Annotated in this window: 39 protein-coding genes (1 of these 39 running past the window's edge); 32 read left to right on the forward strand and 7 right to left on the reverse strand. The window is 73.9% G+C overall.

Annotation, left to right across the window (positions count from 1 at the left end):
* The 8 genes from carB to NR072_RS11460 form a co-directional block, all read left to right on the forward strand.
* Window positions 1–2,445: the 3' portion of a carbamoyl-phosphate synthase large subunit gene (carB, locus tag NR072_RS05080; RefSeq protein ID WP_078025475.1), read on the forward strand. It extends 861 nt beyond the left edge of the window; the window shows 2,445 of its 3,306 coding nt (coding positions 862–3,306); its start codon lies off the left edge, out of view; it ends in the stop codon at window positions 2,443–2,445.
* Complete coding sequence (gene pyrF, locus NR072_RS05085; RefSeq protein ID WP_036336596.1) at window positions 2,442–3,329, forward strand: orotidine-5'-phosphate decarboxylase; 888 nt, start codon at window positions 2,442–2,444, stop codon at window positions 3,327–3,329. Before carB ends, pyrF begins: the two co-directional genes overlap by 4 nt.
* 138 nt (window positions 3,330–3,467) lie before the next feature.
* Window positions 3,468–3,782 (forward strand): integration host factor, actinobacterial type, encoded by a 315-nt coding sequence (gene mihF, locus NR072_RS05090; RefSeq protein ID WP_010078601.1) that lies wholly within the window; start codon window positions 3,468–3,470, stop codon window positions 3,780–3,782.
* A 71-nt stretch (window positions 3,783–3,853) separates the two neighbouring features.
* A complete protein-coding gene (gene gmk, locus NR072_RS05095; RefSeq protein WP_010078602.1) occupies window positions 3,854–4,504 on the forward strand; it encodes a guanylate kinase in 651 nt (216 codons plus the stop codon).
* Between the two features lie 66 nt (window positions 4,505–4,570).
* Window positions 4,571–5,011, forward strand: a complete 441-nt coding sequence (gene rpoZ / locus NR072_RS11545) for a DNA-directed RNA polymerase subunit omega (protein WP_065573109.1) — start codon at window positions 4,571–4,573, stop codon at window positions 5,009–5,011.
* 7 nt (window positions 5,012–5,018) lie between these two features.
* On the forward strand, window positions 5,019–6,305 hold the full coding sequence (gene coaBC / locus NR072_RS05105) for a bifunctional phosphopantothenoylcysteine decarboxylase/phosphopantothenate--cysteine ligase CoaBC (RefSeq protein ID WP_144826322.1): 1,287 nt from the start codon (window positions 5,019–5,021) through the stop codon (window positions 6,303–6,305).
* 15 nt (window positions 6,306–6,320) lie between these two features.
* Window positions 6,321–7,583 (forward strand): methionine adenosyltransferase, encoded by a 1,263-nt coding sequence (gene metK, locus NR072_RS05110; RefSeq protein WP_095694620.1) that lies wholly within the window; start codon window positions 6,321–6,323, stop codon window positions 7,581–7,583.
* A 112-nt stretch (window positions 7,584–7,695) separates the two neighbouring features.
* A complete protein-coding gene (locus NR072_RS11460; protein ID WP_159401773.1) occupies window positions 7,696–9,759 on the forward strand; it encodes a primosomal protein N' in 2,064 nt (687 codons plus the stop codon).
* A 66-nt stretch (window positions 9,760–9,825) separates the two neighbouring features.
* Here NR072_RS11460 and NR072_RS05120 read toward each other — a convergent pair whose 3' ends face one another.
* Window positions 9,826–10,881: an alpha/beta fold hydrolase gene (locus NR072_RS05120; protein WP_256836383.1), complete on the reverse strand. Its 1,056-nt coding sequence runs from the start codon at window positions 10,879–10,881 to the stop codon at window positions 9,826–9,828.
* 272 nt (window positions 10,882–11,153) lie between these two features.
* Between NR072_RS05120 and NR072_RS05125 the strand changes: the two genes are divergently transcribed.
* The 6 genes from NR072_RS05125 to holA all read left to right on the forward strand — a co-directional run bounded on the left by NR072_RS05125 (window position 11,154) and on the right by holA (window position 20,779).
* On the forward strand, window positions 11,154–12,479 hold the full coding sequence (locus tag NR072_RS05125; protein WP_036336588.1) for a membrane protein: 1,326 nt from the start codon (window positions 11,154–11,156) through the stop codon (window positions 12,477–12,479).
* A 157-nt stretch (window positions 12,480–12,636) separates the two neighbouring features.
* The gene (leuS, locus tag NR072_RS05130) at window positions 12,637–15,144 is read left to right on the forward strand and encodes a leucine--tRNA ligase (protein ID WP_256836388.1); all 2,508 of its coding nucleotides are present in this window, start codon (window positions 12,637–12,639) and stop codon (window positions 15,142–15,144) included.
* A gap of 46 nt (window positions 15,145–15,190) precedes the next feature.
* Entirely contained in the window at window positions 15,191–16,165 is a 975-nt protein-coding gene (locus NR072_RS05135; protein WP_210078868.1) for a DegV family protein, read from the forward strand.
* 129 nt (window positions 16,166–16,294) lie between these two features.
* Window positions 16,295–17,152, forward strand: coding sequence for a ComEA family DNA-binding protein (locus NR072_RS05140; RefSeq protein WP_081374388.1), 858 nt, complete (start codon window positions 16,295–16,297; stop codon window positions 17,150–17,152).
* The gene (locus NR072_RS05145) at window positions 17,149–19,749 is read left to right on the forward strand and encodes a ComEC/Rec2 family competence protein (protein ID WP_245245374.1); all 2,601 of its coding nucleotides are present in this window, start codon (window positions 17,149–17,151) and stop codon (window positions 19,747–19,749) included. The genes NR072_RS05140 and NR072_RS05145 overlap by 4 nt, the downstream gene beginning before the upstream one ends.
* A gap of 10 nt (window positions 19,750–19,759) precedes the next feature.
* Window positions 19,760–20,779, forward strand: coding sequence for a DNA polymerase III subunit delta (holA, locus tag NR072_RS05150; RefSeq protein ID WP_049146780.1), 1,020 nt, complete (start codon window positions 19,760–19,762; stop codon window positions 20,777–20,779).
* Between the two features lie 102 nt (window positions 20,780–20,881).
* Here the strand turns inward: holA and rpsT are convergent, their stop codons facing one another.
* Both rpsT and NR072_RS05160 read right to left on the reverse strand, forming a co-directional pair.
* Window positions 20,882–21,148, reverse strand: coding sequence for a 30S ribosomal protein S20 (gene rpsT / locus NR072_RS05155; protein WP_002854699.1), 267 nt, complete (start codon window positions 21,146–21,148; stop codon window positions 20,882–20,884).
* 195 nt (window positions 21,149–21,343) lie between these two features.
* On the reverse strand, window positions 21,344–22,006 hold the full coding sequence (locus tag NR072_RS05160) for a type II toxin-antitoxin system PemK/MazF family toxin (RefSeq protein WP_210078866.1): 663 nt from the start codon (window positions 22,004–22,006) through the stop codon (window positions 21,344–21,346).
* 111 nt (window positions 22,007–22,117) lie between these two features.
* Here NR072_RS05160 and lepA point away from each other — a divergent pair, with 111 nt between their 5' ends.
* Window positions 22,118–23,977: a translation elongation factor 4 gene (lepA, locus tag NR072_RS05165; protein ID WP_044659803.1), complete on the forward strand. Its 1,860-nt coding sequence runs from the start codon at window positions 22,118–22,120 to the stop codon at window positions 23,975–23,977.
* Complete coding sequence (gene hemW / locus NR072_RS05170; RefSeq protein ID WP_049146776.1) at window positions 23,978–25,258, forward strand: radical SAM family heme chaperone HemW; 1,281 nt, start codon at window positions 23,978–23,980, stop codon at window positions 25,256–25,258.
* Between the two features lie 15 nt (window positions 25,259–25,273).
* On the opposite strand, the gene NR072_RS05175 is transcribed toward hemW, so the two are convergent.
* Both NR072_RS05175 and NR072_RS05180 read right to left on the reverse strand, forming a co-directional pair.
* Window positions 25,274–25,693: a DUF4870 domain-containing protein gene (locus tag NR072_RS05175; protein ID WP_049146774.1), complete on the reverse strand. Its 420-nt coding sequence runs from the start codon at window positions 25,691–25,693 to the stop codon at window positions 25,274–25,276.
* Between the two features lie 94 nt (window positions 25,694–25,787).
* Entirely contained in the window at window positions 25,788–26,648 is an 861-nt protein-coding gene (locus NR072_RS05180; RefSeq protein ID WP_010078617.1) for a DUF3097 family protein, read from the reverse strand.
* A 170-nt stretch (window positions 26,649–26,818) separates the two neighbouring features.
* On the opposite strand from NR072_RS05180, the gene hrcA reads away from it, so the two are divergent.
* The 10 genes from hrcA (at window position 26,819) to NR072_RS05230 (ending at window position 37,471) form a co-directional block, all read left to right on the forward strand.
* Window positions 26,819–27,832, forward strand: coding sequence for a heat-inducible transcriptional repressor HrcA (gene hrcA / locus NR072_RS05185; RefSeq protein ID WP_134417004.1), 1,014 nt, complete (start codon window positions 26,819–26,821; stop codon window positions 27,830–27,832).
* Window positions 27,833–27,907: 75 nt separating this feature from the next.
* A complete protein-coding gene (dnaJ, locus tag NR072_RS05190; RefSeq protein WP_134417003.1) occupies window positions 27,908–29,041 on the forward strand; it encodes a molecular chaperone DnaJ in 1,134 nt (377 codons plus the stop codon).
* On the forward strand, window positions 29,038–29,799 hold the full coding sequence (locus tag NR072_RS05195; RefSeq protein WP_041103735.1) for a 16S rRNA (uracil(1498)-N(3))-methyltransferase: 762 nt from the start codon (window positions 29,038–29,040) through the stop codon (window positions 29,797–29,799). The genes dnaJ and NR072_RS05195 overlap by 4 nt, the downstream gene beginning before the upstream one ends.
* Window positions 29,800–29,839: 40 nt before the next feature.
* Window positions 29,840–30,913 carry a PhoH family protein gene (locus NR072_RS05200; protein ID WP_036336560.1) on the forward strand — a complete coding sequence of 358 codons (1,074 nt, stop codon included), beginning with the start codon at window positions 29,840–29,842 and terminating at the stop codon, window positions 30,911–30,913.
* Window positions 30,903–31,376, forward strand: coding sequence for an rRNA maturation RNase YbeY (ybeY, locus tag NR072_RS05205; RefSeq protein ID WP_041103738.1), 474 nt, complete (start codon window positions 30,903–30,905; stop codon window positions 31,374–31,376). The genes NR072_RS05200 and ybeY overlap by 11 nt, the downstream gene beginning before the upstream one ends.
* Window positions 31,377–31,387: 11 nt before the next feature.
* Window positions 31,388–32,713 (forward strand): hemolysin family protein, encoded by a 1,326-nt coding sequence (locus tag NR072_RS05210; protein WP_041103740.1) that lies wholly within the window; start codon window positions 31,388–31,390, stop codon window positions 32,711–32,713.
* A gap of 43 nt (window positions 32,714–32,756) precedes the next feature.
* Complete coding sequence (era, locus tag NR072_RS05215) at window positions 32,757–33,722, forward strand: GTPase Era (protein WP_041103742.1); 966 nt, start codon at window positions 32,757–32,759, stop codon at window positions 33,720–33,722.
* A gap of 337 nt (window positions 33,723–34,059) precedes the next feature.
* Window positions 34,060–35,793 carry a 2-isopropylmalate synthase gene (leuA, locus tag NR072_RS05220; RefSeq protein WP_041103744.1) on the forward strand — a complete coding sequence of 578 codons (1,734 nt, stop codon included), beginning with the start codon at window positions 34,060–34,062 and terminating at the stop codon, window positions 35,791–35,793.
* Complete coding sequence (gene recO, locus NR072_RS05225; RefSeq protein ID WP_041103746.1) at window positions 35,790–36,611, forward strand: DNA repair protein RecO; 822 nt, start codon at window positions 35,790–35,792, stop codon at window positions 36,609–36,611. The genes leuA and recO overlap by 4 nt, the downstream gene beginning before the upstream one ends.
* Window positions 36,608–37,471: an isoprenyl transferase gene (locus NR072_RS05230; RefSeq protein WP_041103748.1), complete on the forward strand. Its 864-nt coding sequence runs from the start codon at window positions 36,608–36,610 to the stop codon at window positions 37,469–37,471. Before recO ends, NR072_RS05230 begins: the two co-directional genes overlap by 4 nt.
* Here the strand turns inward: NR072_RS05230 and NR072_RS05235 are convergent.
* The gene (locus NR072_RS05235) at window positions 37,411–38,520 is read right to left on the reverse strand and encodes an alpha/beta hydrolase (protein WP_256836412.1); all 1,110 of its coding nucleotides are present in this window, start codon (window positions 38,518–38,520) and stop codon (window positions 37,411–37,413) included. The genes NR072_RS05230 and NR072_RS05235 overlap by 61 nt on opposite strands.
* A 55-nt stretch (window positions 38,521–38,575) precedes the next feature.
* Between NR072_RS05235 and NR072_RS05240 the strand changes: the two genes are divergently transcribed.
* Window positions 38,576–39,703: a quinone-dependent dihydroorotate dehydrogenase gene (locus NR072_RS05240; protein ID WP_052520058.1), complete on the forward strand. Its 1,128-nt coding sequence runs from the start codon at window positions 38,576–38,578 to the stop codon at window positions 39,701–39,703.
* A 66-nt stretch (window positions 39,704–39,769) separates the two neighbouring features.
* On the opposite strand, the gene NR072_RS05245 is transcribed toward NR072_RS05240, so the two are convergent.
* Window positions 39,770–40,393, reverse strand: a complete 624-nt coding sequence (locus tag NR072_RS05245) for a DUF3043 domain-containing protein (protein ID WP_134417002.1) — start codon at window positions 40,391–40,393, stop codon at window positions 39,770–39,772.
* Window positions 40,394–40,473: 80 nt separating this feature from the next.
* Here NR072_RS05245 and NR072_RS05250 point away from each other — a divergent pair, with 80 nt between their 5' ends.
* The 5 genes from NR072_RS05250 (at window position 40,474) to NR072_RS05270 (ending at window position 45,691) form a co-directional block, all read left to right on the forward strand.
* Window positions 40,474–41,877 carry a dipeptidase gene (locus tag NR072_RS05250; protein WP_134417001.1) on the forward strand — a complete coding sequence of 468 codons (1,404 nt, stop codon included), beginning with the start codon at window positions 40,474–40,476 and terminating at the stop codon, window positions 41,875–41,877.
* A 118-nt stretch (window positions 41,878–41,995) separates the two neighbouring features.
* Window positions 41,996–42,388 carry an iron-sulfur cluster insertion protein ErpA gene (erpA, locus tag NR072_RS05255; protein ID WP_002854644.1) on the forward strand — a complete coding sequence of 131 codons (393 nt, stop codon included), beginning with the start codon at window positions 41,996–41,998 and terminating at the stop codon, window positions 42,386–42,388.
* A 278-nt stretch (window positions 42,389–42,666) separates the two neighbouring features.
* Window positions 42,667–43,584 (forward strand): cytochrome c oxidase subunit II, encoded by a 918-nt coding sequence (gene coxB / locus NR072_RS05260; RefSeq protein WP_041103759.1) that lies wholly within the window; start codon window positions 42,667–42,669, stop codon window positions 43,582–43,584.
* Entirely contained in the window at window positions 43,584–45,293 is a 1,710-nt protein-coding gene (gene ctaD / locus NR072_RS05265; RefSeq protein WP_256836414.1) for a cytochrome c oxidase subunit I, read from the forward strand. The genes coxB and ctaD overlap by 1 nt, the downstream gene beginning before the upstream one ends.
* Window positions 45,290–45,691 (forward strand): cytochrome c oxidase subunit 4, encoded by a 402-nt coding sequence (locus tag NR072_RS05270; protein WP_036315109.1) that lies wholly within the window; start codon window positions 45,290–45,292, stop codon window positions 45,689–45,691. Before ctaD ends, NR072_RS05270 begins: the two co-directional genes overlap by 4 nt.
* Window positions 45,692–46,525: the final 834 nt, after the last annotated feature.

A 46,525-nucleotide genomic window follows, 5' to 3' on the forward strand; every position in this document is an offset into this window, starting at 1 on the left:
GTGAACCCCGTGGACGGGCGCGTCGTCGTCATCGAGATGAACCCGCGCGTCTCCCGCTCCTCGGCGCTGGCCTCGAAGGCCACCGGCTTCGCGATCGCCAAGATCGCCACCAAGCTGGCCCTGGGCTACACGATGGACGAGATCCCCAACGACATCACCCAGAAGACCCCGGCGTCCTTCGAGCCGGTCCTGGACTACGTGGTCGTGAAGGTCCCGCGCTTCGCGTTCGAGAAGTTCCCGGCGGCGGATCCCACGCTGACCACCACCATGAAGTCGGTCGGCGAGGCCATGGCCATCGGCCGCAACTTCACGGAGGCCCTGCAGAAGGCCCTGCGCTCGCTCGAGCAGAAGGGCTCGGAGCTCGCGTTCCCGCAGGACGCCGACCCGCAGGCCCTGCTCGCGGCGGCGAGCACGGCCACCACCGACCGGCTCTCCCAGACCCAGCAGGCGCTCTACGCCGGCGCCACGATCGAGGAGGCCTTCGAGGCCACCGCGATCGACCCGTGGTTCCTGGACCAGTTCGTGCTCATCAACGAGGTCGCGGACGAGATCCGCGACGCCGAGGTCCTCGACGAGGCCCTGCTGCGCCGCGCCAAGCGGCACGGGTTCTCCGACGCCCAGATCGGCTCGCTGCGGCACATGGACGCCGCGGTCGTGCGCGGCGTGCGTCACGCCCTGGGCGTGCGCCCCGTCTACAAGACCGTGGACACCTGTGCCGCCGAGTTCGAGGCCTTCACCCCGTACCGGTACTCCAGCTACGACCTCGAGACCGAGGTCGCCCCGCACGAGGGCGAGTCGGTGATCATCCTCGGCTCGGGCCCGAACCGGATCGGCCAGGGCATCGAGTTCGACTACTCGTGCGTGCACGCCACCATGGCGCTGCGCGAGGCTGGCTACGAGACCGTGATGGTCAACTGCAACCCGGAGACGGTATCCACGGACTACGACATCTCCGATCGCCTCTACTTCGAGCCGCTCACGCTCGAGGACGTCCTGGAGGTCATCGCGGCAGAGGAGGCCTCCGGCGGCGTGCGCGGCGTCTTCGTGCAGCTCGGCGGTCAGACCCCGCTCAAGCTGGCCCAGCAGCTCGCCGACGCCGGCGTGCCGATCCTGGGCACCTCGCCCGCGGCCATCGACCTGGCCGAGCACCGCGGCGAGTTCGCGCTCGTGCTCGAGCGCGCGGGCCTGGTGGCGCCGAAGAACGGCACGGCCGTCTCCTTCGACGACGCCAAGCGCGTGGCGGACGAGATCGGCTACCCCGTGCTCGTGCGCCCCTCCTACGTGCTCGGCGGCCGCGGCATGGAGATCGTGTACTCCGAGGAAGCACTGGCCCACTACGTGGAGCACGCCACGGAGATCACCCCCGACCAGCCGATGCTCGTGGACCGCTTCCTCGAGGACGCGATCGAGATCGACGTCGACGCCCTCTACGACGGCACCGAGCTGTACCTCGGCGGCGTCATGGAGCACATCGAGGAGGCGGGCATCCACTCGGGTGACTCCGCGTGCGTGCTGCCTCCCGTCACCCTGGGCCCGGACGTGCTCGAGCGCGTGCACCGCGCCACCGAGCGGATAGCGGCCGGCGTCGGCGTGCGCGGCCTGATCAACATCCAGTTCGCGCTCGCCTCGGACGTGCTGTACGTGATCGAGGCGAACCCGCGCGCCTCGCGGACCGTGCCGTTCGTCTCGAAGGCCACGGGCGTCCAGCTGGCCAAGGCGGCCGCGCGGATCGGCGTCGGCGAGAGCATCGCCGACCTGCGCGCGGCGGGCATGCTGCCCACGGCGTACGACGGCGGCACCCTGCCGATCGGCGCGCCCGTGGCGGTCAAGGAGGCGGTGCTGCCGTTCACCCGCTTCCGCACCGCGGAGGGCCGCGTGGTCGACTCGCTGCTGGGCCCGGAGATGCGCTCGACGGGCGAGGTCATGGGCATCGACAAGCACTTCGACACCGCGTTCGCCAAGTCCCAGTCCGCCGCCGGCGGCCCGCTGCCCACCTCGGGGCGCGTGTTCGTGTCGGTCGCCAACCGGGACAAGCGCACCCTCGTGGGCCAGGCCAAGCGCCTCGTCGACCTCGGCTTCCAGGTGGTCTCCACCGGCGGCACCGCCGAGGTGCTGCGGCGCAACGGCATCCCCGCGGAGGTCGTGGCGAAGATCGCCGACGCCGGGCACGAGGACGGCGCGGGCACCGTGCTGGAGCAGCTGCACGCCGGCACCGTCGACCTCGTGCTGAACACGCCCTCCGGCGGCGACGCCCGCACGGACGGCTACGAGATCCGCGCGGCCGCGACGTCGCTCGGCGTGCCGGTGATCACGACCACGGCCGAATTCGGGGCGTGCCTGCAGGCCATCGAGGCCATGCGGTCCTACGAGTGGTCCGTCACCTCACTGCAGGAGCACGACGCGCGCCTGCAGCAGGCTGTCGCCGGTCCGGAGGCCGCGGCGTGACCACGACGGCGACGGGCGGCGCGGGGCCCCGCGCCCCCTTCGGGCGGCGGCTGGCCCACGCCATGGAGACGGCCGGTCCGCTGTGCCTCGGCGTGGACCCCCATCCGGGCCTGCTGCGGCAGTGGGGCCTGAGCGACACCCCGGCGGGCCTCGAGGCGTTCTCCCTGACCGCCCTCGAGGCGGCGGTGGGTCCCGAGGGGCCCCGCGTGGCGGCGATCAAGCCCCAGGTGGCGCTGTACGAGCGCCACGGATCGGCCGGCCTGGCGGCCCTGGAGCGGCTGCTCGCGGCCGCCCGGGACGCCGGGGTGCTCACGATCGCGGACGCCAAGCGCGGTGACATCGGCTCCACCATGGACGGCTACGCCGCCGCGTGGATCGCCGACGCCTCGCCCCTGGCCGCGGATGCGGTGACGCTCAGCCCGTACCTGGGTTTCGGCACCCTCGTGCCGACCATCCGCGCCGCCCACGAGGCCGGCCGCGGCGTGTTCGTCCTCGCGCTGACCTCCAATCCGGAGGGCCGCGAGGTCCAGCACGTGGGCGAGGGGTCGGCCGAGGGATCGGTCGCCCGGCGCATCGCCGCGGCGGCGGCCGCCGAGAACGCGGCCCTGCGCGGCGACGACGCGTGGGGGCCGGTGGGACTCGTCTTGGGCGCCACGGTGGCCGCCGAGGCGGACCGCCTCGGCCTGGACCTGCCGGCCCTCGGCGGGCCCCTGCTGGCGCCCGGGTTCGGTGCCCAGGGCGCCACGGCCCGGGGCATGCGGGCCGACTTCGGGACGGCCTGGCCGCAGGTCTTGGCGACCTCGTCCCGCGGCATCCTGAGCGCGGGCCCGTCGGTGGCCTCGCTGGTGGACACGATCGAGGAGAATCGCGCCGCCCTGCGGTGACGCCCGCGTCCTCCCGGCGCGCCCGTGCCGTGTGGACGGGATGGTATCTTCCCTTTCGATCGGCTGTGCTCGTTGCTCTTGACCGTGGAAGGGTCACGACGGGGCCGGTGAGGAACGAGAGGCATCGAGGTCAGAGCCATGGCGTTGCGGCAGCTCAGTGTGCAGGAGAGGGCGGAGGCCCGGAGGAAGGCCCTCCAGGCCCGCCAGGCGCGGGCGGAGCTCAAGGCGGCCTTCGCCGCCGGTGAGGTCGGCCTGGCCGACATTTTCGCGCGCGCGGACGCCGACGACGCCGTCGCCCGTCTGCGGACCGTGGACCTGCTGCTGGCCCTGCCGGGCGTGGGCGAGGTCCGGGCCCGGGAGGCGATGGCGGGGTGCGGCATCTCGCCGCGGCGTCGGCTGGGCGGCCTGGGCCGTCGTCAGCGCGAGGCGCTGATCGCCTATATTGGCCGGTGACCCCCACATCCCGGCGGGTCGGCGCCGGCCCGGGTGACGGGTCTGCGAGGCCCGTCCCACCAGGAGGATGCGTGACCGACACGTTCGACCCCGGACCCGCCCCCGCCGTCCCGGTGGCCCGCACCGCCGTCCAGGAACGCCCCCCGGGCCCGGGCGTCACCGTCCTGGCCGGCCCCACCGCCGTCGGCAAGGGCACCGTGTCGGCCTATGTCCGCGAGCACTACCCCGAGGCCTGGCTGTCCGTCTCCGCCACCACCCGCCCGGCGCGCCCGGGCGAGGAGGACGGGGTGCACTACTACTTCACGACGCCGGAGGAGTTCGACTCCCTCGTCGAGGCGGACGAGATGCTGGAATGGGCCGTCGTGCACGGCGTCCACCGCTACGGCACGCGGCGCGACCGCGTGATGGAGGCCGTGGCGCAGGGCCGCCACGTCCTGCTGGAGATCGACCTGCAGGGAGCGCGCCAGGTCCGCCGTGCGCTGCCGGAGGCCACCTTCGTGTTCCTGGCGCCGCCGAGCTGGGAGGAACTCGTGTCCCGGCTGCTCGGCCGCGGCACCGAGAGCCCGGAGGAACAGCGCCGCCGGCTCGAAACGGCTAGACTGGAACTCGCCGCGGAACCCGAGTTCGACGCCGTCGTCGTGAACGACCGCGTGGAGCGGGCCGCCGAGGAACTGGTGAGACTCATGGGGCTGGACCCCGAGCGCCGTCCGACCGAGGCCTGAGGACCGGCCGCACCGACGCCGCACCCGGCGCCGACGTGACAGTGAGATGAAGACTTTGGAGACCCCGTGACCGAACAGTACGAAGGCATCGTCAACCCGCCCATCGACTCCCTGCTGGAGCGGGTCGACTCGAAGTACGCCCTGGTGCTCTTCGCCGCCAAGCGGGCCCGGCAGATCAACGCCTACTACTCGCAGCTGCACGAGGGGCTGTTCGAGTACGTCGGCCCGCTCGTGGACACCCAGCTGAACGAGAAGCCGCTGTCCATCGCCCTGCGCGAGATCGAGACCGACCTGCTCGAGTCCCACGAGGCCGTCGAGGCCACCCCGGAGGCCGACCTGGCCGCCGAGGACTTCGGCGACTTCTCCCTGCCGGGCGAGGACGACCCGTTCGCCACCCTCGAGTCGTCCGACGCCCACCAGCCGATGGGCGATCCCGCCGCCATCGAGGAGGCCGCCGAGACGGTGCGCGCCGAGGAGGGCACCTCCGAGGACGCCCCGGAGGCCTGAGCCCGTCATGGAGATCGTCCTCGGGGTCGGCGGCGGCATCGCGGCCTACAAGGCGGCGCTGCTGCTGCGCCTGATGACCGAGGCCGGCCACGGCGTGACCGTGGTGCCCACCGCCAACGCCCTCGAGTTCGTGGGCGCGGCGACGTGGGAGGCCCTCTCCGGCCGCCCGGTCCGCACGGACACGTTCGAGGCGGTCGACGAGGTGAACCACGTCCGGCTCGGCCGGCGTGCGGACCTCGTGGTGGTCGCGCCGGCCACCGCCGACCTGCTCGCGCGCACCGCCGCGGGGATGGCCCCCGACCTGCTGGGCAACGTGCTGCTCACCGCCACGTGCCCCGTCGTCCTGGCCCCCGCCATGCACACCGAGATGTGGCACCACCCCGCCACGGTCGCCAACGTCGCCCTCCTGCGCGAGCGTGGGGTCACGGTCGTGGACCCCGCCGTGGGCCGCCTCACCGGGGCCGACTCCGGCGCCGGACGTCTGCCCGAGCCCGCCGAGATCTGGGAGCGTGCGCAGGCCGCCGCGGCCGCGGGCGCCCCGCGCCGTCCCCGGGCCTCCGGGTCCGACGCCGAGCCGACGCCCGGCCCGCTGGCCGGTCGCACCGTGGTGATCACGGCCGGGGGCACCCGCGAGGCCCTGGACCCGGTCCGCTACCTGGGGAACCGCTCCTCCGGCAAGCAGGGGGCCGCCCTGGCGCGCGCCGCCCTCGACGCCGGCGCCACCGTGCGGTTCGTCGCCGGGTCCATGTCCGTCCCGACGCCCGAGGGCGTCGAGCGCGTCGTGCCCGTGGAGTCCACGCAGGACCTGTTGGACGCCGTGCAGGCGGAGGCCGCCGACGCCGACGTCCTCGTGATGGCGGCGGCCGTCGCGGACTTCCGGCCGGCCGAGGTCTCGGACGCCAAGATGAAGAAGGGCGACGACGGCGGCGCGCCCGTCATCGTGCTCGAGCGCACCCCGGACGTGCTCGCCACGGCCGTGCGGACCCGCTCCGAGGGCGGGCCCATGGCCCCGCTCATCGTCGGCTTCGCCGCGGAGACCGGCGACGCGACGTCCTCCGTGCTCGAGTACGGCCGGGCCAAACTGGCGCGCAAGGGCTGCGAGATGCTCGTGGTCAACGAGGTCGGCACGGACAAGGTGTTCGGCCGGGACGAGACCGCCGTGACCATCCTGTTCGCCGACGGCCGCCCCGCCGTGGAGACCGCGGGCTCCAAGGACCAGGCGGCGGCCGCCGTCGTGCAGGCGATCGTGGATGACCTCGCCGGTCGCGACCCCGCCGGCGCGTCGGGCCGCTGACCTAGACTGGGCGGCATGACCGATGCCGCCTCGCTGAGCCCCACCCGCCACGCCGACCCGTATTCGGGGGTGGGCGGCGGAGAGCTCCGCCTCTTCACCTCCGAGTCCGTCACGGCGGGCCACCCCGACAAGATCTGCGACCAGATCTCCGACGCCATCCTGGACGCGATCCTCGCCGCCGACCCGTCGGCGAAGGTGGCCGTGGAGACCCTGACCACCACGGGCCTGGTGCAGGTGGCCGGCGAGGTGAACACCTCGGCGTACGTGGAGATCCCCAAGATCGTGCGCGAGACCATTCTGGACATCGGCTACGACTCCTCGGCCAACGGCTTCGACGGCGCCCAGTGCGGCGTGAACATCTCCATCGGCCAGCAGTCCTCGGACATCTTCGCCGGCGTCTCCCGGTCCCTCGAGGCCCGCGAGTACGGCTCGGCGGACGAGGTGGACGAGCAGGGCGCGGGGGACCAGGGCATCATGTTCGGCTACGCCACGGACGAGACCCCGGCGTACATGCCCATGCCCATCTACCTCGCGCACCGGCTCTCCGAGCGGCTCACCGCGGTGCGCCGGGCGGAGAACACGCCCATGCCGTACCTGCTGCCGGACGGCAAGACGCAGGTCACCATCGGCTACGCGCCCGGCCACGTGCCCACCACGGTCGAGGCCGTGGTGGTCTCCACGCAGCATCACGAGTGGGTCACGCAGGAGCAGCTGCGGGCGGACGTGGAGGAGCACGTGATCCGACCCGTCATCGAGCGCTCCGGCCTCGACACCTCCGGCATGCGGATCATCATCAACCCGGGCGGCAAGTTCGTCATCGGCGGGCCCGTGGGCGACGCCGGCCTCACCGGTCGCAAGATCATCGTGGACACCTACGGCGGCATGGCCCGGCACGGCGGCGGCGCCTTCTCCGGCAAGGACCCGTCCAAGGTGGACCGCTCCGCCGCCTACATGCTCCGCTGGGTCGCGAAGAACGTGGTGGCCGCCGGCCTCGCCTCGCGCGCCGAGTTCCAGGTGGCCTACGCGATCGGCTCGGCCCGGCCGGTGGGCCTGTACGTGGACACCTTCGGGACGGCCACGGTGCCGGAGGAGAAGATCATCGAGGCCGTGAACGCGGTGTTCGACCTGCGTCCGGCCGCCATCGTGAAGGAGCTGAACCTCCTGCGGCCCATCTACCGACGGACCGCCGCGAACGGCCACTTCGGCCGGGACGACGCCGACTTCACGTGGGAGCGCACGGACCGCGTCGAGCAGCTGCGCGCTGCCGCCGGCCTCTGATCCGGAGGCGGGCATCACGGACACGCTGTTCGCCCTCCCGGAGCCGGAGGACGCGCCCCGACTGCCGGAGCGGGCCGAGGGGTGGCCGGAGCGGCCGATCGCCCGCGTCCTGCTGGACTCGCCCGTGCCGCACCTGGACCGCGAGTTCGACTATCTCGTGCCCGTGGCCCTGGACGACCGGGCGGTCCCCGGCTCCCGCGTGTCCGTCCGCTTCGGCGGACGGGCCATGACGGGCTGGCTCGTCTCGCGGGAGCAGGAGCCGGCCACCGGCGCCCAGCTCACCGAGCTCACCGGCGTGCTCACCGCCATCCCGCCGCTGACGGAGGAGGTCCTGGCGACGGCTCGCGCGGTGGCCCGGCGCCAGGCCGGCGTCGTCACGGACGTGCTGCGGGCCGCGGTGCCCCCGCGCGTTGCGCAGGTCGAGAAGGCCGCCCTGGCGGAGGACGCGGAAACCGCCGCGGACCACCCTGTGACGCTGACCGGCACGGACGCCGAGCGCCCGGAGCCTCCCGCGGCGGAGGAGGGCCTCGTGCCCACGGTGTGGGAGTCCCTCGAGGGGGGCACCGCGTTCGTGTCCGCCGTGCTGGCCGGGGACGCCGCGCGGGCGGCCGCCGTCGTGCCCTCGCGCCTGTTCGAATGGGACGAGGCGGGCGCGCTGGCCGCTCTGGCGCGCACGGTGGCCGCCTCGGACGGCGGCGTCCTGCTGCTGGTGCCCGACCACCGCGACCTCGACCGGCTCTGCGCCGCCCTCGACGAGCACGTGGGGGAGGACGCCTACGCGCGGATCGGCTCCGAGGACGGCAACACGCCCCGGTACCGCGCCCACCTGGCCGCGCTGCGCGGCACCCGGCGCATCGTGGCCGGCACCCGGGCCGCCGTGTGGTCGCCCGTGCGCGACCTGAGGCTGGTGGTGCTCTGGGACGACGGCGACGACGCGTGGGCAGAACCCCGCGCGCCCTACTTCCACGCCCGAGAGGTCGTGTTGGAGCGGGCCCGCGCGACCGGCGCGGCGCTGCTCTTCGCCGGGCCCTCCCGGTCCGTCCCGGTGCAACGGCTCGTCGAGTCGGGCTGGCTGCTGCACCTGGGCCCCTCCCGCGCGACCCAGCGCGAGCTCGGGCCACGGGTCGTCTCCACCGCCGACGCCTGGGAGACGGCGCGCGACCCGTTCGCGCAGCGGGCGCGGCTGCCGCAGGCCGCCTGGGCCGCCGCCCGCGCCGCGCTGCTCGGGCCACGGCCGGGCCCGGTGCTCGTGCAGGTGGCCCGGGCCGGCTTCATCCCCGCCCTCGTGTGCGAACGGTGCCGCACGCCCGCCCGCTGCCGCGTCTGCGCGGGGCCGCTGGGCTTCCGCGACGCGCGGGCCGCCCGGCACGGGGAGGTGGCCTGCCGGTGGTGCGGCACCCGGGAGCGCGGCTTCCGGTGCACCGAGTGCGGCGGCACGACGCTGCGGGCCGGCGCCCGCGGCGTGGACCGCACGGCCGAGGAGCTGGGCCGGGCGTTCCCGCGCGTGCCCGTGCACGCCTCCTCGGCGCAGCACATGCTCGGCTCGGTGCCGCCCGGGCCCTCCCTGGTGGTGGCGACCGTGGGGGCCGAGCCGGCGACGCCCGACGGCTACGCGGCCGCCCTGCTGCTCGACGGGGACAGCCAGCTCCAGCGCGAGGGCCTCGACGTGCCGGGCCGCGTGCTCGCCCGCTGGCTCGCGGCCGCCTGCCTGGTCCGCCCCGCCTCCGACGGGGGCGTCGTGGTGGTCACCGCGGACGCGGGGGAGGCGGTGAACGCGCTCGTCCGACGGGACCCCGACGGCTTCGCCGCGCGCCAGGTCGCCGAGCGGCGCGAGCTGCACCTGCCTCCCGCCGGCCGCCTCGCAGAGGTCACGGGGGAGGCCGCCGCCGTCGCGGAGTACCTCGAGCTCGTGGAGGCCGCCCGCCGGGAACGGCCGGACGAGGACGTCCACGAGGATCCGCACTCGGCCCCGCTCGATGGCGGCCCGGCGCGGCTGCCCTGGATTGGGCCGGTGCCGGACCCCGCCGACGAGACCCGCTCCCGCGCCCTGCTGATCTTCCCCTACGCGGCGGCCGAGGCCACCGTCGGCGCCCTGCGCGCCGCCCGGTCCGCAGCGAGCGCTCGGCGGGAGACCGCCCCGGTGCGGGTGCGGCTCGACCCGGCCGGGGTGCTCTGAGGGGGCGGCCGGACCGACCCGCAGCCCGAGGGGCCGGAGCGCGGCGACGCCGGGGCGATGACGGCGTCAGCGGCCGGCGCGGCGGAGCCAGTCGCGGATCAACGCCGCACAGGCGGCCGGCCGCTCGTAGTGCAGCAGATGCCCGACGCCGTCGAGGACGTGCAGCTCCGCCGTGCCGCCCGCGTCGTCGATCGCCGCGGCGAGCGCCTCCTGTGCCGGCACCGAGCCCAGCGGATCCTCCCGCCCCGCGACCAGCAGCACCGGCAGGCTGAGGCGGGCGGCGACGTCGGCCACGGAGCCCGTGCTCGAGGCGCGGTACGCCTCGGAGAGCATGCGTGCGGAGGCGAAGTCCGAGAAGTGGCGCCGGTGCTGGTCATGGGTGTACGCGAGGACATCCCTGTCCCTGGTGCGGGTCATGGCGAGCGTGGTCACCCACACGACCGGCGGCGCGCCCAGCAGCAGCCGCGCCGAGCGCTCGGGCAGGCGGGCGGCGACCTCGTAGTACCCCTCGGCGACGGCCGCCAGCACCCGACTCGTCGCGGACGCCGACGCCTGCAGCGCGGGTTCGGCGATGGGGTTGAGCAGGACCAGCCGTCCCCACCGGGACGGCTCCCGGGCGACCAGCTCGGCCGCCACCGTCGTCCCGTAGGAGTGCGCGACCAGCACGGGGGTCGCCCGCAGACCCAGGGCGGCGACGACGGTGGCCACCGCGTCCGCGTGATGGGCCACGGTGTGCTCGGCGTGGGGGAAGGGCTCCGAAGCCCCGAAGCCGGGCAGCTCGATCGAGTGGATCGGATGCTCCGGGAGCGCGTCGGCCAGCAGGGCGAGGCCGTGGTGGTCCCCGCGGAAGCCGTGCACGAACACGAGCGGGGCAGCGGCCGCGTCCCCCTCGGGTGCGCCGGGCGATCCCGGCGCGGCCACCGGAACGGGGGTGTACTCCCACACGGCCACGGACGACCGGATCCCGCTGACGGGGTCCGGGACGGCCAGGGTGTGCCGGCGGGGCGTCCGGGCCGGGTGGCCCGTGAGCACGCGGGGATCGGCGGGCGCCGCGGGCGGGCGCAGCAGATCGCGCAGGCGGACGGGCGGGCCCGGGGCGGCGGACGGCGTCGGGACAGGCACGTCCCCACCCTAGCCAGGCCTTCGACCGCCGACGCCGTGGCGCCTCGTCTCCGCTGGACGCGGGGACGGGGTCCGCCGAGATGCTCGGCCTGATCGCGACCGCGGCGTGCCAGCGGGAGGGCGGCCTTGGGGTGGGCCTGAGGCCACGCTGCCCGGAACCCGGCGACGCCTGGTCCTGGCCACGATGGCGCGCGCGTGCCTACCGTACTCCGGCCCGTCCTCGGTCCCGGGGCCCGCACGGGCGCACCCCGTCCCCCACGAAAGGCCCATGCGTGCAGCACCCCGTCGCGCTCAGATCCCTGAAGATCGCCCTCGCCTTCGTCGGCCTGCTCGTCGGCGCCGGCTTCGCCACCGGCGCCGAAGTCATCCAGTACTTCGTGGGCTTCGGCTGGATCGGCGTCGTGGGCGCGGGACTGGCCGGCCTGCTCGTCACCGCCGGCGGCGCCGTCATCCTCCAGCTGGGCAGCGTGTTCCTCGCGGCCGACCACAAGGTCGTCTTCCGCAGCGTCTCGCACCCCGTGATGGCCCGGATCCTGGACGTCGTGGTGACGGTGACGCTCTTCGCGATCGGCGTCGTCATGCTCGCCGGGGCGGGCTCGACGCTCGCCCAGCAGTTCGGCTGGCCGACGTGGGCGGGCTCCACCCTGATGACCCTGCTCGTGCTCGTGACGGGCATGCTGGACGTGGAGAAGGTCTCCGCGATCATCTCCCTGATCACGCCCCTGGTGGTCGTCGCGGTCGTGGCCGGGTTCGTCCACGTCCTGGTCACCCGCGACGGCGGCTTCACCGCCCACGAGTCCCTCGCCGTCCAGGCCACCACGCCGGTGGACCCGTGGTGGCTGTCCTCGGTCAACTACTTCGGCCTCGTCGTCGTGATGGCCGTGTCCATGTGCCTCGTGATCGGCGGGTCCATCACCCACCCCCGGGAGGCGTTCCTCGGCGGCCTCACCGGTGGCCTGATGTACACCGCCCTGCTCCTGATGGCCTCCACGCTGCTCTACCTCGGCTACGCCGAGATCGGCCGCGCCGACGTCCCCATGCTGCGGCTGTTCGCCTCGATCGCGCCCTGGCTGGGCTGGGCGATGGTCGTGGTGATCTACCTGATGATCTTCAACACCGCGATCGGCATGTTCTACGCGCTGGGACGCCGCCTCACGGCCGACCGCCCGGGCCGCTACCGGCCCGTGTTCGCCGGCGTCACGCTGCTGGCCTTCGCGGTGAGCTTCGTCGGCTTCGGCGACCTGATGAACGTCGTCTACCCGGCGCTGGGCCACCTGGGGATCGTGCTCGCGCTCGTGCTCCTCGTCTGGTGGCTCACCCACCGCCGGCAGATCTCCGCCGAGTCGGGGCTGCGTCTGCGCCTGCTCGCGCTGCTCCGCCTGCGTGAGCATCCGGAGAAGACCTTCACGGCCCAGCACGCAGTGCAGCTGCAGGAGGCGGTCGGGGACTCCGTGGCGGCCCCGGACGCGGTGACGGAGGCCCTCGAGGACGAGGTCGCCCAGGTGCTCGAGGAGGACGACGCGCTCACCTCCGGAGGGGCGCGCCCCGGTCCCGACGCCGGGCCCGAGCGTCCGGCAGGCGGCAGCCACTCCGCCTGAAACCGCGTGCCCGGCCGGGCACGGCGTCTCGGAGCGGCCCTGCGGCCGGGCCGGGGCGCCGTCGCCGTAGGATGGGGTGGCCGGCCGTGCCGCCGGCCCCGTCCGCGCCGCCCGAGGGCCGGCGCCCCATCCCGACTGCGTGAGGACTCGAACCGCCGTGAGCCAGACCCCCGACAGCGCCGTGCCGGCCACCCCCAGCATCCCCGCCGACGCGGAGTACTCGTTCCGTGACGTGGAGGCCCGCTGGGCCGGGTACTGGGAGCAGGCCGGGACGTTCGCCCCGCGCGAGGACGGCTCCGAGACCCGCACCGTGGTCGACATGTTCCCGTACCCGTCGGGCGACCTGCACATGGGGCACGCCGAGGCGTTCGCGATGGGCGACGTCGTCGCGCGCCACTGGATGCAGCGCGGCTGCGACGTGCTGCACCCCATCGGCTGGGACTCCTTCGGCCTGCCGGCCGAGAACGCCGCCATCAAGCGCGACGCCCACCCGGCCGAGTGGACCTACGCGAACATCGAGACGCAGAAGCGCTCCTTCCAGCGGTACGGCATCGCCGTGGACTGGTCCCGTGAGCTGCACACCTCGGACCCCGAGTACTACCGGTGGACCCAGTGGCTGTTCCAGCAGCTGTACCGCAAGGGCCTGGCGTACCGGAAGGACTCCCCGGTCAACTGGTGCCCCCAGGACCAGACGGTGCTCGCCAACGAGCAGGTCGTGGACGGCCGCTGCGAGCGCTGCGGAACCGAGGTCACCAAGCGGACCCTGAACCAGTGGTACTTCCGCATCACCGAGTACGCGGACGCGCTGCTGGACGACATGGACCAGCTCACCGGCCACTGGCCCGAGCGCGTGCTCGCCATGCAGCGCAACTGGATCGGCCGCTCCGAGGGCGCCCACGTCGACTTCCAGGTCGAGGACGGCCCCGTCGTCACGGTCTTCACCACCCGGCCGGACACGCTGCACGGCGCGACCTTCATGGTGGTCGCCGCCGACGCGCCGCTGGCCGCCGAGCTCGCCGGCGACGACGTGCGGGCCGAACTCGAGGCGTACCGGGAGGACCTGAAGAAGGTCTCGGACATCGACCGCCAGGCCACGGACCGCCCGAAGAGCGGCGTGTTCCTGGGCCGCCACGCCGTGAACCCGCTGACCGGTGAGCGCCTGCCGATCTGGGCCTCGGACTACGTGCTGGCCGACTACGGCACGGGCGCCATCATGGCCGTGCCGGCCCACGACCAGCGCGACCTCGACTTCGCCCGCGCCATGGGGCTGCCCGTGCGCGCCGTGCTGGACACCGGCGAGGAGGACCCGGCCGTCTCCGGCGTCGCGACGACCGGCGAGGGCATCCTGGTGAACTCCGGGGAGCTCGACGGCCTGGACAAGACCGCGGCCATCGCGCGGGCCATCGAGATCGTGCAGGAGCGCGGCACCGGCCGGGGCACCACCACGTACCGGCTGCGCGACTGGCTGCTCTCCCGTCAGCGCTTCTGGGGCACCCCGATCCCCGTGGTCCACTGCCCGGACTGCGGCGAGGTGCTCGTGCCGGAGGACCAGCTGCCGGTCACCCTGCCGACCGACCTCAAGGGCGAGCAGCTCGCCCCCAAGGGCCAGTCGCCCCTGGCCGCGGCGACGTCGTGGGTCGAGGTGGACTGCCCGCAGTGCGGCGGCCCCGCGCGACGGGACACCGACACCATGGACACGTTCGTGGACTCGTCCTGGTACATGCTCCGCTACGCGTCCCCGAACGACGACGCCCGCGTCTTCGACCCCGAGGCCCTGCGCCGCTGGCTGCCCGTGGACCAGTACGTGGGCGGCGTGGAGCACGCGATCCTGCACCTGCTGTACGCCCGCTTCTTCACCAAGGCCCTGCACGACCTCGGCCTGGTGCCCTTCACCGAGCCGTTCCGCGCCCTGCTCAACCAGGGCCAGGTGCTCAACGACGGCAAGGCCATGTCCAAGTCGCTGGGCAACGGCGTGGACCTGGGCGACCAGCTGGACCAGTTCGGCGTCGACGCCGTGCGCCTGACCATGGTGTTCGCCTCGCCGCCCGAGGACGACGTGGACTGGGCCGACGTCGCCCCGGGGGCGGCCGGCAAGTTCCTGGCCCGCGCGTGGCGCCTGGCCCGCGACGTCCGCGCGACGGGCACCCCGGCCGGCACGGACCCGGCGGACGGGGCTGTGACCCTGCGCCGGGTGACGCACCGGACCGTGCACGAGGCCCAGCAGCTGCTGGACGACGGCAAGTTCAACGTGGTCGTCGCCAAGACGATGGAGCTGGTCAGCGCGGCCCGCAAGGAGATCGACGCGGGCGCCGGCGCGGCCGACCCCGCCGTCCGCGAGGCCGCCGAGGCCGTGGCCGTGCTGCTCTCCCTCGTGGCGCCGTACACGGCCGAGGACATGTGGGTGCTGCTCGGCCACGAGCCCTCCGTGGTCCGCGCCGGCTGGCCCGCGGTGGACGAGGCGCTGCTGGTCGAGGACACCGTCACGGCCGTCGTCCAGGTCAAAGGCAAGGTCCGCGACACCCTCGAGGTGCCCGCGGACATCACCGCCGAGGACCTCGAGGCGCGCGCCCGCGCGTCGCAGAAGGTGCGGAACTTCATCGGGGACGCCGAGATCGTCAAGGTGATCGTGCGCGAGCCCAAGCTCGTGAACCTGGTGATCCGCTGACCGCGTGAGACCGGCCCCGACCGGGCCGGGGGAGAGGAGGCAGGCCGTGGCGAGCATCGAGCAGTGGCGCGACGACGCGCTCGGCCGCCTGCGCTCCCGCCGCTCCCAGCTGGCCGGGCGGGCACGCTACGGGCTGCGCCCGCCCCGCCGGGACCGCACGGCCGTCGTCACGGACTCGGCCGCGGCCCTGCCCGGCGCCGTCCTCGGACACGGTCTGGCCGCCGGGATCCGCCAGGTGGCGCTGCCCGTCATGGTGGGCGAGCAGATCCACACGGAGGGCACGGACGAGCTCGCGCTGGAGCTGCCGCTGGCCCTGGCCGCCGGCACCCCGGTGCGCACCTCGCGGCCCTCGCCGGGCGCGTTCCGGACGGCCTACGCCGAGCTGGCCCGCGCCGGCTACGCACGCATCCTCTCCGTCCACCTGTCCGGCGAGCTCTCCGGCACCGTGGAGGCCGCGCGCCTGGCCGCCGCAGACGCCGAGCGCCCGGTGACCGTGGTGGACTCGCGCACCGTGGGCTTCGCGCTGGGCATGGCCGTGGTGGACGCCGCCGTGGACGCGGGGGTGGGCATGCCCGTGGCCCGCATCCGCGAGCGGCTCGAGGCCACCGTGGACTCCAGCCACGTGCTGTTCACGGTGCCCAGCCTCGAGCAGCTGCGCCGGGGCGGGCGGATCAGCGGGCTGGCCTCGCTGCTGGGCACGCTGCTGCAGGTGCGCCCCGTCATGGCCGTCGACGACGGCGCGATCGGCCTGGTCGACCGCCCGCGGTCCGCGGCCCGGGCCGTCGACCGGCTCGTGGAGCTCGCGACCGAGCGGGCCGGCGGGGACCCGGTGCGGATCGCCGTGCACGCGTACGGCGACCCCGAGACGGCCGGGCAGCTCGCGGAGCGGCTCCAGCCGATCTCCACCACCCCCGTGCCCGTCGTCGAGCTGCCCGCCGTGCTCGCCGCGCACCTGGGCCTGGGCGCCCTGGGTGTGGTGATCTGCCCGCTGGAATCGCCCACGGGGGGCTCGGGGGACTGAGGCCGCCCGTGCGGGAGCGCTGAGGAGACGGGCGCGTCCGTTCCTGCACACCGCCCTGGAGCGCGGTGGCGATCCCCAGGCCGGGTGCGGGACGCGCCCGGCTCAGACGCGGGGACGCAGACTGCCCGCATGAGCCCCAGCCACCGCCTCTGCGACGATCCGCCCGCCTTCGCCCCGGACCCCGCGCCCTCGGCCGTCCCCGACGTCGACACAGCCGGCCCGCACGCCGCGTCCCGGTGGGAGCGCACCCCGCCTCGGGGCCCGGTGCTGCGGTGGCGGCCGGCCCTGCTGGCGGTCACGGTGCTGCTCGTCGCCGCCGCGGCCTGGTGGGCGGTGGCCTGGTTGACCACCCCGGCGCCGCCTTCGGCGATCCCGGCGGCCGCGGCCGGTGCGGGCATCCCGCAGACCGACGCTCCCTCCACCGCCCCGTCGGCGGCGGGCACCGACGCGCGGACGCCGGAGGCGGGGCCGTCGGGGGAGACGTCCGGCCCCGCCGGGTCCACCCCGCTGCGGGTGCACGTGGTGGGCGAGGTCGCCCGGCCGGGTGTGGTCAGCCTCGCGCCGGGCTCCCGGGTGGCCGACGCCGTGCGCGCCGCCGGCGGCACGACCCGGCACGCCCGGGCGGAGCGCATCAACCTCGCGGCCCCGCTGGACGACGGCCAACAGGTCCTCGTCCCCTCCGCCCACACGCCGCAGGACGCCCTGGACCGGGTGGCCGGGGCCGCGCAGGCGCAGCCCACGCCGACCACGGGCGGGGCCGGTGCCGGAGGCGAGCCGGGCGGCGCTGAGTCCGGCGACACCGTGGACCTGAACACCGCCGACGCCACGGAGCTGCAGACCCTGCCCGGCGTCGGCCCCGCCACGGCGGAGAAGATCATCGCCCACCGCGAGACGGTCGGCCCGTTCACCGGCCTGCAGGACCTGGACGCGGTGCCCGGCATCGGCCCGGCCACGCTCGACCGGCTGCGTGACCACGTCTCGTGGTGAGCCCGGCCCCGGGTCCGTCCAGCGATCCCGTGGACCGCCGCGCCCGCCACCGCGAGGTGCCCGGCCCGCTCGACGCCCGGTGGGTGCCCGCCCTGCTCGCCTGCCTGACCCTCGGGATCCTCGGCGTCGGCTGGGACGCCCCGGCCCGCTCGGCGGCGGCCCTCACCGGGTTGGCCGTCGCCGCGGCCGCCGTCCTGGGGGCCGCCCGCTCGACCGGTCGGATACGGGGCGTGGCCACCGCGACGGCGCTGGCCGGCGTGGCCGCGGCCCTGATGCTGCAGCACTCGGCCGGGCCCGCCGCCGCGGCCGAGGGCAGCGGCTGGACCGGCGCGGTGCACGCCGGCTCGCCGCTGCGGCTCGAGCTGACCCTGGACGGGCCCGCCACCCGGAGCGAGGCGACCTTCGGCCCGCGCTGGAGCGTTCCCGTGCGGGTCGAGACGTTCGGTCACCCGCCACGGGCCCCCGAGGCCGCCGTGACGGCCCGACTCACGGGCGGGGGCCCACCGCCCGCGACGATCGCCGCGCCGTCGGACGGGACGGCGGCCCCCGGCGGCGGGCCGGGATCGCGGGTGTGCGTGGTGGCCCGGCCGTCGAGGTCCGGTTCCACCGTGTTCCTGGCCGCCGCGGCCGTCCCGCAGCCGGGTCCCTGCCCCGGCGGGGCGGAGACGGCAGGCGGGGCCACCGGCGGCGACCCGGGCCCGCCGCGGCGGGAGGCGCTGCGCGCCGCATTCCGTCAGTCCGCGGAGGGCACGGTCGGCGCGGCGCCGGAGCTCATCCCGGGGCTGGTGCTGGGCGACCGCTCCGCCCAGGGGCCCGCCCTCGACGACGCCATGAAGGCCTCGGGCCTGTCGCACCTGTCTGCCGTGTCCGGGGCCAACGTGGCCATGATCCTCGGCGCGGTCGCGATCACCCTGCGCTGCGCGCGGGTGCACCGGGCGGTGGTCCTCAGCGCCGGGCTGGCGGTCCTCGGGGTGTTCGTGGTCGTCGTGGGACCGGAGCCGTCCGTGCTCCGGGCAGCCGTGATGGGCGCTCTCGGAGCCCTCGCGGTGTTCTTCGGCCGCGCGCGGCAGGCGTTCGGACTCCTGACGGTGGGCGGCACGGCCCTGCTCGTCGCGGTGCCGGCCCTCGCCGTGGAACCGGCCTTCCACCTCTCCCTGGCGGCGACCGCGGGCATCGTCCTGGGCGGCGCGCCCCTCGACCGTGCGCTGCACGCCGGGCTCGGCCGGGTGCTGCCCGACGTCGTGGCGCGGTGGCTCTCGGCGTCGCTCGCGGTGACCGTGGCCGCCCACCTGGCCTGTCAGCCGATCATCCTGTCCATGACGGGCGAGGTGTCGGCCTACGCGGTGCCGGCCAATCTGCTGGCCGCCCCGGCCGTGCCGCCCGTGACCGTCCTGGGCACCCTCGCCGCGGCCCTCGCCCTGCCCGCGCCGGGGATCGCCGCCGCCCTCGTGGCCGTGATCCAGTGGCCCGCGGCCTGGATCGGGTGGGTCGCCCACACCAGCGCCTCGCTGCCCGGGGCGCTGCGTCCGTGGCCGGCCGGGGCCCTCGGTGCCGGGCTGGGCGTCCTGCTGGTGGCCGCGACGCTCCTCGGATTCGCCGCCGTGCTCCTGCTCGAACGACGCCGGGCCGCCCCGGTGCGGCGTGTCGGCCGCAGCGCGCCGCGGACCCGCGAGCGCCTCCCCGCCCTGGTCGTGCTCGCCGCCGCGCTGGCCGCGGCCACCACGGGTGCGGTCGGGGCGGTCCTCGTGCCGCGGGCCTCGGGCGCGGCCCCGCCGGACTGGGCGGTGGCGTTCTGCGACGTCGGCCAGGGGGACATGGCCGTGTTCCGGTCCGGCCCGCACGCGGGGGTCGTCGTCGACGTCGGGCCCGAGCCGGGGCTCGCTCGTCGCTGCCTCGACGACCTCGACGTCGACCGGGTGGACGCCGTGCTGCTCACCCACCTGCACGCCGACCACGCCGGGGGACTGGCCGGCGTTGTCGACCGCGCCTCCCCCGGGGCGGTGCACTACGCGACCCGGGACGCACCGGGGCAGGGCAGGGGAGGGCGCGGCGGGGAGGCGGAGGGCGTCGACCCGCCCGCCGACGCGGCACGGCTCCGCACCGGCGCGACGGGCACGGCCGGGCCGGTGCGGTGGCACGTGCTGCTCGCCGACGCGCGGGCCCCCGAGGAGAACGACGCCTCCGCCCAGGTGCTGGTCACCGTCGAGAGCGGGGCCGGTCCGGTCACGACGCTGGTCACCGGCGACATGGAGGAGGACGCCTCCGCGGCGTGGGTCGCGGGGCGCCGGTCCGATGCCGCCGCACCGCCGCACGTGGACGTGCTCAAGGTCGCCCACCACGGCGCGCGCAACGGTGGGACGGCCGTGCCGCGCGCCGTCGGCGCCCGCCTGCACGTGGTCTCCGTGGGCGCCGACAACCCGTACGGACACCCCCACCGGGCCACGGTGGACGCGCTCGGCCGCCTCGGGCCGGTGGCCCGCACGGACCTGCACGGCACGCTGGCCCTCACGGCTGCGGACGGCCCCGACCCCGACGGCGCGCCCGAGATCGCGGCTCACACCGTCCGCCCGCCCTCGAGCGTCCGCACCGGACCCTAGGATGGGACGCATGTCCGCCGCCCGCAGCCCCCGTTCCGGCCGAGCCGGCCGCACCGACCCGCTGGCCTGGCGGCGAGCCGAGCCCGCCCCGCTCATGCTCCTCAAGGGGCCCGAGGACCATGCCGCCCGCTGGGTGACGGACCGCGTGACCCAGGCTCTGCGCGAGCGCCACGGCCAGCTGGAGATCCACCGGCTCCGCGCGGGGGAGTACCAGCCCGGCCAGCTGGCCACCGCGGCCAGCCCGTCCCTCTTCGCCGAGCCCACCCTCATCACGGTCGAGGGCCTCGAGGCCATGAACGACGCGTTCCTCGAGGACGCCCTGCGCCTCGTCCAGCAGGGCCCGGGCGCGGAGGACGTCACGCTCGTGCTGCGCCACACCGGCGGCAACCGCGGCAAGAAGCTGCTGGACGCCGTCGCCCAGGCCGGCACGGTGGTCGAATGCGTGCCGCTGAAGAAGGACGAGGAGCGGCTGGCCTTCGTGCAGGCCGAGTTCCGCGACCGGCGTCGACGCATCGACGAGGAGGCGGCCCGCGCGCTCATCCGCGCCACCGGCGCCTCGCTCACGGAGCTCGCGGCCGCGTGCGCCCAGCTCGTCGACGACACCGAGGGCGTCGTCACCGTCGAGACCGTGGACACCTACTACAGCGGCCGCGTGGAGGCCACGAGCTTCGCGGTGGCCGACGCGGCGCTCGAGGGGCAGGCGGCGAGGGCCGTGTCCCTCGTGCGGCACGCGATGGCCACCGGCGTGCACCCGGTGATGATCACCGCGGCGCTCGCGCTCAAGGCGCGGCAGGTGGCACGGATGATCGACGCCCGCCGGCCCGCCGCCGAGCTGCCGTCCCTGCTCGGGGTGGCCCCGTTCCAGGTGCGCTACATCCAGCAGGCGGCGCGGCACTGGACGGCGGCCGGCATCGCGCAGGCCGTGGAGTGGATCGCCCAGGCCGACGCCGAGGCCAAGGGCGCCTCCCGCAACCCGGAGTTCGCCGTCGAGCGCGCGGTCATCCGCGTGGCCACCGCCGTCAGCCGCTGACGGCGCCGCCGGACGGCACGCGACGGGGGCAGCCCGGACACGACGCGGCCCCCGCACCGATCGCTCGGGGCGGGGGCCGCGGTCACAGCCGGGGGGCGTGGATCAGCCGAGGAGGGCCTTCACGCGGGCGGCGATGCCGGACTTGCGGTTCGCGGCCTGGTTCTTGTGGATGACGCCCTTCGAGGCGGCCTTGTCCAGCTTGCGGGAGGCGGTGCGCAGCGCGGCGGCGGCGGCCTCGGCCTCGCCGGCGGCGACGGCCTTGTCCACGGCGCGGATGGCGGTCTTCAGCTCGGACTTCACCGCGACGTTGCGCTGGCGCGCCTTCTCGTTGGTGAGGATGCGCTTCTTCTGGGACTTGATGTTAGCCAAATCGGGTCCTTCGTCGTCGGCGGCGCGGACGAGGGTCCGGGCGCCGCATGAACAGGGGGTCGTGGAGGGTGCCCGGATCCGTGGACTGAGCGGCGTGGGGAACACCGATGATGACCCGTTCCGGGGGTGCCCGTCGACCGGCGGACACAATGCGGACGATCCTACCACCCAGACCCTGCGATCCGCGCGGCGGACTCAGCGCCCCCGCCGCCGGGCGCGGGCCAGCGCGGCCGTGACCCGGTCGAAGGCCGCCCGGTCCAGGACGCCGCCCTCCCGGCGCACCGCGGCCGGATCCACGCGGACCACCCGGTCCAGCTTCGCCTCCGAGGCGCGGCCGGACCGGTCCCAGGCGCCCGCGCCCACGTTCACGTAGTCCTCGTCCCGGGCCAGGGCGTTGTTCCGGTCCCGGCTGGTCAGCATGAGCCCGAGCAGGTGCGCCCCGTCCCGGCCGATCAGGAGCACGGGGCGGTCCTTGCCCCGGCCGTCCATCTCCTCGTACGGCACCCAGGTCCACACGACCTCGCCCGGCCCGGCCGTCGGCCCGGGCACGGGCGCGTACTCGACGCGGACGGTCCCGGTGAAGTCCGGCAGGGACGCGTGGCGGCCGGTGTCCTGTCGCCGGGGCCGGCGCTCCTGCCCGGGCCCGGGCATCGGCCACGAGTCGGTGGGCTCCGTGGGGTCCCACGCGGGCCCGGGAGGCCCGGGCGGGCCCGGGAAGGGTGACGGGCCGCTCCGGTCGCCGGCCCGTCGACCGGCCTCGGAGGCGGCTCGACGCGGCCGGGCGTCGTCGCGGAGGGCGCCGATCAGGCGTGCCGTCCGGCGGCCGAGGGACAGGGCGCGATGCAGGTCGAAGGCCATGGGCGTGAATCTAGTGGACGCGCGGGCCCGGCGTCCGGGTCGGGTCGGCGGCGGGACATGAGAGACTAGGCGGTCAGAGTCCCGTCCCCGTCACCCGTAGAGGAAGTGCCCGTGTCGCCCCTGGCGTCGAACCCCCCGGTGCCCGCTGCCACCGACCCCTCGGTGATCCGCAACTTCTGCATCATCGCCCACATCGACCACGGCAAGTCCACGCTGGCGGACCGCATGCTGCAGGCCACCGGCGTCGTGCAGCCCCGCGACATGAAGGCCCAGTATCTGGACCGCATGGACATCGAGCGTGAGCGCGGCATCACCATCAAGTCCCAGGCCGTGCGCATGCCCTGGTCCGTGGACGGGGTGGACTACGCCTTGAACATGATCGACACCCCCGGGCACGTGGACTTCACCTATGAGGTCTCCCGCTCGCTGGCCGCGTGCGAGGGCGCGATCCTGCTGGTGGACGCCGCCCAGGGCATCGAGGCCCAGACCCTGGCGAACCTCTACCTCGCCATGGAGCACGAGCTGGAGATCATCCCCGTGCTCAACAAGATCGACCTGCCCGCCGCGGATCCGGACCGCTACGCGGCCGAGCTGGCCTCCCTGATCGGCTGCGAGCCCGAGGACGTGCTGCGCGTCTCCGGCAAGACGGGCGTCGGCGTCGAGGAGCTGCTGGACCGCGTGGTCCGCGCCGTCCCCGGCCCGGAGGGGGACGCGGACGCCCCGGCCCGCGCGATGATCTTCGACTCCGTGTACGACACCTACCGGGGCGTCGTCACGTACGTGCGCGTCGTGGACGGCCGGCTCTCCCCGCGGGAGAAGGTCCGCATGATGTCCACGGGCACCACCTACGAGCTCCTCGAGATCGGCGTCTCCTCCCCGGAGCCCGTGCCCACCAAGGGCCTGGCCGCGGGCGAGGTGGGCTACCTCATCACCGGCGTGAAGGACGTGCGTCAGTCCAAGGTGGGCGACACGGTCACCAACCACGCCCACCCGGCGGAGCAGTCCCTGGGTGGCTACGAGGACCCCAAGCCCATGGTGTTCTCGGGTCTGTACCCCATCGACGGCTCGGACTATCCCGTGCTGCGTGACGCCCTGGACAAGCTCAAGCTCAACGACGCCGCGCTCGTCTACGAGCCGGAGACCTCGGTCGCGCTGGGCTTCGGCTTCCGCGTCGGCTTCCTCGGTCTGCTGCATCTGGAGATCGTGCGCGAGCGCCTCGAGCGCGAGTTCGACCTCGACCTCATCTCCACCGCGCCCAACGTGGTCTACGAGGTCACCCGGGAGGACCGTGAGGTCGTCACCGTGACCAACCCCTCCGAGTTCCCCGAGGGCAAGATCCTCGAGGTGCGCGAGCCCATGGCCTCGGCCACGATCATCGTGCCGGCCGAGTTCATCGGCGCCGTCATGGAGCTGTGCCAGGCCAAGCGCGGCAATCTCAAGGGCATGGACTACCTCTCCGAGGAACGCGTGGAGATCCGCTACTGGATCCCGCTGGCCGAGATCGTGTTCGACTTCTTCGACCAGCTCAAGTCCCGCACCAAGGGGTACGCCTCGCTGGACTGGAAGGCCGACGGCGACCAGGTCGCCGACCTCGTCAAGGTGGACATCCTGCTCCAGGGCGAACAGGTGGACGCGTTCTCCTCGATCACCCACAGGGACAACGCCTACGCGTACGGCGTGATGATGACGGGCAAGCTCAAGGAGCTGATCCCGCGCCAGCAGTACGAGGTGCCGATCCAGGCCGCCATCGGCTCGCGCATCATCGCCCGCGAGAACATCCGCGCGATCCGCAAGGACGTGCTCTCCAAGTGCTACGGCGGCGACATCTCCCGCAAGCGCAAGCTGCTCGAGAAGCAGAAGGAGGGCAAGAAGCGCATGAAGATGGTCGGCCGGGTGGAGGTCCCGCAGGAGGCCTTCATCGCCGCCCTGTCCTCGGACGGCGCCGGCGCCGACCAGGCGGCGAAGAAGTAAGTGCCCGCCCTGCCCCTCGGCGAGCCCGTCCCCGACGACGGCCGGCTGCCGGCCGACGTCGGGCAGCGGGTGCGCGCGGCCGCCCGCGACGGCGCGGCGCGCACCTTCAGCCTGTACGTCCACGTGCCGTTCTGCACGGTGCGCTGCGGCTACTGCGACTTCAACACGTACACGGCCGTCGACCTCGGCCCCGGCGCGGGTCGCGGCGACTACTGGGAGTCGGCGGTCGCGGAGCTGGACTTCGCCGCGGACGTGCTCGCGTCCTCGGACGTGCCCGCCCGCCCGCTGCACACGGTGTTCTTCGGCGGCGGCACGCCCACGCTCCTGCCGGCCGCGGACCTCGTGCGCATCCTCCAGGCGGCGGTGGACCGGTTCGGGATCGCGCCCGGCGCGGAGGTGACCACCGAGGCCAACCCGGACACGATCACCCCGGAGTACGCCCGCCAGCTCGCGGCCGGCGGCTTCACCCGTCTCTCCCTGGGCATGCAGTCCGCGATGCCGCACGTGCTCGCCACGCTCGAGCGCACCCATCGGCCCGAGTCCGTCCCCGCCGCCGTCGCCGCGGCCCGCGAGGCCGGCCTGGAGGTGTCCCTGGACCTGATCTACGGGACCGCGGGGGAGTCCCTCGCCGACTGGCGGGCCACGCTCGAGGCCGCCGTCGCCCTGGCCCCGGACCACGTGAGCGCGTACTCGCTGATCGTGGAGGAGGGCACCAAGCTCGGGGCCCAGGTGGCCCGCGGCGAGGTGGCGGACGTGGACCCCGACGACCAGGCGGACAAGTACCTGCTCGCCGAGGAGCTGCTCGGCGCCGCCGGCTACCGCTGGTACGAGGTGTCCAACTGGGCGCGCGACCCGCAGGGCTCCGGCGTCCACCGTGCGCGGCACAACGTGGCGTACTGGGAGGACCAGGACTGGTGGGGGATCGGCCCGGGTGCGCACTCGCACCTCGCCGGGGTCCGGTTCTGGAACGCCAAACACCCCGCCGCCTACGCGCAGCGGCTGGCCACGGGGGTCACCCCCGCCGTCGGCCGCGAGCGGCCCGACGCCGACGCGCGGCGCCTCGAGCGCATCATGCTCGCGGTGCGCACGGTGGGCGGGCTCCCGACCGCGGAGCTCGTCTCGGAGACGCCGGGGGAGGCCGCGCGGATCCGTGGGGCGATCGCCGAACTCATCGCCGCGGGCCTGCTGGACGGGCGCGCCGCCGTCGACGGCCGCATCGTCCCCACGCTCGAGGGGCGGCTGCTCAACGACGCGATCGTCCGGGCGCTGGCCGGCTTCTGACCGGCCGGCCCCGGGTCAGCGCAGGATGCGCAGGTTGAACGGGTACCGGAACGGACGGCCCTTGGACACGTGCGAGGCGCCCATCACGCCGTAGGCCGCCATGGCGGCCCACGTGAGCGCGCCGAGGATCGCGAAGATCGGGCCGACCACCGGCAGCAGGGACAGGAAGAAGAACAGGAGCGTGATGAGCGTGGGCGGCCCGGAGAAGTTCAGGGCCTCGCGCGACTCCTGCGAGGTGAACGGGCCGCGGTCGCGGTAGAGCAGCCACACGACCAGCGGGCCGAGCACGCCGAACGCCAGACTGAGGTGGGCCAGCGCCGCGCGGTCACGGTCCTGCTTCGCCGTGAGCGGGGCGCCGCGGCCGCCGGCCGAGACGAGCCAGGCGGGCGGGCCGTGGCCGGTGCGGCCGGCGTCGGGCTGCGCGCGGGTGTTCACGAGGGGCTCCTCCTGGATCGCGGGACCCGCGCGCCGGGGACCGGGCGCAGGGCATGGGCCAGCATAGCGCGGGCGGGCGGGGGCCGCGCCGAGATCAGTGCTCGGGTGCGGCGGTGAGGAAGTCGATGAGCTCCTCCACGCGGCCAAGCAGGGACGGCTCGAGGTCCGCGTACGTGGTGACGTGGGAGAGCAGCCGCTTCCACCCCAGCCCCGTGGCCTCCTTGCTCCCGTGCGGCCAGCCCAGTCCCCGCAGGATCCCCGTCTTCCAGTCCTGCCCCTTCGGCACGACGGGCCACGCGGGGATGCCGAGGACGGAGGGCTTGATGACCTGCCAGACGTCCACGTAGGGGTGACCGAGGATGAGCACGTTGCCCGCGGCCCCCGGCACGCGCATGGCCTCGGCCGCGAGGCGCTCCTCCTTGGACCCGGTGACGAGATGGTCCACGAGGATCCCGAGCCGGCGCCGCGGACCGGGGGCGAACGCACGGATCGCCCCGGCGAGGTCGTCCACGCCGTGCAGGGGCTCCACGACGATGCCCTCGAGGCGCAGGTCCTCGCCCCACACCTTCTCCACCAGCTCGGCGTCGTGCACGCCCTCCACCCAGATGCGAGAGGCGCGGGCGGTGCGGGCCCGCGCCCCCTCGACCCGTCGCGAGCCGGAGGCGGTGCGGGCCGGCGCCGCCGGGGCCGCGGCGGTCGGGGGGACCAGGGTCACGGGCTCGCCGTCGATCCAGAAGCCGCCGCCGAGGGGGAAGCCGCGGCGCACGCCGCGGCGGTCCTCCAGGACCACCACGTGCACGCCGCCGGAGCGCTCGATGCCGATCACGGCCCCGGTGAACCCGGAGGCCACGTCCTCGACCACCGTGCCGGGGGTGGCGGGCACATCGGGGACGGTCCGGGCGGGGCGGCGCGTCAGGTCGTCGTGGCCCGCGGGGCCCCAGCTGCTCCAGTCCATGGGAGAGCACGGTAGCAACGGGGGCGGGCGATCACCGTGAGCGAAGCCGTGCGGGCCGGTCGGGTCGTCCCCCGGGTCGGACGGTAGCATTGGCACTTGACCCGCCGGAGTGCCAGCCAGGGGCACCTCCGGGGTCGCCCCGGATCCCGACGGACCAGAGGAGGACCGAGATGTCGGAGCAGCCCCGCCGCCTGCAGGTGCTCCAGGCGATCGTGGAGGACTACGTGGCGCTGCGCGAGCCCGTGGGCTCCAAGGCGCTCGTGGAACGGCACGCCCTGGGCGTGTCCTCCGCGACCGTGCGCAACGACATGGCTGCGCTCGAGGAGGAGGGCCTCATCGTGGCCCCGCACACCTCCGCCGGGCGCGTCCCCACGGACAAGGGCTACCGCGTGTTCGTCGACCGCCTCTCCGAGGTGAAGCCGCTGTCCCCGGCCGAGCGCCGGGCCGTGCGGACCCTGCTGGACCCGGAGACGGACACCGAGCACATGATGGAGTCCACGGTGCGCCTCCTGGCCCAGCTGACCCAGCAGGTCGCCGTCGCGCAGTTCCCCCACGAGGACGGCTCCACGATCCGCCACCTCGAACTGGTCTCCCTCGCGCCCACGCGCGTGCTCGTGGTCCTCATCCTGTCCACGGGGCGGGTGGACCAGCGGCACGCCGTGCTGGACCGTCCGGTCGACGAGGCGGAGCTGTCCGTGCTCCGCGGCCTCCTGCTGGACGCCCTGCTGGGGCTCGGTCCGGTGCAGGCGGCCACCGTGGTGGACGACGTCGTCACCCGGGTCCGCCCGGAGCACCGGCAGTCCGCCGCCCTCGTGGCCGCGGCCGTCCAGGACCTCCTCGAGGCCGGCCGGGAGGACCGCATTGTGCTGGCCGGCACCGCCAACCTGGCCCGCTCCCCGGGGGACTTCGGCGCGTCCATCGGGCCGATCCTGGAGGCGCTCGAGGAGCAGGTGGTGCTGCTGCGCCTGCTCACGGAGATGGAGCAGGACGCCCACGGGGTGTCCGTGCGGATCGGCTCCGAGAACGCCGGATCGCTCGCGGACACCTCGGTGGTCGCAGCCGCCTACGGCCCCGGCGCCGTGGCGAAGGTCGGCGTCATCGGTCCGACCCGGATGGACTACCCGGGCACCATGGCCGCCGTCCGGGCGATCGCCCGCTATCTCTCCCGCATCCTGACCACCTGACGCGCCTCCGCGCGTCCTGGCGGGCCCCGTCCCGCATCGCCCCACGTCCCGCTCTCCCCGAGAGGAATCCCCACCGTGACCGACCACTACGAGACGCTCGGCGTCAGCCGTGACGCCAGCACCGAGGAGATCCGCCGCGCCTACCGCAAGCTCGCGCGCACCCACCACCCGGACGTCAACCCCGACCCGGAGGCGGCCGAGCAGTTCAAGCGCATCTCCCACGCCTACGAGGTGCTCTCGGACGAGGGCCGGCGTCGGGCCTACGACACGACGGGCAACGAGAACGGCCAGGCCGGCTTCCCGGGCGGCTTCGGCGGGGCGGGCGGCTTCGGGGGCTTCGCCGACATCTTCGAGACCTTCATGAACGCCGCCGGCCAGGGCGGCCGCGGCGGCCCCGCCAGCCGCGCCCGCCGCGGCCAGGACGCCCTGGTGACCGCGCGGATCGACCTGCGCGACGCCGTCTTCGGCGGCGAGCAGACGATCGAGCTGGACACGGCCGTGCGCTGCGAGCGGTGCGAGGGCTCGTGCTGCGAGCCCGGCACCCAGCCGGAGACCTGCCAGACCTGCCACGGCCACGGCATGATCCAGCGCCCCGTGCGGTCGCTGCTGGGCACCGTCATGGCCACCGAGGCCTGCCCCGCCTGCCAGGGGTTCGGCACCGTCATCCCGACGCCCTGCCACGAGTGCGACGGGCAGGGCCGCGTCCGCACCCGGACGCCGCTGACCCTGCGCATCCCCGCGGGCGTGGACGACGGCACCCGCATCCACCTCGCCGGCCGCGGCGAGGCCGGCCCGGGCGGCGGCCCGAACGGCGACCTCTACGTGGAGATCGCGGTCCGCCCGGACGAGACCTTCCGCCGCGAGGGCGACCACCTGGCCACCACCGTGACCGTCCCCATGGCCGCCGCGGCCCTGGGCACCACCGTCACGCTGGACACCCTGGACGGCAAGCAGTCCCTCAGCCTGGACCCGGGCGTGCAGTCCGGCCACGTCGAGGTCCTCCACGGCCTGGGCGTCGGTCGCCTGCGCGGGCAGGGCCGTGGCGACCTCAAGGTGGACGTGGTGGTCACCACGCCCACCGACCTGGACGACGAGCAGCGCCAGCTCCTGGAGCGCCTGGCCGAGGTGCGCGGCGAGGAGGTCGTGCACGGCGCACCCCAGGCCAAGGGCATGTTCGCCCGGCTGCGGGAGAACCTGAGGAACCTGTGACCGCCCCCCTGTTCCACCTCGAGCCGGGCGCCCTGGCCGGCGCGAGCGCGGGCGCGGAGGTCGTCTTCGACGGCGCCGAGGCCCGGCACGCCGCCGCGGCCATGCGCCTGGCCCCCGGGGAGGCCGTGCTCCTGGCCGACGGGTCGGGCACGCTCGGCCACGGCACCGTGCTCGCGGCCGCCCCGGACGCGGTGTCCGTGCGGCTGGACGCGGTGGCGGAGGAGCCGGCGCCCACCCCGGCGCTCGTGCTCGTCCAGGCCCTCGCCAAGGGCGACCGGGACCTCATGGCGGTCCAGGCCGCCGTCGAGCTCGGCGTGGACGCCGTGGTGCCCTGGGAGGCGGAGCGCTCGATCGTCCGCTGGAAGGGCCCCAAGGCCGCCAAGGCCCGCCAGAAGTGGGCGGACACGGCCCGCGCGGCCGCCAAGCAGGCGCGTCGCGCCCGGGTGCCCGCGGTCCGGGACCACGTCTCCGGGACGGCGGTCGCCGGGCTGGCCTGGGACGACGACGGCGGCCGGCTCGTCCTCGTACTGCACGAGGACGCGGAGCACGGGGTGTCCGCGGTGCCGGCGGAGCGACTCTCCGCGGCCGTCGAGATCGCCGTCGTCGTGGGCCCCGAGGGCGGGATCGGCCCGGCCGAGCTCGAGGCCTGCGTGGCCGCGGGGGCCGTGCCGGTGCGGCTCGGCCCGCACGTGCTGCGCGCCTCCACGGCCGGCCCCGCCGCCCTCGCCGTGCTCCAGCACCGGCTCGGCCGCTGGTGAGCCCCGGCAGGACGGCGCGCCGACGCCTAGACTGGTCGGGATGTCCCGCCCCCGCGACCCCGAGGTGATCCGCCCCATCGTGACCGTGCCCCCCACGACCCCGACCCCGCCCGCCACCGCGCACGAGGGGGTCGCGTTCGAGTCCGCCGACCTCATGGTCCGCACGCTCGGACCGCAGGACGCCCTGCTGCGGATCCTCGGCGGCGTGTTCCCCACCGTGGACGTCACGGTCCGCGACCAGCGGCTGGACCTGGCCGGGCCGGTGGCCGAGGTGGCCACGGTGCGGCGCGTCGTCGAGGACCTGCGCTCGATCGCCCGCCGCGACCAGGCCGTCACCCCCGAGGTGATGGGCCAGGTCGTCCACCACGTCCGCGACGCCGCCACCGGGCGCGGCGCGGGTCAGCTGCACCTGGACTCGATCCTCTCGGGCCGGGGCCGCCGCATCCGCGCGAAGACCCTGCACCAGCAGGACTACGTGGAGGCGATCGACCGCTCCACCGTCGTCTTCGGCATCGGCCCGGCCGGCACCGGCAAGACCTACCTGGCGATGGCCAAGGCGGTGCAGGCGCTGCAGGCCAAGGAGGTCAACCGGATCATCCTCACCCGCCCGGCCGTCGAGGCCGGCGAACGGCTCGGCTTCCTGCCCGGCGGGCTCTCCGAGAAGATCGACCCGTACCTGCGCCCCCTGTACGACGCGCTGCACGACATGATCGAGCCCGAGTCGATCCCGCGGCTGATGGAGGCCGGGACCATCGAGGTCGCCCCGCTGGCGTACATGCGCGGCCGCACCCTGAACGACGCGTTCGTGATCCTCGACGAGGCCCAGAACACCACCGGCGAGCAGATGAAGATGTTCCTGACCCGCCTCGGCTTCGGTGCGCGCATGGTCGTCACGGGCGACACCTCGCAGGTGGACCTGCCGCGCGGCACCCAGTCCGGCCTGGCCCAGGCCGTCGAGGTGCTCGAGGGGATCGAGGGACTGGAGATGGTCCGCTTCGACTCCTCGGACGTGGTCCGGCACTCGCTGGTGAGCGCCATCGTGGACGCCTACGACGCCGCCCGCGGCCCCGCGGAGCGGTCCCAGAAGCGAGGAGGGGCCCGCCGTGGCCGTTGAGATCCTGAACGAGTCGGGGATCGAGGTCCCCGAGGACGCGCTGCTGCGCATGGCCCGGCACGTGTACGCGCGCCTGCACGTCCACGAGCGCGCCGAGACGGCCGTGACCGTCGTGGACGCCGCACGCATGGCCGAGCTGCACGAGGAGTGGATGGACCTGCCCGGGCCCACCGACGTGATGAGCCTGCCCATGGACGAGCTGACCCCCGGCTCGCCCGAGGCGCCGGCCGAGGGCGTGCTCGGCGACGTCGTGCTCTGCCCCGAGGTCGCCGCCGAGCAGGCGGCGCGCGGCGGGCACTCCCGTGACGACGAGCTGCTCCTGCTGCTCACCCACGGCATGCTCCACCTGCTCGGGTACGACCATCTCGAGGACGCCGAGCGCGAGGAGATGTTCACGCTCCAGGATCGGCTCGTCTCCGAGGTCCTGGGGCGGCCCGCCCCGGCCCCCACCGTCGAGGATTGACGGCACCGCCCATGCTGACGCCCGCCGTCCTCTTCGCCCTGTTCCTGGTCTTCCTCGGCCTGACCTGGACGCTGTCCCTGGCCGAGTCCGCGTTCTCCTACCTCTCCCGGCGGGACGCGGAGGACATCGTCCGCGAGCAGCCCGGCTCCAAGGTCCTGGAGATCGCCCGCGAGCGGGAGAGCCACCTCGGGGCCCTGCGGGTCTGGCGCTTCGTCGCCGAGGCCCTGTCGGCCGTCTGCCTGACCGCGGCCGCCGACGCGGTGGTGGACGACACGTGGCTCACCGTGGCGATCGCCGCGGTCGTGCTCGTGGGCGTGGCCGCCCTGCTGGGCGTCTGGAGCCCGCGGCCGATCGGCTCCCGCAACGAGGCCGCCGTCGCCCGCCGCCTCGGCGGGCTCGTGTGGGTGCTCCGCCGGGCCCTGGGCCCGCTCGCCGCCCGCCTGGACCGGGACCGGCGCCGTCGCGAGGTCGAGCCGGAGGACGAGGACGACTTCCAGGAGCGCCACCTGCGCGAGTTCGTCGCCCGCGCCCACGACGCGGACGTGCTCGCCGACTCCGAGGCGGAGCTGATCCAGTCGGTGTTCTCCATGAACGACACCATCGTCCGCTCCGTCATGGTGCCGCGCACCGACGTCGTCACGATCGACGCCGACCACACGCTCGGCCAGGCCATGGCCCTGTTCCTGCGCTCCGGCAACTCCCGCATCCCGGTGATCGGCGAGGACGCCGACGACATCCGGGGCATGCTGCACCTCAAGGACGTCACCCGCGCCCTGCACCACGACGGCGCTGCGACCGACACCCCCGTCACCGAGGTCATGCGCGACGTCCGCTTCGTCCCCGAGTCGAAGTCCGTGGCCACCCTCCTGCAGGAGCTGCAGCGCGAGTCCACCCACGTGGCCGTGGTGGTGGACGAGTACGGCGGCACGGCGGGGCTCGTGACGCTCGAGGACCTCATCGAGGAGATCGTCGGCGAGATCTACGACGAGGACGACCACCCGGACCGCCCCGAGGTGGAGTTCGTCGCGCCCGGCGTCTACTCCGTCGACGCGCGCATGGGCATCCACGACTTCCGGGAGGAGTTCGAGCTGCCGGAGGAGGACGAGGACGACGACGTCGACACGGTCGGCGGCCTCCTGGCCAAGGAGCTCGGCCGCGTCCCGATCCAGGGCTCGCGCGTCGTGGTCCAGGGGATCGAGCTCGTCGCGGACACCCTCGAGCCCCGCCGCAACCGGGTCGCGCGCCTGCGCGTCTCCGAGACCCCCGACCGCCCGGTGCGGCTGCGCCGGCGCGAGGAGCAGGCCCACGGCGCCACGCCCGCCGACCCCGTGGCCTGAGCCGGCCGCCCCACCCCACGCCCCGCCTGACAAGGATGACCCCATGACCGATCTCGTCGATCCGGCCCGCGCCGCGGACGGCTTCCGTTCCGGCTTCGTCTCGCTCGTGGGCCGGCCGAACGCCGGCAAGTCCACGCTCACCAACGCGCTGGTGGGGGAGAAGGTGGCGATCACCTCCTCCAAGCCGCAGACCACGCGCCACACCATCCGCGGGATCGTCCACCGCGAGGACTTCCAGCTCGTGCTCGTGGACACCCCGGGCCTGCACCGGCCCCGCACCCTGCTCGGCGAGCGCCTCAACGACCTCGTGGCGGAGACGCTCAACGAGGTCGACGCCGTGGGCATGTGCCTGCCGGCCGACGAGGCGATCGGTCCCGGCGACCGGTTCATCGCCCAGCAGCTCTCCTACCTGCACCGCACCCCGGTGGTCGCCGTGGTGACGAAGACGGACAAGGTGGGCCCGGAGCAGCTCATGGCGCAGCTCGTGGCCGTGACCGCGCTGGGCGACGAGGTCCTCGGGCCGGAGAACGGCGGGGAGGGCTTCGCGGCCGTCGTGCCGGTCTCGGCGGTGGCCGGCCGCCAGGTCGACGACGTCCTGGGCGTCTTCGCGGGCCTGCTGCCGGCCGGGCCGCCCCTGTACCCCGACGGCGAGCTCACGGACGAGCCGGAGGCGGTCATGGTCGCCGAGCTCATCCGGGAGGCGGCCCTGGAGGGCGTGCGCGACGAGCTGCCGCACTCGGTGGCCGTGATGGTCGAGGAGATGTCCCTGCGCGAGGACCGCCCCGCGGATCGGCCCCTCATGGACGTGTGGGCGAACGTCTTCGTCGAACGGGACAGCCAGAAGGGCATCATCATCGGCAAGGGCGGCTCCCGGCTGCGTGAGATCGGCGCGCAGGCGCGGGCGGGCATCGAGCGCATGCTCGGCACCAAGGTGCACCTGGACCTGCGGGTCAAGGTCGCCAAGGAGTGGCAGCGCGACCCCAAACAGCTCGGCCGACTCGGCTTCTGAGCCCGAGGCCCCGGCCCGGGCGCGCACGCGCCGGAGCGGGCCGCCGTCGTCGTGCGTCACACGGGGACGGCCTCCTGTGGCCCGGCCCACCTCGGTGCTAGGGTCGGGGGCATGTCCCTCCGCCTCGCGACGACAGCGCCGGCCACGGCCCGCCTGCTACTTCCCGGCCGCACGGGGTCCCCGTGCCAGGCCGTGATCCACGCCGCCTGAGCGCATGCGGAGGCAGGACGCCTCCCACCGGACCGGACACCCCGTGCGGAGCCCCTGACCTCCCGGTCCGGCCACCGACCACCCACCTTTCGCGCGCCCGCCGCGCGCACGTCGAGGGAGAACACGCATGAGCGCCCACCTGCAGAAGTCGTCGGGGATGAAGTTCCACAAGTACGTCCCGTTCCAGGACCAGATCGAGGTCGCCCTGCCGGACCGCACCTGGCCGGACAAGGTCATCGAGAAGGCGCCGCTGTGGTGCGCCGTGGACCTGCGCGACGGCAACCAGGCCCTGATCGACCCCATGGGCCCCGAGCGCAAGCTGCGCATGTTCCAGCTGCTCGTCGGCATGGGCTTCAAGGAGATCGAGGTCGGCTTCCCCTCCGCCTCGCAGACCGACTACGACTTCGTCCGCCAGCTCATCGAGGGCGACCACATCCCGGACGACGTCACCATCCAGGTCCTCACCCAGTCCCGTGAGCACCTGATCGAGCGCACCTTCGAGGCGCTCGAGGGCGCCGACCGGGCCATCGTGCACCTGTACAACTCGACGTCGGTGCTGCAGCGCCGCGTGGTGTTCCGGCAGGACGAGGACGGGATCGTGGACATCGCGACCTCCGGCGCGCGCCTGGTGAAGAAGTTCGAGGAGCAGCTCAAGGGCACGCAGATCACCTACGAGTACTCGCCCGAGTCCTACACGGGCACCGAGCTCGAGTTCGCCCGGCGCATCTCGGACGAGGTGGCCACGGTCCTGGAGGCCTCCACCGACCGCAAGATGATCCTGAACCTGCCGGCGACGGTGGAGATGTCCACCCCGAACGTGTACGCCGACTCGATCGAGTGGATGCACCGCAACCTGGAGCACCGCGACTCGCTCATCCTCTCCCTGCACCCGCACAACGACCGCGGCACGGGCGTGGCCGCCGCCGAGCTGGGCTACCTGGCCGGGGCGGACCGCATCGAGGGATGCCTGTTCGGCAACGGCGAGCGCACCGGCAACGTCGACCTGGTGACGCTGGGCATGAACCTGTACTCGCAGGGCGTCGACCCCATGATCGACTTCTCCGACATGGACCACGTCAAGCGCACGGTCGAGTACTGCAACCAGCTGGCCGTGCCCGAGCGCTCGCCCTGGGGCGGCGACCTCGTCTTCACGGCCTTCTCCGGCTCCCACCAGGACGCCATCAAGAAGGGCTTCGAGGCCATGGAGGTCGACGCCAAGGCGGCCGGCACCGACGTGGACGGCATCCCGTGGGCCGTGCCGTACCTGCCCATCGACCCGAAGGACATCGGCCGCTCCTACGAGGCCGTCATCCGCGTGAACTCGCAGTCCGGCAAGGGCGGCGTCGCCTACCTGCTCAAGTCCGAGCACAACCTGGACCTGCCGCGCCGCGCGCAGATCGAGTTCTCCCACGTCATCCAGGATCTGGCCGACGCCCAGGGCGGCGAGGTCTCCGGCGCCGACCTGTGGCGCGTGTTCCAGGACGAGTACCTGCCCGCCGACGCGGCGGAGGCGCAGTGGGGCCACTACCGGCTCCGCTCGGTCTCCTCGGCCTCCGGCGAGGACGGCGCGTTCCGGATGGAGGCCGAGCTCGAGGTCGACGGCGTCACGCAGACCCGCGCGGCGCAGGGCAACGGCCCGATCGACGCGTTCCTGCGCATCCTCGGCGAGGAGGGCGTGGACGTCCGCGTGCTCGACTACTCCGAGCACGCACTGTCCGAGGGCGGCGCGGCCATGGCCGCCGCCTACGTGGAGGCGGCCGTGGGCGACCGTGTCCTCTGGGGCGTTGGCCTGGACCACAACACCACCACCGCCTCGCTGAAGGCCGTGGTGTCCGCGGTGAACCGCGCCCTGCGCGCGTGAGCGGCTCCGGCTCCTCTTGGCGGGGTGCGCGGCACGGCGGCTACGCGGCGAACTCGTTCCGCACCGAGGCCATCGTGCTGCGCACCCACCGTCTGGGGGAGGCCGATCGCATCGTCGAGGCGCTCACCCCCGAGCACGGCCTGGTCCGGGCCGTGGCCAAGGGGGTGCGCAAGACGTCCTCCCGGCTGGGCTCGGTGGTGGAGCCGTTCATGCACTCCACGCTCCAGCTCGCGCGCGGCCGGGGCGAGCTGCACACCGTGAGCCAGGCGCAGCTGCTGCACCCGTACGCGACGATGCTGGCCGCCGACTACGACGCCTACACCGTCGCCGGCGCCCTCGCCGAGGCCGTCGAGCGGGTCCCCGCGGTGGACGACGACGGTCGGCGCGCCCAGTACCGCCTCTTCCACGGCGCGCTGGCCGCGCTGGCCCGCGGTGCGCACGACCCACGCCTGATCCTGCACTCGTTCCTGCTGCGCGCGCTCGCCCAGGCCGGCTGGGCCCCCACCTTCGACCGGTGCGCCCGCTGCGGCGCCCCCGGCCCGCACACGGCGCTGCACGTGGGCCTCGGCGGGGCCGTCTGTCTCGAATGCAGGCCACCCGGTGCCGCGCACCCAGCCCCGGAGACCTTCGACCTGCTCTCGGCCCTCGCGGCGGGGGACTGGGCCACCGCGGACGCCTCCGGGGCCCCCGCCCGCCGCGAGGCGGCCGGTATCGTGGCCGCGTACCTGCAGTTCCACGCCGAGCGGCGCCTGGTGTCCCTGTCCGTCCTGGACCAGGACCTCGGCCTCCCCGCCCCGCGCGTCGAGAGGAGACCATGAGCGCCGACCGAGCCCCGCAGTCCCCGCCGCCGCACCCCTCGGGTGCGGTCGCCCCGCGGATCGACCCGCGTTTCGTGCCCCGGCATGTGGCGATCGTGATGGACGGCAACGGACGGTGGGCCAACCAGCGCGGCCTGCCCCGCACCGAGGGCCATCGGGCCGGCGAGGCGGCGCTGCTGGACGTCGTCGCCGGGGCGGTGGAGCTGGGGATCGGCCACGTGTCCGCGTATGCGTTCTCCACGGAGAACTGGCGGCGCTCGGCGGAGGAGGTGCGCTTCCTCATGGGCTTCTCCCGGGACGTGCTGCGCCGGCAGCGGGACACCCTGCACTCGTGGAACGTGCGGATCCGGTGGAACGGGCGGGCCCCGCGACTCTGGACCCCCGTGATCCGGGAGCTGCAGGAGGCCGAGGAGCTCACGCGCCACAACACCGGGACCACCCTGCACATGTGCGTGAACTACGGCAGCCGCGCCGAGATCCTGGACGGCGTCCAGGCCATCGCCGAGGAGGTCCGGGCCGGCCGGATGCGGCCGGGGGAGATCACCGAGGACGTCATCACCCGCTACCTCGACCGCGGTTTCCGCACGGGTCAGGACGTCGACGTCGTCCCGGACGTGGACCTGTTCCTGCGGACCTCGGGGGAGCAGCGCCTGTCCAACTATCTGCTGTGGCAGTCCGCCTACGCGGAGCTGCTGTTCCTGGACGTGCTGTGGCCGGACGTCGACCGGCGGACCCTGTGGGCCGCCGTCGAGACCTACGCCCGACGGGACCGCCGCTACGGCGGCGCCGTGGACACCCCTCAGCCGGCACCGTCGTCCGGCGCGCCGGACTCGGCCTCGGACGCCGACGGCGGCGCGTAGGCGCCCAGCCACGTGAGCGTCGCGGCACCGGCCGCCTCGCGCACCGACGCGGGGGAGGCGAACACGTCGTGCAGCGCGTCGGGGAGCCGGTGGACGGTCACCCGGTTGCCGAGCCGCAGGGAGCGTCGGGCCATGGCGTCGGGGTCCAGGACGATGTCCGAGGTCAGCATCGCCTCGGCGTAGGACGTGCCCCGATGCCCGCGCGCGGAGACGAGCACGAGGATCGGCACGGAGACGTCGAGCCGCCCGGCCACGGCCCGGTGCCCCGAGAGGACCGCGCTCAGCCAGGCGGCCGGCACCTCGAACGCGTGCGGAGGACGCCAGAGCGGGTGCAGGTCCCATTCGCCCTCGGCCTGGTCCGAGAGGGTGCGCCAGTAGTGGTCGATGCGCGGCAGCGTGAGCACGGCGTAGGGCTTCATGGCGGAGACGGGCCCCACGATGGACTTCGCCAGCAGGCGCACCCCCGCGCTGCCCTGCATCTCCAGCCACGGGCTGTTGAGCACGAGCGCGGCGAGGCGGCCGGGATTCCGGTCCGCCCACAGCGCGGCGATCAGCCCGCCGGTGGAGTGCCCCATGAGGATGGGCGGCAGCGGGTGATCCTGGGCGATGGTCTCGAACGCGGCCTCGAGGTCCGCGTCGTAGCGGGTCAGGTCGTCCGTCCAGCCGGGCGTCTGTCCCGCGCGCAGCGAGCGGCCGTAGTGGCGGAGGTCGACGGCGTGGAAGGCGTAGCCGGCGGCCTCGAACGCGTGGGCGAGCGGGGCGTTGTAGAAGTAGTCGCTCCAGCCGTGCACCGAGAGGATGGGCCGGCGGGCCGGGTCACGGGGGGCGTCGGTGCGCGGACGCACCACTGTGACAAGGTTCTGTCCTTGTTCATCGGTGTCGAGGCCGAGGGTGCATCGATCGAAGCCCGGCAGTCCGTCCGGGACCCAGCCCAGGCCCGGCGGGTCGTCGAGGAACGGGCGGGTGTCCTCCTCCGTCGGTCCGCCGGCGGGGGCGCCGTGCGGGGCGGAGGGGTCCGGGGGCGGCGGCTGGATCGGGTCACGGGCCATCCGACCACTCTAGGAGGACCCTGGGCGGGCGGGAGGCCCGTGCGAGGATGGGGGCATGCAGCTGCCTGATCCCAAGTCCGCCGTCGACGGCCTCCTGACCTCCCGCGCGCCTCGCCTGTACCCGCCCTTCTTCCGTGCCGTGTTCGGCGGCATGGACGCGGAGCAGGCGCACCATCGGGGCTTCGACGCGATCCGGCTGGTCGAGCGCACCGGGGCGTCCGCCGCCCTGCGCGCCGCCTTCCGCCCGGACCCGCTGCTCGCGCGCACGGTCATGGGCCTGCGGTTCCCGACGCCCTTCGGCCTGGCCGCGGGGTTCGACAAGGACGGCCGGGGGACCGCCGCCCTGGCCGACCTCGGGTTCGGCCACATCGAGGTCGGCACGATCACGGCGCAGCCGCAGCCCGGCAACCCGCAGCCCCGACTGTTCCGTCTCGTGGACGACCGGGCGCTGGTCAACCGCATGGGCTTCAACAACGACGGCGCGGCGGCCGTCGCCCCCCGCCTGGCGCGGACCCGGCAGACCCTGGAGCGCCGCTTCGGTCCGACCCGGCCGGTCCTGGGCGTGAACATCGGCAAGACCAAGGTGGTCCCGCTCGAGGACGCGGCGGACGACTACCGGGCCTCGACCCGCCTGCTCGCGCCCCACGCCGACTACCTGACGGTCAACGTGTCCTCCCCGAACACGCCGGGGCTGCGCCAGCTGCAGGAGATCGACGCGCTGGAGCCGATCCTCACGGCGGTGCGCGAGGAGGCCGACCGTGCGGTCCCGGGCCGGCGGGTGCCACTGACCGTGAAGATCGCCCCGGACCTGGCGGACGACGACGTGCGCGCCGTCGGGGCGCTCGCCGAGCGCCTCGGGCTCGACGGCGTCATCGCGACCAACACGACCGTCTCCCGCGAGGGTCTGCGCACCCCGCGTGCCGACGTGGACGCCCTGGGCGCGGGCGGCCTGTCCGGGGCCCCGCTCCAGGAGCGGTCGATGCGGGTGCTGGAGGTCCTGCGGACGGCGCTGCCGACGGGCACCGCCGTCGTCAGCGTGGGCGGGGTGACGGACGCCGACGACGTCCAGGCCCGGCTCGACGCGGGCGCGGACCTCGTCCAGGGCTACACCGCGTTCCTCTACGAGGGGCCGTTCTGGGCCGGCCGGATCACCGCCGGGCTGGCCCGGTCCCTGCGGGGCTGACGGTCTGCTCGCCGGGGCCGCGACGGCCCGGACCCACCGGGGTCCGGGCCGTGGCGCGGTGTCGTGTCAGGCGGGGTACTCGCCCCGCTTGACCTGGGGCTTGGGCAGACGCAGGCGGCGGAACTGCAGGGCCCGCATGATGCCGTAGAAGCCGGTCCCGGGCTCCGGCGTGCCGAAGCGCTCCGTCAGGCCCTTCTTGATGTGCCGGCTGACCAGGAAGCTCTCGATGAGCACGAGGGCCACGAGGACGTACAGGCTGATCATCAGGATCAGCTGCGCCTCGCGGCCGGGGATGAACATGAGCAGGACGTAGGCGAAGACGACGGGCATGAGCCACTCGCCGATGCCGGAGCGCGCGTCCACGTAGTCACGGACCCAGCGCTTCTGCGGTCCCTTGTCGCGCGCCGGGAGGCCGCGCTCGTCCCCGGTCTCCAGCGCGGCGCGCTGGCGCATCCGCTCCTGGGCCATCGCCTGACGCTCGGCCTTGCGGGCCGCCTTGCGATCCTCGGGGACCAGGGTGCGACGGCGCGCGGCCTCCTGGTCGCGGCGCCGCGGAGTCGGGCCCTTCTTGCCCTGCGAGCGGTCGCGCGGCCCGGCCTCGGCCACGGCGGCGCCCTCGGCGGGAGCGGCCGAGGAGCCGTGAGTCGAGGGGGCGGGCGCGGTCTCGGGGGTCTTGTCTCGCTTGAACACCCCTCCAGTCTAGTGGTGGGGCGCGTCCGGCCCGCCCGGAGGCGCGGCCCTCGGCTCGGTCGCCGTCTACGCTGGCCGTCATGACTGACATCACCTCCCGTGCGCCGCAGGACGCGGCCCTCGTCTCCGCCGTCCGTGAGGCCGTCGAGGCCCGTTTCCCGACGACCCTCCAGACCCTCACCGACCTCGTGGCGATCCCGGGCATCGCCTGGGACTCCGCGGACCGCGCCCAGCTCGAGCGGTCCGCGGAGGCCGTCGCGGGCCTGCTGCGCGAGGCGGGCCTGCAGGATGTGGAGATCGTGACCGAGACCCGCGACGACGACCGGCCTGGCGGGCCGGCGGTGATCGGCGAGAAGCCCGGCGCCTCCGACAAGCCCACCGTCTTGTTGTATGCCCACCATGATGTGCAGCCGATCGGGGACGAGGACCTCTGGGACACCCCGCCGCTCGTGGCCACCGAGCGCGGCGGGCGGCTGTACGGCCGCGGCGCCGCCGACGACAAGGCCGGCATCATGGTCCACCTCGCCGCCCTCGCCGCTCTGCGGGACGTCCTGCCCGACGCCGGCGTCGGCGTCCGCGTCTTCATCGAGGGCGAAGAGGAGGCCGGCTCGCCCACCTTCCGCACCTTCCTGGAGAAGCACCGGGCGCGCCTCGACGCCGACGCGATCGTGGTCGCGGACTCGTCCAACTGGGCCGTGGGGGAGCCCGCGCTGACCACCTCCCTGCGCGGGCTGGTGGACGGCACGGTGACCGTCCGGGTGCTCGACCACGCCGTGCACTCCGGCATGTTCGGCGGGCCGGTCCTGGACGCCGTCGTCCTGCTCTCGCGGCTGATCGCCACGCTCCACGACGCGGACGGCGCGGTCGCCGTGCCCGGCCTCGAGCCGCGGCAGACCGCGGGCCTGGACTACCCCGAGGACGTCTTCCGTGCGGACGCGGGCGTGCTGGACGGGGTGACCCTGGCCGGCCGCGGCCCGGTCGCGGACCGGCTGTGGAACGCTCCCGCGCTGAGCATCATCGGGATCGACGCGCCCTCGGTCGCGGAGTCCTCGAACACGATCCAGCCCGCGGCGCGCGCGAAGTTCTCGCTGCGCCTGGGCCCCGGCATGGAGCCCGCGGAGGCCTTCGAGGCGCTGCGCACCCACCTGGAGGCGCAGTCCGCGGCGGTGCTCGGCGCGGAGATCACGGTCACCGCGGGGGAGTTCGGTCAGCCGTTCACGACGGACACCTCGGCCCCCGCCGCGGCCGCGATGATGGCCGCCCTGGAGGACGCCTGGGGCGTCGAGCCCCGGGCGATCGGCATGGGCGGCTCCATCCCGTTCACCGCGGACCTCGCCGAGGTCTTCCCGGAGGCCACCCTCCTCATCACGGGCGTGGAGGACCCGGACACGCGGGCGCACTCGGCCAACGAGTCGCTGCACATCGACGACTTCCAGCGGGCCGTCGTGGCCGAGGCGCTCTGGCTCGCGCGGCTGTCCGCGTGAGTGCCGCCCGGCCCGTCGGTGCGGCGGGCCGGGAATACTCCGTGGGCGGCTAGTGTTGTCCGGGAGACCACACGCGCGTGACGGCCCCGTCCGCGCCCCATGATCTGAGGAGGTCACGATGGCTCTGTCCGCAGAGGAGACCGGCGTCGAGATCGGCGCGACCCAGGACGCCGAGGGCCTGCCCCCGCACGAGGTCGAGCTGACCGACGTGGCGGCCGGCAAGGTGCGCTCGCTGCTCGAGCAGGAGGGCCGCACGGACCTGCGGCTGCGCGTCGCCGTGCAGCCGGGCGGCTGCTCGGGCCTGATCTACCAGCTCTACTTCGACGAGCGCGTCCTCGACGGCGACACCGTCCGTGACTACGACGGGGTCGAGGTGATCGTCGACAAGATGAGCGTGCCCTATCTCATGGGCGCGACCATCGACTTCGAGGACACCATCTCGAAGCAGGGCTTCACGATCGACAACCCCAACGCGGGCGGCTCGTGCGCCTGCGGCGACTCCTTCCACTGATCTGCGGGCGCCCGGAGCGCCTCGGACCGCGAACCGGCGGGTCGGCCTCGGCCGGCCCGCCGTCGTCGTGCCCGGGCGTCGCACCCAGGAGGCTCGGACCCGACTCCCAGACACGATCGGCACGTGTCACGGTGCGGAGAATCCGCGCGTTTCGGCTTAGACTGGCTCTGAATCATCAGGGCATACCCGTGCTCCCTGCGAGGACGCTGCGAGAAGTCGCCGAATCGCCGGGGGAGCGGGGACGCCCCTCGCACACGAGATGAAGAGGAAGGCCGTCTGTGAGAGCACAGAATGACGCCGGACGTCGGACTCGCCGCCGCTGGACCGCCGGTGCCGTGGGCACCACGGCGCTCCTGGTGCTGACCGGCTGTTCGGCAGAGGTCCAGCGCGGCTGGTACCCCGGCACCCGGGACACCACCAACCACAACGCCCAGCTCACCGACCTGTGGGTGAACTCCTGGATCGCGGCCCTGGTCGTGGGCCTGCTCGCCTGGGGCGCCATGATCTGGTGCATGGTGGCCTACCGCCGCCGCAAGAACGACCAGGGCTTCCCGAAGCAGACGGCCTACAACGTGCCGCTCGAGACCATGTTCACGGCCATCCCGATTCTGATGGTCTTCACCCTCTGGGGCTTCACCGACCGCGTCCAGACCGAGGTCGACCGCCCCGTGGACGACTCGCCGCTGACCGTCACCGTGTACGGCAAGCAGTGGTCCTGGGACTTCAACTACTCCTACGAGCAGGAGAACGGCGAGGTCATCGAGGCCCACTACTCCGGCATCCAGGCCCAGCTGGACGGCACCGAGGGCGTGCGTGACACCCTTCCGGTCCTGTACCTGCCGAACGACGTGCCGGTGCACTTCGAGCTGAAGTCCCGCGACGTGGCGCACTCCTTCTGGATCCCGCAGTTCCTCCAGAAGCGCGACATGATCCCCGGCAAGACCAACCACCTCTACCTGACCCCCCAGGAGCTGGGCAGCTACGACGGCAAGTGCGCCGAGCTGTGCGGCGAGTACCACTCCGAGATGCTCTTCAACGTCGAGGTCGTGGACGAGGCCGAGTTCGTGGACCGCCTCGAGGAGATGGAGCCGGGTCAGGTGGGCGAAGAGTACAGCCGCAACCCCAACAACAACCCTGACGGCGCCGGGACGATGGAGCGCGATCTCCAGACCCCCCGCGGTGGAGGTAGCCACTGATGACCACTTACGAGTACGCAACGGATGAGGTGCGCTCACAGGCGCAGCCTCGTGTGGTGCCCCGTTCGCTGGGCAAGATCGTCGTCAGCTGGCTGACGACGACCGACCACAAGGTGCTCGGGTACATGTACCTGATCACGTCCTTCATCTTCTTCTGCATCGGCGGCGTCATGGCCCTCATGATCCGCGCGGAGCTCTTCGAGCCCGGCATGCAGATCCTGCAGACGAAGGAGCAGTACAACCAGCTGTTCACCATGCACGGCACGCTCATGCTGCTCATGTTCGCGACCCCGCTCTTCGTGGGCTTCGCCAACGTGCTGGTGCCGCTGCAGATCGGCGCTCCGGACGTGTCCTTCCCGCGTCTGAACGCCCTGGCGTTCTGGTTCTTCCTGTTCGGCTCGCTCATCGCGACCGCCGGCTTCCTCACCCCGCAGGGTGCGGCCTCGTTCGGCTGGTTCGCCTACGCCCCGCTCTCCAACACCACGTACTCGCCGGGCGTCGGCGGTGACCTCTGGGTGTTCGGTCTGGTCCTCCAGGGCTTCGGCACGATCATGGGCGGCGTCAACTTCATCACCACGATCCTGACGATGCGTGCTCCTGGCATGACGATGTGGCGCATGCCGATCTTCACCTGGAACACGCTCATCACCGGCATCCTGATCATGGTGGCGTTCCCGCCGTTTGCCTCCGCGCTCTTCGCGCTGGGCCTGGACCGTCGCTTCGGCGGCCACATCTTCAACCCGGAGAACGGCGGCGCCATCCTGTGGCAGCACCTCTTCTGGTTCTTCGGCCACCCCGAGGTGTACATCATCGCCCTGCCGTTCTTCGGCCTCGTGTCGGAGATCATCCCGGTGTTCTCCCGCAAGCCGATCTTCGGCTACAAGTCCATCGTGTTCGCGACGACGGCGATCGCCGCGCTCTCCGTGACGGTGTGGGCGCACCACATGTACGTGACCGGCGCCGTGCTCCTGCCGTTCTTCTCCGTGATGACCATGCTCATCGCGGTCCCGACCGGCGTGAAGTTCGTGAACTGGATCGGCACCATGTGGCGCGGTTCGATCACCTTCGAGACCCCGATGCTGTGGACGCTCGGCTTCATGGTCACCTTCCTGTTCGGTGGCCTGACCGGCGTCATCCTGGCGTCGCCGCCCCTGGACTTCCAGGTGTCCGACACGTACTTCGTCGTGGCGCACTTCCACTACGTCGTCTTCGGCACCGTGGTGTTCGCGATGTTCGCCGGCTTCTTCTTCTGGTGGCCGAAGTTCACCGGCAAGATGCTGAACGAGCGTCTCGGCAAGATCCAGTTCTGGATGCTGTTCGTGGGCTTCCACGGCACGTTCCTGATCCAGCACTGGCTCGGTGTCATCGGCATGCCCCGTCGCTACGCGGACTACATGGTGGAGGACAGCTTCCAGGCGATGAACGCGTTCTCCTCGGTGTTCTCCTTCGTTCTCGGCGCGTCGCTGATCCCGTTCTTCTGGAACGTCTACATCACCTCGCGCTATGGCAAGAAGGTCACCGTGGACGACCCGTGGGGCTTCGGCGCCTCGCTCGAGTGGACCACTTCGTGCCCGCCGCCGCGGCACAACTTCCACTCCCTGCCGCGCATCCGCTCCGAGCGTCCGGCGCTGGATCTGCACCACCCGGAGCTCTTCCCGCACTCGCCTCAGAACACGTCTGAGGCCTTCGGAGAGAAGGTCGCCCAGTGAAGGTCGCAGCCAACATCTTCTGGATCATCGGCCTGTTCTTCATCGCAGCCGCCACCCTCTACGGGTTCTGGGTCGAGTGGACCGAGTGGGCAGGCATCCCGGCCATCTACGCCGTGGGCGGGATGTCCTGGATGATCGCGTGGTACCTGAACGTCACCGAGCGGAAGTACGGCGTCGGGCCCGCCGATGATGCGGACGGCCAGATCGCCGACTACGCCGGCACCTACGGCACCTTCGCTCCCTGGAGCTGGTGGCCGCTGGGCCTCGGCCTGGCCTGCGCGATCATCGTGACCGGTCTGGCCGTCGGCTGGTGGATCTTCATCATCGGCGTCATCGCGGGCGCCTACTTCACCTTCGGGTGGGTCTACGAGTTCTCTCGGGGCAAGTACGCCCACTGACCCGACCGTCGTCGAACGCCGCAGGCCGGACCCCTTGGGGTCCGGCCTGCGGCGTTTTCATGCCGCGTGTGCTGCGGAGCGACACGGCGCCGTCGCGGGCAGCCAGCTCCTGCGCCGCGGGGCCGGTCACGGCGACCGGCCTACTCGCCGCTCGGGGGCCAGGCGTGGTGCCCGGGTGAAGGGTTCGCCTGGTGGCCCGTCCCGCTGTCTCGTGGTCTGCGTAGGCCCGGGCATCGACCGCCGCGCAGAGTCAGCGGCGCGCCAGGAGCGCCTCACCGCGCTGCCCATGACGACGTCTGCGTGCCGCGGCGGCACTTGAATGGGCCGTCCCGTCGCGCGTCCCGTTGATGCCCGTGCCCGCGACTCCTACGCCGCTCTCAGCGGCCGGAACGAGCCTCGTCACGTAGAGACCGGGCAGGGGAGTCGCACGGGGTGCAGGCCAGCAGGGCCGTCGCTTGTGACGGTCCACGTGGCGAGGTGAGGGTGACACTTTCGGTGGGCGCCGGACGAGGCCCCCTCCGCCCCCTCTGCACCGTCCGAGGGGGCGGGGCCGGCCCGGCCTCCGGAGAGCCCGTGGCCGCGTCCGCACGGGCACCTGCCACGCACTGTCGACAGCTCCTCGGTCAGGAAGAAAGGGCTGGCCGGTGGTTGCGGCGATGGGCCTCATCATCACCATCGGTGCATCGGTGCATCGGTGCATCGGTGCAGCGGAGTACGGCTTGGCTCTGCACCGGTGCCCACCATGTTGACCGTGACGCCGTGGCCTGCATCCGGGCCGTCGTCTGTAAGCGGCCATGAAAAGCTGCCCATAGGTGGCCAGGGAATGACCCGCTG

Source organism: Micrococcus sp. Mcc89 (genome assembly GCF_024519795.1).
Lineage (GTDB): Bacteria > Actinomycetota > Actinomycetes > Actinomycetales > Micrococcaceae > Micrococcus > Micrococcus luteus.

Coding starts and splice junctions, on each gene's coding strand:
- mihF (WP_010078601.1), top strand. CDS start 3,468: ATGGCGTTGCGGCAGCTCAGTGTGCAGGAGAGGGCGGAGGCCCGGAGG.
- coaBC (WP_144826322.1), top strand. CDS start 5,019: ATGGAGATCGTCCTCGGGGTCGGCGGCGGCATCGCGGCCTACAAGGCG.
- metK (WP_095694620.1), top strand. CDS start 6,321: ATGACCGATGCCGCCTCGCTGAGCCCCACCCGCCACGCCGACCCGTAT.
- NR072_RS05140 (WP_081374388.1), top strand. CDS start 16,295: ATGAGCCCCAGCCACCGCCTCTGCGACGATCCGCCCGCCTTCGCCCCG.
- holA (WP_049146780.1), top strand. CDS start 19,760: ATGTCCGCCGCCCGCAGCCCCCGTTCCGGCCGAGCCGGCCGCACCGAC.
- NR072_RS05160 (WP_210078866.1), bottom strand. CDS start 22,006: ATGGCCTTCGACCTGCATCGCGCCCTGTCCCTCGGCCGCCGGACGGCA.
- NR072_RS05180 (WP_010078617.1), bottom strand. CDS start 26,648: ATGGACTGGAGCAGCTGGGGCCCCGCGGGCCACGACGACCTGACGCGC.
- hrcA (WP_134417004.1), top strand. CDS start 26,819: ATGTCGGAGCAGCCCCGCCGCCTGCAGGTGCTCCAGGCGATCGTGGAG.
- NR072_RS05200 (WP_036336560.1), top strand. CDS start 29,840: ATGTCCCGCCCCCGCGACCCCGAGGTGATCCGCCCCATCGTGACCGTG.
- NR072_RS05210 (WP_041103740.1), top strand. CDS start 31,388: ATGCTGACGCCCGCCGTCCTCTTCGCCCTGTTCCTGGTCTTCCTCGGC.
- era (WP_041103742.1), top strand. CDS start 32,757: ATGACCGATCTCGTCGATCCGGCCCGCGCCGCGGACGGCTTCCGTTCC.
- leuA (WP_041103744.1), top strand. CDS start 34,060: ATGAGCGCCCACCTGCAGAAGTCGTCGGGGATGAAGTTCCACAAGTAC.
- NR072_RS05230 (WP_041103748.1), top strand. CDS start 36,608: ATGAGCGCCGACCGAGCCCCGCAGTCCCCGCCGCCGCACCCCTCGGGT.
- NR072_RS05235 (WP_256836412.1), bottom strand. CDS start 38,520: ATGGCCCGTGACCCGATCCAGCCGCCGCCCCCGGACCCCTCCGCCCCG.
- NR072_RS05240 (WP_052520058.1), top strand. CDS start 38,576: ATGCAGCTGCCTGATCCCAAGTCCGCCGTCGACGGCCTCCTGACCTCC.
- NR072_RS05250 (WP_134417001.1), top strand. CDS start 40,474: ATGACTGACATCACCTCCCGTGCGCCGCAGGACGCGGCCCTCGTCTCC.
- erpA (WP_002854644.1), top strand. CDS start 41,996: ATGGCTCTGTCCGCAGAGGAGACCGGCGTCGAGATCGGCGCGACCCAG.
- ctaD (WP_256836414.1), top strand. CDS start 43,584: ATGACCACTTACGAGTACGCAACGGATGAGGTGCGCTCACAGGCGCAG.